This is a genomic window from Micromonospora sp. NPDC002717 (genome assembly GCF_040295705.1).
Lineage (GTDB): Bacteria > Actinomycetota > Actinomycetes > Mycobacteriales > Micromonosporaceae > Micromonospora.
Map to the genome: position 1 here is coordinate 788,607 of NZ_JBEOVW010000001.1, position 53,371 is coordinate 841,977.

The following is a 53,371-nucleotide window of genomic DNA, read 5'->3' on the forward strand; positions in this document are numbered from 1 at the left end:
CTTGCTGGCGCGCTTGGCGTCGCGGCGGGCCTCCGCCACGTAGGGAGGTCGCTTGCCGTTGATCTGCACCACGTCGCCGGCGACGAGCACCCGGGCCCGGCCGTGGTCGGCGATGGTGACCGCGAAGAGCCCGCTCGGCCCGATGGCGAGGAAGCCGGCGCGTTCGTCGCGCTCGTGGTCGAGCAGCAGGTCGGCGGCGTCCGTGCGGGGCCACTCGATGACGTGCCAGGCGGGCCCGAGGTGGTCGAGCTGGCCGAGCGCCCGCGCGCCGGCCGCCTCCAGCCGGCGGGCGCCCCGCTCCGCCCGCCGGCGGCGGGCCCACTCCAACGGGGACGGTCGGACCGGCGTGAGCACGCCCGGCGACTCCACGCGGGGATGTGGCACCGCCGCGGGCGGCAGTGCCCGGGCGGGCGGTACGGCTCGACGAGCGGGAAAGACAGTCATCGCGACCTCCGGCAAAAGGTCCCTCGAAGTTATGACCTCACTACCCTACGTTGCCAGTCCCCCGTGTCGGCAAGTTGGAACGCCGGAGTGAGTGCGGATGAATGCCATATTCATCCACCACTGTTTTATCGGATGCCGCCAAACCCTGCCCTACGCTGCGATGGTGACCCACTACGTGGACAGCGAAGTCGGCCGGCTCGGCACCGTGCTGCTGCACCGGCCCGGCCCGGAACTCGCCCGGCTCACCCCACGCAACAACGACTCGCTGCTCTTCGACGGCATCCCCTGGGTGGGGCGCGCCCAGGAGGAACACGACGCCTTCGCCGCCGCCCTGCGCGAGCGCGGGGTCGAGGTGCTCTACCTCGCCACCCTGCTGGCCGAGACGCTCGCCGTGGCCGACGCGCGGGCCGAGCTGACCGAGGAGGTGCTGCGCTCGCCCCGGCTCGGCGACTCGCTGCGCGCCCGGGTCGCCGACCACCTCGCGTACCTCGACCCGGCCGCGCTCGCCGACGTGCTCATCGCCGGGCTGGCCCACGAGGAACTGCGGGTCAGCCCGGAACGGCCGGGCGGCCTGGTCTACACCCTGATGGACCGGCACGACTTCGTCATCGACCCGCTGCCCAACCTGCTCTTCACCCGGGACTCCTCGCTCTGGATCGGCGACCGGGTCGGGGTGACCAGCCTGGCGATGCCGGCCCGGCGGCGGGAGACCACGCTGACCGATGCGATCTACCGGCACCACCCGCGCTTCGCCGGCACCGAGTTCGTCTACCACCCGGAGCTGGAGCACCTGGAGGGCGGCGACGTGCTGCTGCTCGCGCCCGGGGTGCTGGCCGTCGGCGTGGGCGAGCGGACCACCCCGGCCGGCGCGGAACGCCTCGCCCGGCAGGTCTTCGCCGCCGGGCTGGCGCACACCATCCTCGTCGTGCCGATCGCCCAGGAGCGGGCGACCATGCACCTGGACACCGTCTGCACGATGGTGGACGTCGACGCCGTGCTGATGTATCCGAACGTCGCCCACACCCTGTCGGCGTACACGGTGATCGCCGGGGCGGACGGGGAGGACCCGCGGGTGGACGGTCCGGCGCCGTTCCTGCGGGCCGCCGCCGACGCGATGGACCTGGCCCAGCTCCGGGTGATCGACACCGGCCTGGACCCGGTCACCGCGGAACGCGAGCAGTGGGACGACGGCAACAACACCCTCGCCCTCGCGCCCCGGCTCTGCGTGGGCTACGAGCGCAACACCGAGACCAACGCGCAACTGGAGCGGGCCGGCATCGAGGTCATCCCGATCGCCGGCTCCGAACTCGGCTCCGGCCGGGGCGGGCCGCGCTGCATGTCCTGCCCCCTGGTCCGCGAGCCGCTCGGCGGTGAAGGAAGGGCCCTTCCGCACGTTTCCGGTAGCGGAAGGCGCCCTTCCTGACCCCTCGGGCGTCGGCGGGCGGCGGCCGTGCCGACGCCTAGGACGAGCCGGGCGGCCGGACGCCCCGCCGCCGCCGGCAAGCGGGGCGGGGCGGGGCGGGGCTCAGCGCAGGGTGAGCTGGCGGCCGAGCAGGCCGTGCCGGGCGCGCCGGCCGGCGGCGTCCAGCGGGGCGGCATCGGCGAGCGCCTCGGCGTACCGCTTGGCGAACTCGGTGACCGGCTGCTCCCAGTCGGCAGCCGGGACGTCCTCGGGCAGGTCCCAGACCGGCACCAGCCGACCGTGTGCCCGGAACATGCCGGCGAACCGGGTGTTCTCGCCGAGCGTCAGCGTGCCGGCCACGCTCAGCCGGGCCAGCGCGTCCAGCGCGGCGTCCTCGTCGTCGGGCAGCACCCAGCGCACGTGCGCCTTCTCCGGCACCTGGCACCAGTACGCGGCCGGGGCGGCGGCGAGCCGGACGGTCGGGTAGATCGCGGCGTTCGCGCGTTCCAGGGACGCCTGCACGGTCGGGTCGTCGCCGGCCCCCGGGTCGAGCCAGAACTCGAACCCGTCGTGCATCGTGATCTCCAGCGGACCGTCGACCAGGACGTCCTGCAGGCGGGGGCCCGGTCCGGGCAGCGGCGGCACGGCCACCGGGCTGCCCGGCTCGGCCCGCAGCGCGCAGAGCAGCGCCTCGGCCAGGTCCCGGGAGACGTCGCCGGACTGCTGGTGGCGCTGGAGCCCGACGAGGACCCGGCCGTCCGGTTTCGTCACGGCCGGGGCGGCCATCGGCAGCACGGTGGCGAGGACGACCTCGCGGTCACCGAACTCCTCGACCAGGGCGGGGGCGAGCCGCAGCGGCGCGGAGGCGGCCGGCACCAGCTCGCGCAGGGCGATCCACTCCGGCTCGTCGGTCAGCCCCTCGAACGGTCGGGGCACGAAGATGTCGCGCACCTTCTCCCGCTTGGGGGTGGCTTCGGCGGCCCGCTGGCTCTTTCGACGCTTGCTCACGGCGACACAGCCTAGAGGCCGCAGCCGGCCGGCGTGGGCAGGACCCGCCTGTCGGGGACGGTCAGCCGGCGACGGCCAGGTCCGACCGGGTGACGTCGGCCGGGTCGAACTCGGCCCACACGCTCTGGCCCAGGCCGTCGCGCTCGACGCCCCAGCGGTCAGCCAGCCCCGCGACGATGTGCAGGCCGCGGCCGTCGACGGCGTCCGTGTCGGCCACCCGCATCCGCGGGCCCGCGGCGGCGCCGCCGTCGGTGACCCGGAGCTGCACCTGCTGGCCGGCGGCGGAGGTGCGCAGTCGCCAGGCCACCCGGACCACCCCGCCGGGCAGCGGGTCGGCGTGCCGGACCGCGTTGCCGACCAGCTCGGCCAGGACCGCGACCAGGTCGGCCAGGAGTGGCGGAGGTACGACGCCGGTCAGCTCGTCGGCGAGCCGGTGCCGCGCCTGCCGCGCCCCCGTGGCGTGGTGGGGCACCACCACGCACCATGCCCGTTCGGCAGCTCCCGTCGACACCCTCGCCCCTTCACGCCCCGCCGCCCGTCGCCGGTCCCCCGCGCGGCAGCCGCACCTCTGCGACCGTACCGCCACCGGCCCTCGGCCGGAGGAATACCCATCCATTCTGCTGTTCAACGATCCGGCGGACGAGATAGAGACCGAGACCGGCCCCGGGATAGCGGCGGCGGTCGCCCGACTCCCCCTGCCAGAACCGGTCGAACGCGCGCTCCACGTGCTCCGGCCGGATGCCGATGCCGCGGTCGCTGACCCGGAAGGACACGGTCGCCCCGTCCGCGTCCGCGCTGATCTCGACGGGGGAGTCGGGCGGGGAGTACTTGCCGGCGTTCGTGCACAGCTCCGTCAGCACGGTGGCCAGGCTGGGCCGGTGGCCGAGCGCCTTCGGCAGGTTGACCGGGAGGCGGAGGACGAGCCGGTGCCGCAGCTCCGCCGGCAGGTCGGTCACCGTCGCGCGCAGCGCGTCGCCGAGGTCGTACGGGGCGGGCGGCTCGTCGCCCGGGCCCGGCTCGGCGGCGGCGGAGAGCAGCCGGTCGACCAGCCGGGCCAGCTCGTTGGCGCGCTGCCCGATGACCCGGGCGGCCTGCCGCCGGTCGGTCTCGGTCAGCGACTCCCAGTGGTCGGTGAGCGTGTCGGCGTAGCCCTTGATCACGGTCACCGGCGTACGCAGCTCGTGGCTGGTCACGGCGACGAAGAGGTCCCGGTCGTGGTCGCGCCGCTGCTGGTCGGTGACGTCGCGGAAGGTCACCACGTGCAGGGTGCCGGGGCCGGGCAGCTCCCCGGAGGTGATCTTGAGCCAGCGGCCGTCCGGCAGCCGGTGGTCGAGCACCTGCCCGGACGGCGGCAGCGGGAAGGGCAGCGGCCGGTTGAGCGCCTCGGCCGCGGAACGGCCGGTGACCTGGGCGGCGGCCGGGTTCCAGAGCCGCACGTGCCCGTCCTGGTCGACCACGGCCAGCCCGTCCGCCAGCGCCGCCACCACCGGGCCGTCGCCGTGCACCGGCAGCCCGGTCTGGTCGCCGTACATGTGGGCGATGCAGGAGGCGATGTAGCCCATCGCGTCGTGCCGGCCGGCGTCCCGCGCCCCGTCCTCGCCCGGGTAGAGCGCGTGCAGGCTGCCGACGGTCAGCCCGCCGATCTCCGCGCGAGCGACCACCATCCGGAGCAGGCCGCGCGCGGCCAGCTCACCGGCGAGCCTGCCGGTGAGCCGGTCCGTCCGGACCTGGCGTACCCGGGTGCCGGAGAGCAGGCAGGCGACGGCCGGGTCGTCGGGCGGGACGGGGCGGCCGATGATCCACTCGACGGCGCCGGCGGCGGCGATCACCCGGCCACCCGTCGGCGCGAACTCGACGAAGGCCATGCCCGCCGCGTCGAGCGTGGGCCGGACCACCCGGAGCAGTTGGGTGAGGACGGGGACGCCGGCGCCGCCGGAGTTGATCGAGTCGATCACCGCGGTGTGGCCGGCGATGAGAGCGGAGAGGTCGGTGCGCTCCGGCATGCCCCGAGTGTGCCCCGACGGTCGGTTTCCGGACACCCCTGCCCGGCCGGATCCCGCCCATCGGTCCGGGCCGCCCGCGTCGGGCCGGGCGGGCCGGGGACGCGGTCCGGGCGCGCGGTCAGCGGCCCAGGTGGGCCAGCGCGTGCGCCGGCCGGTCGGTGATGATGCCGTCCACCCCGGCGGACAGGACGAGGTCCAGGTCGGCCGGCTCGTTGACGGTCCACACGTAGACCTGGTTGCCCGCCGCCCGCAACGCGGGCACGAGCTGCGGGCGGGCCCGCACCAGCGCCACGCCGGGCCCGGCGATCCGGGCGCCGAAGGGCAGCCGCCCCGCCCGCAGCCAGGGCGGCAGCACCTCCAGCAGCAGCACCGTGGGCAGCGCGGGGGCCAGCTCCCGCGCCCGGCGTACGGCCAGCGCGGAGAACGACATGACGGTGACGCGTACCGGATCGTCCGGTTTCGGCTCGGCCAGGCCGTACCGGCGCAGCAGCGCGACGAGCCGGCGCTCGACGTCGCCGCCGTAGCGGGAGGGGTGCTTGGTCTCCACGAGCAGCCGGACCGGCCGCCCGGCGGCGAGCACCGCGTCCAGCAGCCGCTCCAGGGTGAGCAGCCGGGTGTGCGACTCGTCCAGCACCTCGTCCCCGTCGGCGGGCACGCAGCGGGGGTGCCAGGAGCCGAAGTCCAGCGCCTCCAGCTCGGCGAGGGTACGCGTGCTCACCAGGCCCTGACCGTTGCTGGTGCGGTCGAGCCGGCGGTCGTGCACGCAGACCAGGTGCCCGTCCCGGGTCAGCCGGACGTCGCACTCCAGCCCGTCCGCACCCTCGTCGAGGGCGCGCAGGTAGGCGGCGAGGGTGTGCTCGGGCAGGTCGTACGAGGAGCCGCGGTGCGCGAAGACCAGGGGTGCGCCCATCCCGCCCGCCTAGAGGACGTGGCCCGGCTGCCCGTTCCCGCCGACGACGGGTCTCCCGGCGGCGGCCCACTCGTCCATCCCGCCCGCGACGTTGCGCACCTGGTCCCAGCCGTTGCGCATCAGGTAGGCGACGACCTGGGCGGAGCGCCCGCCGGAGCGGCAGATGACGGCGACGTCGCGGTCGGCGGGCACCTCCGCGATCCGGGCCGGCAGCTCCATCATCGGCAGGTGGTGCGCGCCGGGAGCGTGGCCGGCGGCCCACTCGTCGTCCTCCCGGACGTCGAGCAGGTAGGTGTCGTCGGCGATCTCGGGCACGGTCACGGTGGGAACCTGGGGTCCGAACACGCGCCAAGCCTAGAACCTCGCCCGGCCGACCGTCGGCGGGCGGTCGGTGCGGCCGGGTCCGGCGAGGTGGGGCGTCCCGCACGTCACAGTCGGGTGACCCACCGGGGGTTGGCCCGGGCCCACTCCGGAACCCGGGTGCCGCGGACCGCCTCGAACAGCCCGTTCCCGCCGTTGTCGAGGACCACGTACGACACCTGGTCGATGGTCTGCGGGTGGGAGGGGACCTGCACGCCGCGCAGCGCGTCGGCCGGCAGGTCGCGCAGCGCGAGGACCAGGTCCTCCAGCGGTACGCCGTTGGTGTCCACGGTCAGTGAGCTGCCCACCGCCCGGATCACCTGGTCGAGCTTGACGGGATTGGTCCGCAGTGACGTCTCGTTCGTGCGCTCCAGCAGGGCCCGGAGCAGTTGCTGCTGGTGCGTCTGCCGGTCGTAGTCGCCGCCGGGCAGGTCGTAGCGTTGGCGGACGTAGTCCAGCGCCTCGCCGCCGTCCATCTGCTGGCAGCCGGGGTGGAAGACCCGGTCGGTGTGGATCGAGCGGACCTCGGTGTCCACGCACATGCGTACCCCGCCGAGCAGGTCGATGACCTTGCGGAAGCCGGAGAAGTCGATCAGTGCGGCGCCGTCGAAGCGGATCCCGGTCAGCCGGGTCAGGGTGGCCGAGAGCAGCCGGGTGCCGGGCTCGCCGCCCCCGCCGTGCTCGTACGCCGCGTTGATCTTGTCCTGCCCGCCGCCGAAGCCGTTGCCGGGCGGTATGGCGACCAGCAGGTCCCGGGGGACGGAGACGAGGTACGCCTCGCGCCCACCGGCGGGCACGTGCACGATGAGGATGCTGTCCGACCGGCGGTCCGCCGCGCTGCCGCTCTGCCACCGGTCGGTCCCCACGAGCAGGTAGTTCAGCGGCCCGTGGGGGTCGGTCCGCGCCCGCCGGGCGGTCGGGTCGAGCAACTGCTCCCGCACCACGGTGCGCTCGTACCGGTCGCCGAGCACCCGGAGGCCGACCACGGCGAGCCCGGCCAGCAGCACCACCGCCACACCGAGGCCGAGCAGGACACGAGGCCAGCGGGCGCGGCGCGGCCGGGCGGCCCGGGCGTCGGCCCCGGTCCGTGCCCGACCGTCGCGCGCCGATCTGGACGTGACTCCTCCCCGCGGCCGTAAGTGAATCTCTCTCACGTCAGGCTACGGGTGGCTCCGTGGTCCCGGGCCGCTTCACCGAGTTTGCCCGGCCGCCGCGCTCGGGCGGACGGGCAGAGCCGGCGCTATTTGCGGCTGGATATCACCTGAGGGTTGGCGAAGACGAACTCGGCCAGCTTGTCCTGCTTGACCGCGTGGAACATGTCCAGCGTCTCCTGGCTCAGCGTCTCCCGGCTGCCGTCGCCGTGGAAGGTGCCGCCGTTGGTCTTCAGCATGACCAGGTCGTTGCCGGTGACGCCGCGCATCGTGAAGACGAAGTCGGCGACGGGCACCCCGCCGGCGTCGAGGATGAACGCCTTGCCGGCCGCCTTGATCAGCTCGTTGAGCTTGAGCGGGTTGGTCAGCGTGCCGTTCTCCGTGGCCTTCTTCGCCATCGCCTTGATCAGCTGCTGCTGGTTCTGCTGGCGGTCGTAGTCGCCGTTCTTCAGGGACTTGCGCTGGCGGGAGTAGTCCAGCGCCGCCCAGCCCTCCATCTCCCGGCAGCCCTTCTTGTGCACCACCGGGGTCATCCGCTTGCCGGTCTTCTTGGCGTCCGCGTTCCACATCGGCTTGCCGTCGACGTACGACATGTGGATCGACTGGACCTCCTGGCTGACGCAGATGCGCACCGAGCCGAGGGTTTCGATGATGTTCTTGAAGCCGCCGAAGTTGATGATCGCGGCGCCGTCGAAGCTGATCCCGGTCATCTTCTTGATCGTCTGTGCCATCAACTGCGCGCCGCCCTCCCAGCCGCCGCCGTTGCGGGCGCCGGCCTGGAACGCGGCGTTGATCTTGTCGACCCCGCCGGAGTAGCCGCTCTTCTTGAAGGCCGGGATCTGGGCCTCCGTGTCGCGCGGGATCGAGATCAGGTACGCCTGGTCGTGCGTCGCGGGAATGTGCAGCACGATGATGCTGTCCGCCCGGACGTCGTCGGCGGCCCACCGCTCCCGGGCGTCCACCCCGAGGAGCAGCATGTCGATCGGGCCGTCCAGGTTGGCACCGCCCTCGGCGTCCGACTTGCCCGCGTCGCCCAGCAGGTTGCGCTGGGCGATGTTGCCGGTGGCCTTGCTGATCAGGGCCTTGCTGCCGACGATCGCGACGCCGCTGGTCATCATCAGTACGGCGCCGAGGATCAGGGTGAGTCGGGCCCAGAGCGGGTCCTTGCGGCGCGACCGCTTCTTCGCGGGCCCGCCGCCTGTCTTTCCGCCCTTCCCGGGCTTGGTGGGGGTGGTCGTGGCGGCCCGCGCCGGGCCGCCGGGGGACTCCAGCGCCGGAGGGCGACGGCTGGTCTGAACCGGCATGCGTGCTCCAGCTCGCGTGATCAGGGGGCGGGATCACTGTACGGACGCTTTCCCGTCCTGGGTAGTTCGTCGGGACGTCAATTGGCGTTCTCCCCGCCGCCAATGAGGAAAACTGTCCAAACGTCCAGATCGATACGACCGGTCGGCCGTTGGCTCACAGGAAACGCGAAGCCGGCCCCCGACCCGCGATGACGTCCGTCGATCACGGGTGGGGGCCGGCGTCGATGCGGTGCGGGTCAGTTCCCGGTGCCGTCGGCCTTCTGGTTGGCCTCTACCCACGCGGCCAGGGTGTCGGCGGACATCGCCTTGTACATGGCCAGCGCCTTCTCCCTGTCCGAGACCACCACGGATTCCCCGTTGATGGTCTGGCTGCCGACGTGCGGGCTGGTCACGAAGGTGAGGTTCTCGCCCCGCAGGTTGCGGAACTGCACCGCCATGTCGACCAGCGAGAAGCCCTCGTCGACGGTGACCGCGGCGGTCACCGACTTGAGGAAGTCGTTCAGCATCTTCGGATTGGTCAGCGTGCCCGTGCTCGCCGCCTTGTCCATCAGCGCGCGGAGGAACTCCTGCTGGTGGCGCATCCGGGCGAAGTCGCCGTCCGGGAACTGCTTGCGCTGCCGGATCCAGTCCAGCGCCTCGGCGCCGTCCATGTGGTTGGTGCCCTTGGTGAAGGTCCGGTACGGCTTGTGGATCGAGGTGATGGTCCGTTCGACCTTCAGGTCGACGCCGCCCAGGGCGTCGGTGACCTGCTTGAAGCCGGCGAAGTCGATCGCCATCACGTGGTCGAGCCGCACGTCGGTGAAGCACTCCACCGTCCGGACGGCCAGCGGCAGCCCGCCGAACGCGAACGCCGCGTTGATCTTCCCGCGCTGGCCGGAGCCGCACTCCGCGTTGGCGCCCTCGGGGATCGGCACGTAGAGGTCGCGGGGGATGGAGACCAGGTAGGCCTGCTGGTGGTCGGACGGAATGTGCATCACGATGATCGTGTCGGCCCGCCACTTGCTGGACTGGTCCACCGGGGCGTCCGGGTCCCGCGAGTCGCTGCCGACCAGCAGGATGTTCAGCGCGCCGTCCACCGCCTTGGCCGGCCGGCCGCCGGTGATCTCGGAGAACGGGTCGGTGCGGGCCAGGTCGTCGTTCAGGCTTCGCGCGTAGAACCAGGCGCCGGCCCCGCCCAGGAGCGCGAGCACCAGCACGGCCACGCCGGCCACCAGGCCGATCCGGCCCCACCGGGGACGCGCGCCGCGCCGCCCCGGACCGTAGGGGCCCCCGGGGCCGCCCGGTCCGCCGGGGCCACCCGGACCCGACGGGCCACCCGGGCCGCCGGCCCGCGCCTCGTCCGGCGACGGGTACCAGCGGGCCTCGGCCGGCCGGGCGCGCCCGGCGGTGTCCCGGCCGGAGCCGGGCACCGACGCGCGCCCGGCACTGCGGGGCAGGTACGGGAGCGGGACACCGGCGGGCGTGGTCGCTGACATGTAACTCAGGGTACGTACGTCCGGCCACAGTCGCCTCCAGGCGAAGCCGGCGTTTGCCGGCGTCGCCCGGGCGGCCGGTTACCCTAGCCGCTCGCGGAAGTACTCGATCGTGCGCCGGAGGCCGTCTTCGGGCGCCACGGTCGGCTCGTAGCCGAGCATTTCACGGGCGAGGGTCAGGTCGGGGCGACGCATCTCCGGGTCGTCGGCGCTGCGCGTGATGTAGGTCACCTCGGAGCTGCTGCCGCAGAGTGACACTATCGTCTCGGCGAGTTGCCGCATGCTCATCTCGTGCTCGGTGCCGCAGTTGATCGGCCCCGTCTCGCGGGAGTCGAGCAGCAGCAGGATCCCGCGGACCAGGTCCGCCACGTAGCAGATCGAGCGGGTCTGGTTGCCGGTGCCGTGCACGGTGATCGGCTCCCCGCGCAGCGCCTGGGAGATGAACGTCGGAATGGCGCGGCCGTCGTCCGGCCGCATCCGGGGGCCGTACGTGTTGAAGATCCGGACGATCGCGGCGTCCAACCCACGGCTGCGGTGGTAGGCCATGGTGGCCGCCTCGGAGAAGCGCTTCGCCTCGTCGTAGACGCTGCGGATGCCGATCGGGTTGACGTTGCCCCAGTACGTCTCGCGCTGCGGGTGCTCCTTCGGGTCCCCGTACGCCTCGGAGGTGGAGGCCATCAGGAACCGGGCGCCGTCGGCGACCGCGCGGTCCAGCAGGTGCAGGGTGCCCACCGAGCCGACCCGGAGGATCTCCACCGGCAGCTTCTCGAAATCCGTCGGGCTCGCCGGGGATGCCATGTGCAGGATGGCGTCGAACCGCTCGGCCATGGCCGGGTGGTGGGTCGGCAGTCCGTCGGAGATGTCGGCCTCGACCAGCGTGAACCTCGGCTCGTCCGCCAGGTGGGCGACGTTCTCCTTGGACCCGGTGACGAAGTTGTCCAGGGCGACCACCGTGCAGCCGCGGGCGATCAGCGCGTCGACCAGGTGCGACGGTACGAAACCGGCGCCGCCGGTGACGAGGACACGGTGACCACTTCCGAAGCGCGCAGCAACGTTCATGCCGGTCAGCCTACCCATCGTCCCGGTCCCGCACCGGGCGTGGCGGGAGGGGTCCCCGGCGCCGGGGACCCCTCCGTCGGGTGGGGTCAGTGGGCACCGGCGCCGGTGAGTGCGCGCACCTCCAGCTCGGCGTACTTCTCCTCGTCGTGTTCCGTCGAGATCACGGTCCCGAACCAGCCGCACAGGAAGCCGAACGGGATGGAGAGGATGCCCGGGTTGGACAGCGGGAACCACTGCCAGTCATGGTTCGGGAACATCGACGTGGGCGCCCCCGAGACCACCGGCGAGAAGAACACCAGCAGGACGGCGGAGAGCAGGCCGCCGTAGATGGCCCAGACCGCGCCCGAGGTGTTGAACCGCTTCCAGAACAGGCTGTAGAGGATCGCCGGCAGGTTGCCCGAGGCGGCCACCGCGAAGGCGAGCGCCACCAGGAACGCCACGTTCAGGTTCTGCGCGTAGATCGACAGGACGATCGAGATCGCGCCGATCACCAGGGCGGAGACGCGGGCGACCCGCACCTCCTGCCGCTCCGACGCCGACCCGTTCTTGATCACGTTGGCGTAGAAGTCGTGCGCCAGGCTCGACGAGGAGGCCAGGGTCAGGCCGGCCACCACGGCCAGGATGGTGGCGAAGGCGACCGCCGCGATGATCGCCAGGAGGGTCGCCCCGCCCAGGTCGCCGCCGAGGAAGTCGATGCCGAGCGCCTCGGCGAGCTGCGGCGCGGCCGTGTTGCCCGCCTTGTCCTGTGTCGTGATCGCCTCGCCGCCCACCAGCGCCGCGGCGCCGAAGCCGAGCGCCAGGGTCAGCAGGTAGAAGGTGCCGATGATGCCGATCGCCCAGAGCACGCTCTTGCGGGCCGCCTTGGCGGTCGGGACGGTGTAGAACCGGATCAGGATGTGCGGCAGGCCGGCCGTGCCGAGCACCAGCGCGATGCCGAGCGAGAGCAGGTCCATCTTGCTGTAGAAGGTCTTCAGCGCGTCGCCGGGCGTGTCGACGCCGTACCGCAGCCCGGGTTCCAGGAAGGCGCTCCCCTTGCCGGAGGCGGCGGCGGCATCGCCGAGCAGCGCCGACAGGTTGAACTTGTAGTGCGCCAGCACCAGCACGGTCATCACCAGCGCGCCGCCCATGAGCAGGAACGCCTTGACGATCTGCACGTAGGTGGTGCCCTTCATGCCGCCCACCGTGACGTAGATGATCATCAGGGCGCCGACCATGATGATGGTGGCGACCTTGGCGGTGTCCGCGTCCATGCCGAGGAAGGTGGTGCCCGGCTTGATGCCGAGCAGCAACGCGACCAGCGCGCCCGCGCCCACCATCTGGGCCAGCAGGTAGAAGATCGACACGGTGATGGTGGAGACCGCCGCGGCGGTACGCACCGGGCGCTGACGCATCCGGAAGGCCAGCACGTCGGCCATCGTGTAGCGGCCGGAGTTCCGCAGCAGCTCCGCGACCAGCAGCAGGGCCACCAGCCAGGCGACCAGGAAGCCGATGGAGTAGAGGAAGCCGTCGTAGCCGTAGAGGGCGATGATGCCGGCGATGCCGAGGAACGAGGCGGCCGACATGTAGTCGCCGCCGATCGCCATGCCGTTCTGGAAGCCGGAGAAGGACCGCCCGCCGGCGTAGAAGTCGGTGGCGGTCTTGGTCTGCCGGCTGGCCCAGATGGTGATGGCCAGGGTCACCGCCACGAAGACCAGGAACAGGGTGATGGTGAGGTTGCGGGCCGTGGTGCTGCCCGCCTCAGCCGCGAGGACCGTGTTCATGCGTCACCTCCCCGATCTCGGCGCGGATCCGGTCGGCGACCGGATCGATCCTCCGGTCGGCGAACCGGGAGTAGAGCCAGGCGATCACGAAGGTGGAGACGAACTGGAGCAGGCCGAAGACGAGGGCGACGTTGATGTTGCTGCCGAACAGCTTCGTGCCCATGAAGTCCCGCGCGTACGCGGACAGGATCACGTAGAGCGCGTACCACAGGAAGAAGGCGACGGTCATCGGGAAGACGAAGCCGCGCAGCGCGCGACGCAACCCGGCGAACTCGTCCGACCGTTGTACGGCGAGGTACCGGTCCGCCGCTGACGCGGAGGGCGCGGACGCGGGTGTGTCCGTGGACATTTGTGGATCACCACCTTCACAGGCGTCGGGGTTTTCGCGCACGGTAGAAAGCGCGCTCCCCGCCGGGGAAGGCTGAGATCGACGCCGGTCGGCGGCTGCGCCGAACGGCACGGTGGCTGCGCCGAGTGACGCAACTCACTCCGCTGAACGGTCGTCGGGGTCGAACCATCGGCCCGGCGCCGGTCCCGTCTCCGGACCGGTGGTCGCCGGTCACGACGGGCCACGAACCGGTGGTCGCCGGTCACGACGAGCCACGGGCCGGTGGCCCGGGCCGGGTGCTCCGCGGCCAGTCGTCCGGGACGTGCCGGTCCTCGTCAGGTCAGCTCGCGGTACCGGCCCCGGTAGTGCAGCAGCGGATCCGCCTCCCCGGTCAGCTCGACGGCCTCGATGGTGGCCTCCACCAGCAGGCCCCAGCCGTACTCGCGGGCGGCGTCGAGCCGGCATCCCGCCCAGCCCCCGGCGTCGGTCGGCACCGGACCGTAGGGCGTGTCGGTCCACGTCCCGGTGGCGAAGAGACCGCCCGGCGACGGGAAGAGGCCGGCGAACCGGTCGGCGAGCTGCCGGTGCGACGGGTTCAGCGGGGCCACCGCGAAGCGGCCGGCGGACTCGACCGCCGCCCACAGGTCCGACTCCGGGTCGACCAGGCCGAGCAGCCGGTCCGGCTCGCCCTCCGCCACCAGCGTCGACGACACCGTCAGGCCCGCCGGCCCGGGCGCCGTCCAGAGGGTCACCGGCGAGGCCAGCCGGCCCCGCAACCGGCGTACGGGGGAGCGCTGCCCGGCGGGCACGGCGAACGGGTCGGTGTGGTGGATCTCGGCGCCCGGCTCATGATTCACGTGAAACATTGTGCCGCCCCCTGCTCACCCCGATGATCAATTGATGGAAAACCGCTGCCCAGTGCCGGCTGCGCCTGGTTTCCGTCAACTGATCATGACCGCTCGGGCAGGTCGGTCGGGCATGCCTGATTCGGGCCGAGGCGTATCCCTGCTGCTCAGTCGTCGGTGAGGGCGCGGCGGGCGGCGGCCAGCACCTCGGGATCCGTGCAGCCGGCGGCGTAACCGGCGATCCGGCGACGGATGTCCCGGCGGAGCAGCCAGACCCCGATCCGGTCGGCGACCGGACGCAGGAATGCCGGACGGCAGCGGAAGCTGTACCGCCAGGTGGCGACCGTCCACCCCGGCTTGGACGCGGGCGCGAAGCGCCAGCCGCCGGCGAACATCTCGAAGAACCACGGGCCACTCACCATCTTCATGCCGACGTGGCTCGGTGGCGCCCAGGAGACGTACTCGCTGACCATGGCCAGCCCGTGTCGGGAGCGGGTGAAGGTGCGCACGCCCTTTCCGGGGCGGGTCGCCCCGCCGGTGAAGTGCTGCTCCCTGACGAACGGGTCCCAGCGGTAGCGGACCGGCGCGGTGGTCTGCGAGACCGCGAAGGCCAACTCGGGTGGCACCGGCACGGTCGCCACCGCCTCGACGACGGGCATCCGGCCATTGTGCCGCCGCCCGGCAAGCCCCCGGCGCGGCGGCGCGGCACTGCCCGGCACATCCTGGTGGGCGGTGCAGGTTGCAGCCGATCGAGTGTCGCCTTCGCGTCAGCGGCGGGGAGTGACCGTGGCGAGCAGTTCGGGCATGCGGCGGTCCAGCACGTCGCCGGCCAGGTACGCGCCGAGCAGCGCGGCGCCCAGGCCGTACGCCGCGCCGACCGGCAGGGCCAGCCAGAGCCAGACGTCGCCGAGCAGCCCGGCGGCCACCACCATCGGCACCGCGGCGACCGCCGAGGCGAGCATGGACAGCAGGGTGAGGAAGCTCTTCGCCACCCCGGCGCCGCTGTTCAGTGCGAACGGGTTGCTCGTCTCCGGCAGCGAGTACGCCCCGAGCACCGAGACGAAGGTGTTGACGGCGAGCCCCGCGCCGTAGGTGGCGATCAGGGTGCCCGCCATCAGCCCGATCCAGCCGGGCTCGCCGAGGACCACCGCCACGACCACGGAGATCACTGCCAGCATCGGCAGCAGGTAGATCGAGAACGCGGCCATCCGGGCGCGCAGCTCCATCTGCCCCGGCACGCCCGCCACCACGTTTGCGGCGTACGCGCTGCCGTCGAAGCCGAACTGGTTGGCCAGGGTGACCGCGGCGAGCAGGCCCACGAAGAGCATCGACAGGCTGACCAGCACCGGCGACGCCGTGTCGGGGACGGTGAACCCCTGCTCCGCCCCCACGCTGAAGCCCGAGCCGCCGAGGTTGACCATGACCGGCACGAAGAGGCCGACGACCGCGACGGTGATCAGGTTGGCCCGCCGCCGGGCGTCCCGCCACCAGTAGCGGGCCTCCCGGGCGACCAGCGCGCCGAACCGGTCCCGGCGGGCCCAGCCGACCGCGCGCGGGAAGAGCTGGGCGACCGCCCCGCCGGCCACGCCGCGTCGGTCCCGGGCCGGGCCGGCGCTGGCCGCACCCACCATGGCCGACTCGAGCGAGCGGGACCACCAGGCCAGCAGCGCGACGATCGCCGCCGCCGTGATCAGCAGCTTCACCGGCGCGGCCCAGGCGCGGCCCTCGGCCACGTCGATGCCGGCCGTCCAGGGGGCGCCGAACGGCGTCCAGCCGATCACCTCGGCCACGCCGTCGAGCCGGTCCCAGTTCGCGTCCCCGAGGGCGGCGACGCCCGCGAGCTGCAACGGGCCGAGCAGCGCGGCGAGCACGGCGAGCAGCACGGCGGCCAGGTCACGGACCCGGCGGGACCGCAGCGCCGTGGCGAACGCGCTGGTGACCGCCCGAGCCCCCGCGACGCAGAGCAGTAGCCCGGCGACCACCCCGACCGACATCACCGCGGCGGCGGACCAGCCGCCGAGCGCCCCGGCGGTGACCACCAGCCCGGAGAGGGCCAGCAGCACCGCGAGCGTGGGGACGCTGACGAAGGCGGCGGCGAACAGGCCGGTGACCAGCGTGCGGCGGGGCAGCGGCAGCAACGCGAACCGGGCCGGGTCCAGCGTCTCGTCCACCCCGAAGAAGACCAGCGGCAGCAGCAGCCAGCCGAGCACGGCCAAGCCGCCGCCGAGGGAGGCGACCATCAGCGCGTAGCGGCCCCCGTCGGCCAGGCCCGGCGCGGCGAAGAGGAAGAAGCCGGTGCCGCCGAGCCAGAGGCCGGCCAGCACGCCGGCCACGAAGAGGCCGACCCGCCAGCCCTGGCCCCGGAAGTTGTTGCCCATCACCCGCAGCTTGAGCCGGACGAAGTGCCGGGCGGAGACCCGTCGGACCGCTGTCGCCGGGCTGGTCGGGTGCGTCACCGCGACAGCCACGCCAGCTCCTCACCGGTCGCCGTGCGGCCGCCGACCACCTCGACGAAGACCTGCTCCAGCGGCCGGCCACCGCGCACCTCGTCGATGGTGCCGACCCGCTTGATGGTGCCCGCCGCCAGGATCGCCACGTGCGAGCAGAGCCGCTCGACGACCTCCATGACGTGGCTGGAGAAGACGACCGTCCCGCCCCCGGTCACGTACCGGTGCAGGATGTCCCGGATCAGCGCGGCCGACACCGGGTCGACCGCTTCGAAGGGCTCGTCCAGCACGAGCAGCCGGGGCCCGTGCAGCAGCGCGCAGGCCAGGCCGATCTTCTTCTTCATGCCGGCGGAGTAGTCGACCACCAGGGTCCGCCCGGCGTCGCCGAGCGCGAGCACGTCCAGCAGCTCCGCCGCCCGCTGGTCGACCACCGCCGGGTCCATGCCCCGCAGCAGGCCGTGGTACGCGAGCAGCTCCGCGCCGCTGAGCCGGTCGAAGAGGCGTACGCCGTCCGGCATCACGCCGAGCAGCTGCTTCGCGGCCACCGGGTCGGCCCAGACGTCGTGCCCCAGCACCCACGCCCCACCGGCGTCGGGCCGGAGCAGGCCGACCGCCATGGACAGGGTGGTCGTCTTACCGGCGCCGTTCGGGCCGAGCAGGCCGTAGAAGGAGCCGGCCGGGACGTCCAGGTCGACACCGGCCACCGCGACCTTGCCGTCGAACTGTTTGGCCAGGCCACGGAGGGAGAGAGCCGGGTGCTCAGCAGTCATGGGTCCGACCGTATCCGGCGTCGGCCGGCCACCGGTCCGGCCGCAGGATGATCCCCCGGTCATCCCCGAGGCGTACCCGGGGCGTGACGGCGGTCGCTCACAGCCGCAGCGCCTCCGGCGCGTGCAGCCGGAGCATGGTGGCCCCGACGTCGGCCGGAGCCCGGCGGCGGGTCGCCACGGACACCGCCACCATCACGGTGAAGGCCAGCGGCACCGTCCACGCGGCCGGCTGCGCGGTGAGCGTGGCCGGCCAGCCGGACAGCGGCGGGCCGAGCACGGTGACCAGCACCGCCCCGACAGCAGCCCCGCCGCCGACCAGGATCCCGGCGGCGGCGCCGAGGTCGGTCAGCCCGCGCCACCAGATGCCGAGCACCAGCAGCGGGCAGAAGCTGGACGCGGCGACCGCGAACGCCAGCCCGACCACCTGGGACACGTCCAGCCCGGCGAGGTTGAGCGCGAGCACCGCCGGCACGCCGCCGGCGATCACCGTGGCCAGCCGGAACCCGCGGACCGAGCCCCGGCCGAGCACGTCGGTCGAGATCACCCCGGCGACGCTGGTGAGCAGCCCGGACGAGGTGGACAGGAAGGCCGCGAACGCGCCGGCCGCGACCAGCGCGGCGAGCAGCCGCCCGGTCGCCCCGTCGCCCAGCGCGGCGCCGGGCAGCAGCACCACCACCGCGTCCGTCTGGCCGGTGACGAGCAGTTGCGGGGTGTAGATCCGGCCGAGCACCCCGTAGATGGTGGGCAGCAGGTAGAACGCGCCGACCAGGGCCAGCACCACCAGCGTGGTGCGCCGGGCGGCCGCGCCGTCCGGGTTGGTGTAGAAGCGCACCAGCACGTGCGGCAGGCCCATGGTGCCGAGGAAGGTGGCCAGGATCAGCGAGTAGGTCGCGAACAGGCCCCGGTCGTCGTCCCCGGCGGTGCTCGGCAGCAGCCAGTCGGCCGCGTCGGTGGCCACCCCGGAGACCTCCGGCACCGGGTCACCGGCGGCGAACGACAGCTCGTCGCCGGGGCGTACCTCCCGGATCTGGCCGTCGGGAAGGGTGAGGGTCGCGCGGTGCTCGACCACGACGGTGGTCGCGGTCCGGAACGCCGGCCCGTCGGGCGGGGTCACCGCCGGCCGGGCGTCGGCCTGCCACTGCAACGCCAGGAAGATCGCCGGTACGGCGAGCGCGGTCAGCTTCAGCCAGTACTGGAAGGCCTGGACGAAGGTGATCGCGCGCATGCCGCCGAGCGCCACGTTCGCGGTGACCACCACGGCCACCAGCAGGGCCCCCAGGGGGTACGGCGAGCCGGTCACCGTGGCCAGCGTCAGCCCCGCCCCCTGGAGCTGCGGCACGAGGTAGAGCCAGCCGATGAAGATCACGAAGGCGGTGGCGAGGGTGCGTAGCCGGCGCGAGCCGAGCCGCAGCTCGCAGAAGTCCGGCAGGGTGAACGCTCCGGAGCGGCGCAGCGGCGCGGCCACGAAGAGCAGCAGCGCGAGGTAGCCGGCGGCGAAGCCCACCGGGTACCAGAGCACGTCGACGCCGTACTTGAGGATCAGCCCGGCGACGCCGAGGAAGCTCGCCGCCGAGAGGTACTCCCCGCCGATCGCCGCCGCGTTCCAGGTCGGGCTGATCGCCCGCGAGGCGACCAGGAAGTCGGAGGTGGTGCGCGCCAGCCGCAGCCCGTAGAAGCCGATGCCGACGGTGACCAGGGTGACCGCCACGATCGCCGGGACGACGAGATCGTTGCCCACGTCAGCGCTCCGGCCGCTGGACGAGGTCGGTGAAGTCCTGCTCGTTCCGTTCGGCGAGCCGCACGTACGCCCAGCCGACCGCGATCAGGAACGGGAACGAGACCACGCCGAGCAGCAGCCAGGGCAGGTTGACGCCGAGCACGGTGATCCGGCCGACGTCGGGCGCGATGGCGAACAGCCACGGCAACCCGCCGAGCCCGATCGCCACCACCAGGGAGAGCCGCAGGGCCAGCGCGAACTGGGCCCGGACCAGCCCCCGGACGAGCGCCTCGCCGACCCGAGTCTGCTGGGCCAGTTCGGCGCGGGTGAGCTGCGCCCGGTCCTCCCGGCGGGACACCTCGGCCAGCACGATCCGGGCCCGGGGCTGGGCGGTCGGAGTCTGCCGCGGCACCCCCGTCCGCCCCGGTGTTCCGGGCCGGCCCGACCGGGGCGCCGGGACGGGATCGTCGGCAGCGGCCACCCCGGCAGTCTGGCCCGATCACCGCGATTGTCAAGGGCAGCGGTCGCCCCTGCCACACCCGCCGCGAGCGTCCCAGCCGTGACGCGGTCGCGGCCGTCGCGCCCGCCGCAGCCGGTGTGATGGTGGTCCACACCGGGCTGTGCACAACCTGTGGAGAACGCGTCACCCCTGTGGATAACTCCGTGGGAATCTCTCGATCGGCCGGGGAACCTGCCGCCGCGCTCGTGGGTGGGATAGGTGGAGGAGGGAGGTGACGGTGTCCGACGGCGATCTGATCTCGGAGCTCTACGCCGGGTGTTTCCGCCGGCTCGTGGTGCAGCTCTACGCGGTGACCGGCGACCTGAGCGAGGCGCAGGAGGCGGTCCAGGAGGCGTTCACCAGGGCGCTGGCCGCGCCCCGGCGCTTCGCCCGGCTGGAGAACCCGGAGTCGTGGCTGCGGCGGGTCGCGGTGAACGTGGCCCGCAGCCGGTACCGGCGACGGCGGGTGCTCGACGGGCTGCTGCGCCGGATCGGCCCGCCGCCCGCCGTCGCCGACCGCGCGCCGGAGCACCTCGCGTTGCTGGCCGCGCTGCGCGGGCTGCCCGACGGGCAGCGGCACGCGCTCGCCCTGCACTACCTGGTCGACCTGCCGGTCGACGAGGTGGCGGCGACGCTCGGCGTCTCCGCCGGCACGGTCAAGTCCCGCCTGTCCCGCGGCCGGCAGGCGCTGGCGGCGCTGCTCACCGACGACCGCGACCACGAGGTTCGGCGCGACCGCGACCAGGAGCACGCCGACACCACCGAGACCACGCAGACCGGGAGGGCCGATGTCCGATCGTGAGTTCACCGGGTTCGACGTCGAGACCGTCGCAGACGCCGTCCGTCAGCCGCCGCTCGGCGACCTCCGGCGCGCGGCCCGGCTGCGGCGGCGGCGCCGCGCGGCCGGCGTCGGGTCGGCGGTCGCGCTGGCGCTCGGCGGTACGGCGGTCGCCCCGTTCACCGGGCACGGGGGCGGGGTGGACTGGGCCGGTCCGGACCCCACCGACCCGCCGGCCGACCCTCGCGTGAGCCATCTGGTCGTGCTCTCCGAGCGGTCGGCGGTGGCGGTGGAGGAAACCGACAACGATTGTCGGCTGAGCTTCACGGCCACCACCGACGCCGGGCGTACCTGGTCGGGCTGGCGCACCAACTACCTCGACGGCCCGTGCAGGTCGGACGCGGAGGGACGCCGCACCTCGGACGTCTGGTTCACCGTGCTCGACGAGCGGCGGTACCTGGTCAGCATCGACGGCAGCCAGGTCGTCTCGCTGGACGCCGGCCTCACCTGGCGGAGTCTCGCGTCGGTGGCGACCGAGGTCCGCGCCTTCCCCGAGAACGCCCGTCCGGCGCGCTGCACGGGATCCTGCGGGGCGATGCCGCGCCCGCTGGCGGTCGATTCGAGCACCTGGCGGGTGTACCGGCTCACGGACGCGCCCGGGGAGGCCGTGCCGCAGACGGTGGACCAGGCCGATGACGGCGCTCTCTGGCTCATGTCGCCCGCGCCCGACCACGGTGCGCCCCCCTCGGTCGCCCTCAGCGTCGACCGGGGAGCGACCTGGCGCACGTCGACGGTGCCCGAGGGTGTGTGGGCGAGCTCGTTGGTCGCCGTGAGCGCGCAGGAGGCGTACGTGCTGGGCGGGACCATGTCCGCCGACCCGCACGGGGAGCGACCCGCCGGTCCGGCCCGGCTGCTGCACACCACGGACGGCGGCCGGTCCTGGGCGGATGTCGGCACCGACCTCCCCTCGACGGACCTGGTCCGGGGGATCACCCGGGGCGCGAACGGGGCTCTGCTCGTCGGCGACGTGACGCAGGACGGCGCCACGTCGTTCGTGTGGATCAGCCGGGACGGCGGGCGGCACTTCAGCCGGAGCACGCGGACCGGCAACGAGGGCACGTCGTTCGGCACGTCCCGGGGACTGGTCTGGCTGGCCGATCGGGAGGACCCCACCGACGCCAACTCGGTCGTCGTCCACATCAGTGCCGACGGTGAGAACTGGAGCCGGCTGACGTTGCCCCGGTGAGTGGAGGCGGGACGGCCGGGATACCCACCCGGCCGTCCCGCGACCGTCAGCCCAGCCCGACGCGCTCCGGGCGGGCGGTGGCGGAGCCGAGCCAGGTGTGCGGGTTGCCGTACCAGCACCAGCCGAGCTTCGGCGCGCCCTGGCTGATCCAGATCGCCGGCACCCGCCTGTCGCCGCAGCGGGAGCCGACCAGCGAGAAGCACTTGTTCTTGGCCAGCGCCTCCGGGTGCAGCGTGACGAAGGCGAGCCCCTCGTCGATGGAGAGCGGCAGCCGGCCCTGGCCGGTGATCACCTCCATCGCGGCGGCGGGGGCCAGGTTCAGCGTCTCCTCGCCCCGGTCGACGTCGAAGAGCAGGTACGCCGGTCCGTCCGGCACCTCCAGATCCTTGATCGGGTCGAACTTCGGCAGGTCGCCGTCGGCGTAGTGCCGGTCGACGACGCCCGGCTTCCGCTTGCCGGCCAGCGTGGTCAGCGCGACGCGCGCCTCCACCGGCACCAGGTCGCGGGTGATCACCAGCAGGAACGGGACGCGCCCCTCGGTCGGCGCGGGCAGGCCCGCCGCCCCGGCGACGGCCGCCGCCCGCAGCGGGGCGACGAGGGCACGGAAGGCGTCCTCGGTCAGTTCGGCCAGGGCCGGGTAGCCCAGCTCCACCAGCCGGTCGAGCTGGCGGTCGAATTCGGTCGCGGCGTCGAACAAGGCGGCCTCCATTTTCGTACGGAGTACCGTACAGCGTACGACAGGGGATCCTTATTCCCGCTCGGCAGCAACTTTCCGACCCGGCCGGCCGGCCGCGCTCAGCGGTTCCAGTCCTGCTTCGCCGCGCGGACCAGCTTGTCCTTCAGCTCGCGGGTGTGCCGTCGGCTCACCGGCAGCTCGGCCGAGTCGACCACCACGACATAGCCGGAGTTGGCCAGCCGCAGCTCGGCGATCAGCTTGAGCTGCACCAGGTACGACCGGTGGATCCGGACGAACCCGGCATCCGCCCAGCGCTCGGCCAGGGTCGCCAGCGACACCCGGACCAGGTGCGAGCCCTCGGCCGTGTGCAGCCGCGCGTAGTCGCCCTGCGCCTCCACCCAGCGCACCGCCGAGCGGGGCAGCATCCGGGTGGTGCCGGCCAGCTCGATCGGGATGGTCGGATCCTCCTCCGCCCGCGCGAGGGCCGCCGGGTGCGACGGCACCACCCGCGCGCCGATGACCCGGCGCAGCGACTCGGCGAGGCGCTCGGCGCGTACCGGCTTGCGGACGTAGTCGGTGGCACCCAGGTCGAACGCGTCCACCGCCCCGTCGTCGTACGCGGTGACGAAGACGATCGCCGGTGGGCGGGCGAACCGGCGCAGCACCCGGGCCAGCTCCATGCCGTCCAGCCCGGGCATCCGGATGTCGAGGAAGACCACGTCCACGTCAACGTCGCGGAGCACCCGCAGCGCCTCGGTGGCGTCCCCCGCCGTGTGCAGCCGGGCCACCCGGGGGTCGGCCCGCAGGTGGTACGCCAGCTCGTCCAGCGCCGGCGGCTCGTCGTCGACCGCCAGCACCCGGAGGAAACCGGACGGGTTCACCCCGCCACTCACGGCGCCACCTTGGTTCGTGACTGCGGGGCTCGCAAACCCGGCTCACTCCTCGCGCTCACGAGCCCGCCCGTACGCCGGGGTGGAACTTCGGCACCCGCATGCTCACCTTCGTCCCCGAACCGAGGCCCGTCTCGACGACGAGGCCGAAGCCGTCCCCGAAGACCGAGCGGAGCCGCTCGTCGACGTTGGAGAGGCCGACGTGCTGGCCCGGGTCGTCGCCCGGGTCCCCGGTGGCGCCGGCCAGCTCGGCGATGCCGGCGGTCAGCGCGGTCGGATCCATCCCCACTCCGTCGTCCTCCACCGTTATGTGACACTCCGTGCCCGCGTCCCGGGCCTCGATGCTCACCATGCCCGTGCCCGGCTTGCGGGACAACCCGTGCCGGACGGCGTTCTCGACCAGCGGTTGCAGGCAGAGGAACGGCAGGGTCACGGGCAGCACCTCGGGGGCGATCTGGAGGCGCACCTGGAGCCGGTCGCCGAACCGGGCCCGCTCGATGGTCAGGTAGCGGTCGATCGACCGCAGCTCCTCGGCCAGCGTGGTGAACTCGCCGTGCGCCCGGAACGAGTACCGGGTGAACTCGGCGAACTCCAGGATCAGCTCCCGGGCCCGGTCGGGGTCGGTGCGCACGAACGAGCCGATCGCGGTCAGCGCGTTGTAGATGAAGTGCGGGCTGATCTGGGCGCGCAGGGCGCGCACCTCGGCGCGGGCCAGCCGCTCCCGGGAGGAGTCCAGCTCGGCCAGGGCGAGCTGGTTGCCGGCCCAGTGCGCCGTCTCCAGGGTGGCCTGCACCAGGCCGGGCTCCGGCTGGCCGTCGGCGACCGCGACCAGCGCGCCGACCGTACGCCCGTCGGCGCCGGTCAGCGGGGCGACCACCGCGCCGCGCACCGGGCAGTCCACCCGGTCGCAGTGCAGCTCCGAGTCGCCGAGCACGGTCGAGCGGCCTGTCGCCACGGCCCGCCGGGCCGCCGCGACCAGTTGGTCGTCGTGGTGCCCGCCCCGCCCGTCCAGGGCGAGCAGCGTGTCCCGGTCCGTCAGCGCCAGCCCGGCCGCCCCCACCAGGGCCCGCAGGTGGCGTACGGCCTTCGCCGCGTTGGCCGCCCCCAGGCCGGCGCGCAGCGGCTCGGCGGCCAGCCCGGCGGTGTGCAACACCTCGTAGGTGGCCCGCTGGGTGGCCGTGGCGATGCCCCGCCGCCCGCGCAGCCGGACCACCGCGAACAGGGCCGCGGCCAGCGCGGTGACCAGCGAGACGACGCCGAAGACGGCCGAGAGGTTGCCACCCACGCAGCGATCCTGGCCCCTGGCGGCCCGCTCGCCAAGGGGTCAGTACGCGCCCTTGCGGGCGAGCACCACCCCGACCGTGCGCCACAGGATGCTCAGGTCGTACGCCAGCGACCAGTTGTCGACGTAGTAGAGGTCGAGCCGGACCGCCTCGTCCCAGGACAGGTCGGAGCGGCCGGAGACCTGCCACAGCCCGGTCATGCCCGGCCGGACCAGCAGGCGCCGACGCACGTCGCCGAGGAAGTCGCCGTCGTCGGCGGGCAGCGGGCGCGGCCCGACCAGCGACATCTCGCCCTTGAGCACGTTGATCAGCTGGGGCAGCTCGTCCAGCGACGAGGCCCGCAGGAAGCGGCCCACCGGGAAGACCCGCGGGTCCTGCTTCATCTTGAACAGCATGCCGTCGGTCTCGTTCTGGTCGACCAGGCTGGCCAGCCGGTCCTCCGCGTCCACGTACATGGTGCGGAACTTCCAGACCCGGAAGGTGCGGCCCTCGTGGCCGACCCGGGGCTGGCGGAAGAACACCGGGCCGGGGTCGGAGAGGCGGATCGCGATCCCGATGGCCAGGAAGACCGGGACCAGCAGCAGCAGGCCCAGCCCGGCGGCCACCCGGTCCATCAGGTTCTTGGCGAGCAGCGCCGGCCCCGACAGGGTGGGCTCCTCGACGTGCAGCAGCGGCAGGCCCTCGATCGGCCGGATGTGCACCCGGGGGCCGGCGATGTCGGTGAGCTGCGGGGCGACGACCAGGTCGACGCCGGAGCCCTCCAGCTGCCAGGCCAGCCGGCGCAGCTCGCCCGGTTCGGCGCTGGCCGAGCCGCAGACCGCGATCGTGTCGCCGCCCACCTCGCGGACGAGGGCGAGGACGTCCCGGCCCGCGTACACCGGGACCGGGGTCTCGATGCCCTTGGCGGCCGCGTAGCCGTCGGTGACGTGGATGGCGACCGGCACCAGCCCGGCGGCCGGGTTGCGGGTGACCGCGGTGTAGACCTCCAGGCACTCCGGCAGGGTGCCGACCAGCACCATCCGGTGGCCGGCCTGGCCGATGTTGCGCCGGACCACGTGCAGCACGAAGCGGCAGAGCATCCGGTTCAGCAGGATCAGCAGCAGCGCGGCGAGCAGGGCGGTGCCGACCGTGTAACGGGACAGGTCGGTCTTGGTGGCGAAGGCGAGGAAGGACACCGTCGCCGTGACGGCCACGCCGGCCCGGATGACCCGCTTGTACTCGTCCGGCCCGAGGCCCAGGTAGCGCCGGTCGTAGGCCCGGTTGGCCCAGAGGCTGACCACCCAGCCGAGCGGCAGCAGCACGAACGCCACCGTGTGGAACCACGTCGGATCCTGCTCGGCGTTGTAGAAGCCCGCCCGCGACTGGTCGAACGTCTCGATGGCGATCAGGCTGGCGACCGCGGCGGCCGCGAAGTCGAGCAGCAGCAGGAGGGTGATGTAGGGGCGGTGCCAGCGCGACACCCGGCGGCGGGCCCGGGCCCACGCCGACCGGGGCACGCCGTTGGGGGACGGCGACGCCGGCGGCTGGATCTCGAAGCTGTCGACGTGCCGCACGAGTTTGCTCCGGCCTGTGTTGGTTACCGGGCGCTGGAGGCTTGTCGTCACCTCACCCATGTCCTCCCGCATGACACGTGCCGCTCACTCGCCGTGAGGGCCCGGGTCGCCCACCGTCCCAGTCTCCCACGCGGCGCCGACCCGTACGCCGACCCGAGGGACATTGCGCCGGTGTGGTGCCGCCTGGCGTCTGGCCGGCTCCGCGCCATTTCAGAAGCCGGGGACCGAGCCACTATACCGATGGATTGCGGCCCCGGTAGAGCTCCGACTCCGACCTTCGGAGCGAGAGGGTCGATTCCTCTCCGTAGTGGGCAAGTATCGTCACTCACCGTACGAGCCGGGACAACCGACGGTCAGCGAGGGGCTTGCCGCCGGTCTGACAGGTGGCGCAGTACTGGAGGCTGGAGTCGGCGAACGAGACCTCGCGGACGGTGTCGCCGCAGACCGGACAGGGCTGCCCGGTCCGGGCGTGCACCTTCAGTCCCGAGCGCTTCTCGCCCTTCAGCTCGGCCGCCTTCTGCCCGACCGACCGGCGCACCGCGTCGCCGAGCACCTCCCGGGTGGCCGCGTGCAGGGCCGCGAGCTGGTCGTCGGTCAGCCGGTTGGTCAGCGCGAACGGCGACAGCTTCGCCGCGTGCAGGATCTCGTCGGAGTACGCGTTGCCGACGCCGGCCAGCACCGTCTGATCGGTGAGCACCCCCTTGACCTGGCCCTTGCGGCTGCGCATCCGCTCGGCGAAGGTGGCCGGGTCGGCGGCGAGGGCGTCGGGGCCGAGCCGGGCCACCCCGGGCACCGTCGCCGGGTCCGTGACCAGGTAGACGGCGAGGCTCTTCTGGGTGCCGGCCTCGGTCAGGTCGAAGCCGGAGCCGTCGTCGAGGCGTACCCGCAGGGCGACCGGGCCCTTGCCGGGGCGCAGCGGGGCGGCGGACGGGAACGCCTCCCGGTAGTGCAGCCAGCCCGCCCGCGCCAGGTGCACCACCACGTGCAGGTCGCCGTCGAGCACCACGTCGAGGAACTTGCCGTGCCGGCGGGCGTCCACCACGGCCCGCCCGGCCGCAGCGGTCGGTGCCGGGTCGTACGTCTTCAGGGCGCTGATCGCGGCGACCTCGACCCGGTCGACGCGCCGCCCCACCGCGCGCTCGCGCAGGTAACCCGCGAGCGCCTCAACCTCCGGTAGTTCGGGCACCAGCCAACGGTAGCCTTCTTTCCCGTGAGAATCGTGGTGGCGCACAACCGGTACCGGGAAGCCCAGCCGTCCGGTGAGAACACGATCGTCGACGTGGAGATCGCCCAGCTGACGGCGGCCGGCGTCGAGGTGCTGCCGTTCATCCGCAGCTCGGACGAGATCCCGACGATGCCGAAGTCGGCCAAGGCGCTGCTGCCGATCTCCCCCATCTGGGCGCCCCGCGCGCAGGAGGACCTGAGCCGGCTGATCACCGAGCACCGGCCGGACGTGCTGCACCTGCACAACCCGTACCCCCTGATCTCGCCCTGGGTGGTGCGGACCGCGCACCGGCACGGCGTGCCGGTGGTGCAGACGGTGCACAACTACCGGCAGGTCTGCTCCTCCGGGCTCTACTTCCGGGACGGGATGATCTGCCAGGACTGCCGAGGTCGGGCGCTGGGTGTGCCGGCGATCGTGCACCGCTGCTACCGGGGCTCGCGGGCGCAGAGCGCGCTGATGGCGACCACGCTGGCCGTGCACCGCGGCACGTGGCGCTCGGTGGACCGGTTCATCGCGCTCACCTCGGCGGTCGCCGACCACCTGAGCGACTACGGCATCCCGGCCGGGCGGATCGTGGTCAAGCCGAACGCGATCCCCGACCCGGGCCGCCCCGCCCCGCTGGGCGAGGGGTTCCTCTTCCTCGGCCGGCTCTCCCCGGAGAAGGGGCTGGACCTGCTGCTGGACGCCTGGCGACGACACCCGGACGGGGCCCTCGGCCCGCTGCGCATCGCGGGCGACGGCGAGCTGCGCCCGCTGGTGGAGGCGGCGGCCGCGGACCGGGCGGACGTGACCTTCCTCGGGCCGCTGGACCGGGCGGGGGTGCGCGCCGCGCTGGAGGCGAGCGCGGTGGTGCTGGCCACCTCGACCTGGCACGACGTGCTGCCCACCGTGATCATCGAGGCGCTCGCCGCCGGCCGCCCGGTGCTCGGCACCGCGCTCGGCGGCATCCCCTACCTGGTCGGCGCGGACGCGCCCCGCGAGCCGGCCGGCACCGGACCGGCCGCCGTCGCCTCCGCCGTCGCCGGGGACGGGCCGACGCCCGGGCCCGCGTCCCTGCCGGCGGGTGTGCGGCGGGGCGAGGCCGGCTGGGTGGCGCCTCCCGAGCCGGCGGCGTTGGCCGCCGCCCTGCCGGTGGCCGCCGCCGGGGCCGCGGGGCTGGCGCCGGCCGCCCGGCTGCGCTACGAGCGCACCTTCCATCCCGACGTGGTCACCAAGCAACTCCTCGACATCTACGCCGGTGTCCTGCGCACCGGCACGCCGGCCGGTCGCTGAGCCGGCCGGCGTGCCGGTCGACCGCTGAGCCGGCCGGCCCTCGGTCGGCTTCCGAGGCTGCCGGCCCTCAATCGGCCGCAGAACCGCCGTCGCTCCGGTGGGACGCGGACCGTGCCGACGAGCCATTCGACCGTCGCTCCGCGTGACTGTCCGTCAGGGAGCGGCTTGCTTCACTGAGCGTGATTGCATTCGCTCTCGCGCGATGTACAAAATCTCGCCTTAGGCGCCACGATCACGGAGGGTAACTGCCCCGCCGGTGTCCGGTGTCGGACGCCCGGTGCCGGGTGCCAGGCCGGGTGGTGGTGGCAGCCGGGCGGACCGGGGAGTGGTTGATGTTCCCCTCAGCGCAGCGAGGCGCGGGCGGAGAAGGCGATGCTGGCGAGCAGGAAGCCGCCGTTGACGATCGTGAAGGCGACCATCACCCAGAGGGCGAGGGCGGGGGCGAACATCAGCACCAGGGCGGCGGCGAAGATCACCGCGCCGTAGTCGCGGACCAGCTTCACCAGGCGTACGGGCAGCGAGGTCGAGGTGACCATGCTGGCCGCGTTCGGGCCGGCCTGCATCACCGAGGTGACCAGGTTGACCATCCAGGTGCCGGCGAAGATCGCGACGAGCCAGCTCGGCGTCGACGGCTCCTGCGCCACCGCCGTCGCCGCCAGCGCGGCGACCAGGGCGATCTGGGCCGCCACGTCGCAGAGCACGTCGACCCGGGCGCCGGCCGCGCTGCCCTGCCCGGTCACCCGGGCGAGCTGACCGTCGGCACAGTCCAGGGCGTACGCGACCTGCCAGCCGACCAGGGCGAGCAGCCCGACCGCCCAGGCCGGCACGTCGTCCGCGGCGACCCGGCCGGCGAGCGCGACCACGGTGACCGAGGTGGCCAGGCCGAGCACCAGGTTGGTGATGGTCAGCGCGGTCGGGCGCAGCCCGAGGCGTTGGGCGACGAGCGCGAAGACCGCGCCCAGCCACTGGCTGACCGATTCGCTGAACAGGCCGCCGCCCCGGTTCACCCGGTGGAAGTCGGCGACGGTGGGGCGGGGCTCAGCCAAGGTGGTCGCGGATTGCACCGGCGTAGTCTGCCAGCCGCTCCCGGATCTCGGTAGGCGACATCGCCAGGTGTTCGAGGATGGTGTAGCGGTCCGGCCGGGTACGCGGCGCGAAGTCGACCGCCTCGACGAACTGCTCGTCGGTGAGCCCGAGGCCCGCCGGGCCCGTCGGCAGCCCGTGCCGGTGCAGGCAGCGGGCCAACTGCCCGAACCGCTCCAGGTCGCCCCTGAGGAACGTGCAGAACAGCGCGCCGACCCCGGCCTGCTCGCCGTGCGAGCCGGTGCCGGGGAAGAGCCGGTCGATCGCGTGCGAGATCTCGTGGTCGCCGCCGCTCGCGGGCCGGCTGGAACCGCAGATCGACATCGAGATGCCGCCCAGGATCAGCGCCTCGGCCAGCGTGGTGAGGAAGCCGTCGTCGGTGATCTTCCCGGGGTGGTTGATCAGCGCCTCGGCGCCCGTCCGGGCCAGGGTCACCGCCAGGCCGTCGATCGGCTCGCCGCGCACCTGGTGGGCGAGTTCCCAGTCGGCGCAGGCGCTGAGGTTGCTCACCGCGTCGCCGATGCCCGCCTGGGTCTGCCGGTCCGGCCCGTGCTCCACGAAGTCCAGGTCGACCATGACCGCGATCGGGATGTGCACGCCGTAGGAGCCCTTGCCGCCCTCGTGGGTCAGGGAGGCCACCGGCGAGGCGATCCCGTCGTTGGCCAGGCTGGTCGCCACGGTCACCATCGGGATGCCGTACCGGCTGGCGGCGTACTTGGCGGTGTCGATCGTCTTGCCGCCGCCGATGCCGACCACCGCGTCGTAGTTGCGGCGGCGGAGCTGGTCGCCCAGCTCGTTGGCGGAGTCGAGGCTGCCCCCGGCCACCGTGAACACGTCGGCCGAGCCCAGGGTGGGCCGGCACAGCTCGACGATCCGCTCGCCCTGCCCCGGCCCGACCACCACCGCCACGTCCCCGCCGGCGGAGATCCGCCGGTCGGCCAGGAGCGGCCCCAGGTCGGCCACCGCCCCCCGCCGCACCTCGATCGCGAGCGGGGTGTTGACGGTACGGGCTAGTAGCGGCACGCGATCTCCCGCGCGCGGGCCAGGTCGGCGTGGTTGTCGACCTCGACCCAGGAGACGTCCCCGATCGGCGCCGCCCGCACCTCACCGCCCCGGTCGGCGAACTCCTGGTAGCCGTCCTCGTAGTAGAGGTTCGGGTCGCGCCGCCAGGTCGTCTCCAACGCGTCGGCGAGGGCGTCGGCCACCTGCGGCTCGATCAGCGTCGCGCCGATGTACTCCCCGTACGCCTCGCCCGGGTCCATGATCTTGGTGATCCGGGTGAGCTGGCCGGCCGCGTCGAAGGTGGTCTTCATCTCCTCCTCGGCCAGCGCCTTGATCGTGTCGACGGCGAGCAGGATGCCCGGGCCGCGCTCGGCCAGCAGGGTCTTCTCCACGCTCACCGGGTGCACGGTGTCGCCGTTGACCAGCAGCACGCCCCGGGCGAAGTGCTCCCGGGCCAGCCAGAGCGAGTACGCGTTGTTCCACTCCTCGGCCTTGTCGTTGTGCACCAGGGTCAGTGTGACGCCGTACCGCTTCTCCAGGTCGGCCTGCCGCTCGCGCACCGCGTCGGCCGCGTAGCCGACCACGATCACGATCTCGGTGAGCCCCACCTCGGCCAGGTTCCGCAGCGCGATGTCCAGGATGGTGGTGTCACCGTCCACCGGCACCAGCGCCTTCGGCAGGGTGTCGGTGTACGGGCGCAGCCGGCGCCCCGCCCCGGCCGCGAGCACCATCCCGATCATTGAGGCGTCCTCCCTCGTACGACTCCCGGTCACCGCTGGAGGATAGCGCCGCGTGACTGCGCCGCTGTGGCCAACCGGGTCAGCCGGGCAGCGCCGCCAGGTCCGCCAGCATCGCCAGCCGCTCCTCGGCGGTCAGCACGGCGTACGGGCCAGCGGCCCGCCGGTCGGTCTCCAGCTCGATGGCGAGCTGCTCCGGCCCGGGCGGCAGGGCGGCGACGCTCGCCGCGGTGTGCCCGGCGGCGGTCCAGGCGGCGGCGTGCGCGTCGGCCCGGTGGTAACGCAGCGTGCCCAGCCGGTTGAGCAGCAGCACGCCGGGCGGGGTGCCGTCCGGCTCGTACGGCGGCGCCATCGCGGCGAACGCGGCCCCGTCGTCGGCGTCCTCCTCCTCGGCGAGCACCAGCGCGTACGCGAGCACCCGGCCGAGCGCCTCCACCAGCCGGAGCACACGGTCGTCGTGCCCGGCCCAGAGTTCCTCGGTCACCTCGGCGTGCACCTGCCAGATCTCGGCGAGGAAGGCCAGCCCGCGTTCGGTGGCGGAGAGCCCGCCGTCGGGGCTGCGGTGGATCATCCCGTACGCCACCTGCTTGTCCAGGGCCCGCCGGCAGTCGGCCGGGTCCCGGTAGCGGGTGACCGCCGCGAACCCGGCCTCGTCGACCGTCCCGCCGGGCGCCGCGAGGCGGGTGCGGAACTCCAGCAGGAAGCCGGTGGCCGCCGGCCCGCCGTACCGCTGGCTCAGCTCCGCGCCGCCACCGCCGCGGCCGGCCAGCATGCCGGCGACGAAGGCCCGGTCCACCGCCGGGGCGACCAGGCCGGCGAACCGGTGCGGCGCCAGCTCGACGGTGTCGTTCACAGACCGATCGAACGCAGGGCGGCGAAGGCTTCCTCCGCGATCCGCCGGATCAGGCCGTCGTTGACGTCGCGGTGCTCGTCGAGCAGGTCGACCTCGTCGGCGGCGAGCCACCGGAACTCGGTGTGCTTGCCCGCCTCCAGCGTCGGCCGGGCGAGGTCGCCGTCGACCCGGACCAGCCAGTCGCTCTCGATCCGCTCCAGGCCGTCGTCGGCGACGTAGCGGTACTCCCCGACGTGGCCGAGCACGTGCGACACCGTCCAGCCGGTCTCCTCGGTCACCTCCCGGCGCAGCGCGTCGTCCACGTCCTCGCCCGGTTCCAGGTGGCCGCCGACGATGTCCCAGCAGTTGGGAAAGATGCGACGGTCGGGAGACCGTCGCTGGACGAAGAGGCGGCCCTCGTCGTCGACGATCAGCGCGCCGGCGCAGCGCAGAGGCTCGGTGGACACGCCACGACAGTAGCGAGCGGTCGGGCGTCGCGGCGATGCCCGGTCTTGTCCCGGAAACATCCGGAGCGGACCATGTCCCCTACCGGATGCCACCGTCCCACAGGGGTGATGCGTGATGCAGGTACGGGAAGCGATGTCCAGCGAGGTCCTCGTGGTCGGCCCGGAGCACACGCTCCGTCAGGCGGCCCGGATGATGTCGGCCCGCGGCGTCGGGTCGGCGGTCGTGATCGATCCCGACTCCGAGGGGGTCGGCATCATGACCGAACGCGACGTGCTCAAGGCCATCGGCGCCGGCCTGGACTGCGACGTCGAGCGGACAGGCGCCCACCTCACCTGGGACGTGGTCTACGCCGGGCCGGAGTGGACGGTGGAGGAGGCCGCCGCCGCGATGGCCCGGGGCGGCTTCCGGCACCTGGTGGTGCTCGACGGGCGCGAGGTGGCCGGCGTGATCTCCGTACGCGACATCATGCGGGTCTGGGCGGCCAGCCGGATGGTCGACGCGAGCTGAGCGGCCGGGCCGGCGCGGGTGTGGCCCGGCCGATCGACGGGTAGGGATTCCCTGCGGGCGCGGGCGGGCCGCGACCCCGCGGGGAGGTCCTCATGCGCGGCGCGTGCGGCGCGGGAGGGTCTCGGCCTGGCGGTCCTACTTCGACTGGGCCAGCTCATCGCGGCGCTCGGGCTGCACGTGGACGGGCTTTCCCGCGAGGCGCAGCACGACCCGCTCGGCCTTCCGGTCTGATCTGCCACCGACCGGTTGACGCGGGTCACCCGTCCCGGTGGCTCAGGATGCGGACATCGCCGTGCCGTCGGCGCGCACCCCACCGCCTTCCGTACGCTGAACAGCCATGACCGCCGAGCAGCTGATCTCCTTCGCCCGTGGCGCTCCCTCGCTGGACATCGTCGATGTCGAGGGGCTCAAGGCCGCCGCCGTCCGCGCGTTCGACGCCGACCCCGCCGGGGTGACGGCGTACGGCACCTCCGTCGGCTACCTCCCGCTACGGAAGTGGATCGCCGAGAAGCACGGGGTCTCGGCCGACCAGGTGCTCATCACCAACGGGTCGTTGCAGGCCGACGCGTTCCTCTTCGACCACCTGGTCCGCCCCGGCGACGCGGTGGTGGTGGAGCGCCCGACGTACGACCGGACCCTGCTCAACCTCCAGCGGATGGGCGGCGACCTGCACGGCATCTCCGTCCAGCCGGACGGCCTCGACACCGCCGAGCTGCGCAAGCTGCTGGAGTCCGGGGTGCGCCCCCGGCTCGCGCACGTCATCCCGAACTACCAGAACCCGGCCGGCGTGACGCTGAGCCTGGAGAAGCGCCGTGAGCTGCTCGACCTCGCCGCCGAGTACGAGTTCACGATCTTCGAGGACGACCCGTACGCCGACATCCGGTTCCGGGGCGAGGCGCTGCCGTCGATGCTCTCGCTCGACACCCGCAACGTCGTGGTGCACGCCTCCAGCTTCACCAAGACGGTCTGCCCGGGGGTACGGGTCGGCTACCTGGTCGGCCCGGCGGACCTGATCGCCGACATCGCGAAGAAGGCGACGAGCCTCTACATCTCGCCCGGCATGGTCTCCGAGGCGATCGTGCACCAGTTCTGCGTCTCCGGCGACATCGAGCGCTCGATCGAGACGGTGTGCGCCGCACTCGGCGAGCGGGCCCGGGTGCTGGCCGAGTCGCTGCGCCGGCACATCCCCGAGGCCCGGTTCGTGGAGCCGGACGGCGGCTACTTCCTCTGGGTCGAGCTGCCCGAGGACGTCGAGGTCGACAGGCTCGCCCCGGCCGCCGCCGAGCGCGGCGTCGCCGTGGTCAAGGGCAGCGACTTCGTGGTCGACGGCGGGCGGCACGCCCTGCGGCTGGCGTACTCGGCGGTGACCGCCGACCGGATCGACGAGGGCGTCCGGCGGCTGGCGGAGGCCATGGCGGCCGTACGGGGCTGATTTTCTGTCGGATTTCTGACAGTGCAGCGATACCGGCCGTCCCGGGACTCCCGCCGGGGCGGCCGGTGGCCCACAATGCTGCGAGCGTCACTCACCACGTAGCGCACTCACCGTCCGGCGCCGGCCCACGCCGCGCCCGACGACGAGCCCGACCCGGCCCCCGCCGGGCGGCACGCGGAGCGACGCGAGCAGCACAACCCCCGCCCCCAAGGGTGCCGGGTGGGCCGTGTCGTCCCCTCACCCCCCTGATGCGGCCCGGCCCGCCCGGCGCCACCACGGTCGATCGTCACCGCCCGTGACCGTCGACGGCGGCGTACCCTGCTAGCCGCGGCAGCGCGTGGGGAGGGGGCGTGATGACGGACCGGGGGCAGCGGGGGCGGACGGCCTCGCCGAACGGCGGGCGGGTGCTCAGGCCCCGGGACTGGGCGGCGCCCGTGCGGGCGATGACCCGCCGACTCAACCCCGACGGCCTCCAGGCTCCCTCGACGCCGGCCGGCCCGCAGCGCAGCGCGGTGGTCGACTGCGCCCTCTACGTCGACGGCCGGCGGCAGCCCGGCGACTGGCGGTACGCCGACGCGCTCGCCGCGGCCCGCCGCGAGGAGAACGGCTTCGTCTGGCTCGGCCTGCACGAACCGGAGCTGGCCGAGATGACCGCCATCGCCGCCACCTACGGCCTGCACGAGCTGGCTGTCGAGGACGCGGTCAAGGCGCAGCAGCGCCCCAAGCTGGAGCAGTTCGGCGAGGTCAGCTTCCTGGTGCTGCGGACCGCGCGCTACTGCGAGCACGCCGAGCTGACCGAGAACTCCGAGGTCGTCGAGACCGGCCAGGTGATGCTCTTCATCGGGCCGAACTTCCTGATCAGCGTCCGGCACGGGGACGCCTGCCGGCTGGCCCCCGTCCGGGCCGACCTGGAGACGAAGCAGGACCTGCTGCTCCACGGGCCCTGGTCGGTGGCGTACGCGGTGACCGACCGGGTGGTGGACATCTACCTGGAGGTCGCCGACCGGCTGGAGGACGACCTCGACACGCTGGAGGCCGAGGTGTTCGACCGCCAGTCGAGCGGCCGGATCCAGCGGATCTACCAGATGAAGCGGGAACTGGTGGAGTTCAAGCGGGCGGTGGCGCCGCTGCAACGCCCGCTGATGACGCTCACCGCGCAGCTGAACCGGGACGTGCCCGACGAGATCCGCCGCTACTTCCGCGACGTGCAGGACCACCTCAGCCGCACCGTCGAGCAGGTCAACTCCTACGACGACCTGCTCAACTCCATACTCCAGGCCCGGCTGGCCCAGGTCACGGTCGACCAGAACAACGACATGCGCAAGATCGCCGCGTGGGCGGCCATCGCCGCCGTCTGGACCGCCATCGCCGGCATCTACGGCATGAACTTCGACGTCATGCCGGAACTGCGGATGACGTACGGCTATCCGGTCGTGCTGGCCCTCATGCTCGCGATCTCGCTGGCCCTCTACCGCTGGTTCCGCCGCAACGGCTGGCTCTGACCGGGGGCGGGACGCGGAAGCGCCGGCGGCGCGGGGTGACCCGCTCTGCCGGCGCTTTCCGGGAACTTCGGGGCGTCAGCGGCGCCCGTTGGTCTTGGCGCCCTTGCCAAGCGCCTCGGTCAGGTCGTCCGCCGGGCGGCCCGACACGTCCTTGGCGCCCTCGGCCACCGACGGGACCTTGTCCGTCGCGTGGATCGTCGGCTGCTTGGCGGTGGAGGCGCTGTCGCCGCCGGCCACCGCCGAGCCTCCGGCGCCGGTCGGGCCGCCGGCCACGCTCGATCCCGACATCGTCGAGGCACCGGTCACCGGGGTCCGGACCTCCATCGTCTCCACCTCGTCGCGCATCGGTTCCAGCGTGCGGGTCGGGTCGTACTCGGCCCACTCCCGCTGCTCGCGGCGGCGACGCATCGCCATCGCGGCGACGCCGGCCACCGCGCCGGCCGCGAGGAGACCGGTCAACATGGACCCGCCGCGCCGCGTGTTCTTCTTCCGGGAAGCCTTCATGTTCTTCGCCTTGACCTTCCTGGTGACCGCGGCCTGCTTGGCTGCGGCGGCCTTCCTGCCGGTGACCGCCTTGCCCGCCGCCTCGGCCTGGGCCTTGCGGACGGCCAGGGCCAGCGGCGCGAGCGCGGCGACCGTGGACGCGAGACCGCTGGACGCGCGGTCGCGCACGATGACGGCGGTCGGCGCGACGGCGCTCCGGGCCGCCTGGACCCGCGGGCCGACGGTGGCGCCGGTGCCCTTCGCGGCGTACGTCGCGGCCTGCCTCAGGTGACCGAGGCCCTGGTTCAGCTCCGCCTTGGCCAGCTGCCCCTGAGTCTTACGCCGCCCGATTCCAAACACGGTCCCACCTCCTGGGAGTTGTTCCTTCGTCATCCTCCACCTTCGGATGCCTCCGCACTGCCAGATCGGGCACATGGGAGGATCCGCATGGAACTGACCAACGAGTGAGGAGTACCCGTGGCCGAGGCTGTCTACGCCACCTTGCACACCAACGCTGGCCCGATCCGGCTGGAGCTCTTCCCCAACCACGCGCCGAAGACCGTCAAGAACTTCGTCGACCTGGCCGAGGGCAACCGCGAATACACCGACCCGCGCACGGGCCAGCCGGGCAGTGGGCCGTACTACGACGGCACCATCTCGCACCGGGTGATCAGCGGCTTCATGATCCAGATGGGCGACCCGACGGGCACCGGCCGCGGTGGCCCGGGGTACAAGTTCGCCGACGAGTTCCACCCGGAGCTGCGCTTCGACCGGCCGTACCTGCTGGCCATGGCGAACGCCGGGCCGGGCACGAACGGCTCGCAGTTCTTCATCACCGTCTCGCCGACGCCGCACCTGAACAACCGGCACACCATCTTCGGCCAGGTGGCCGACGAGCAGTCCGCGAAGGTCGTCGACTCGATCGCCAACACCCCGACCGGCCCGAACGACCGGCCGCTGCAGGACGTCGTCATCGAGCGGGTCGAGATCGAGCGCTCCGCTGCCTGAGTCGTCCGCGAGGTACCTTTGCCCACATGACTGAGCGCTCCGAAGGTCGGGACCGGTTGGCGGGCCGCGCGGCCCGCGTCGGCGGGCGGGCGCGGTGAGCGAGTCGCCGCCGGTCACCCCGGTCTGCTACCGGCACCCCGGCCGGGAGACGTACGTCCGGTGCACCCGCTGCGACCGGCCGATCTGCCCGGACTGCATGCGGGAGGCGTCGGTCGGGTTCCAGTGCCCGGAGTGCGTGGCGGAGGGACGTCGTAGCGTGCGGCCGGCGCGCACCGTCTTCGGTGGCGGTGCCGCCGGCCGGCACGGCTACGTCACCAAGGCGCTGATCGCGCTGAACGTGCTGATGATGCTGCTCTCCATCGCCTCGGACCGGGGCGGGGACGCGGCGGTCGGCGGCTCCGGCTTCGGCGGCCTGATGGGCGGCAGCACCCCGCTGACCGACTGGGGCTCGGTGCTCGGCGGCGCGATCTTCCCCGACGGCACGGTCGGCGGCATCGCCGAGGGCGAGTGGTACCGCCTGGTCACCGCCATGTTCCTGCACTACGGCGTGGTCCACCTGCTGCTGAACATGTGGGCGCTGTGGGTGCTGGGCCGGTCGCTGGAGGCCAGTCTCGGGCCGCTGCGGTTCGGCGTGCTCTACCTCGTCTCCGGGCTGGGCGGGAACGTCGCCGCCTACCTGTTCAGCGAGCAGAACCAGCTCACCGCCGGCGCGTCCACGTCGATCTTCGGCCTCTTCGCCGCGCTGGTGGTCATCGAACGCAGGATGGGGCGGGACATCTCCCAGGTGCTCCCCATCCTGGTGATCAACCTGGTCTTCACGTTCACCGTGCCCGGCATCTCGATCCCCGGGCACCTGGGCGGGCTGGTGGTCGGCGGGCTGGTGGCGCTCGTGTTCGCGTACGCCCCACGGTCCCGGCGGACGTTGGTGCAGTTCGCCGGCGGCGCGGTGGTCGTGGCGGCGCTGCTCGGCCTGGCGCTGATCCGCACCGCCGTCATCCTCGGCGGCTGACCGTCCGGCCGGTCGTGCCGCGGGACCGACCGGGCCGTGCGGCGGCCGGCGGCTGACCGCCGCTCAGCGCGGGCGGGCCTCGTGCAGGGCCTCGGCCACGTCGGCGGGCTCGGCGCCGAGGTCGAGGCGGCCGAAGAGGTGCAGCGACTCCCCGGCGTCGATCTCCAGCACCTCGCTGGTCAGGCCCAGCCGGGCGCGGCGGTCCACGGTGACCCGCTCGACGGCCGACCAGGGCAACCGGCGGCGACCCGCGAAGCCCTGGACGACGGTGACCCCCTCCGGGTCGACCGCCAGCCGGACCGGCGCCACCAGGTCGCGTGCCGCCCAACCGGCCAGCGCGGCGGCCGCGACCACGGCCAGCCCCAACTGGACCGGGTCGCCCTCGTCGAGGAGCAGCGCGAGCGCGAGCAGCGCGACCGCGCCGGCCAGCTTGAGTGCCGGCAGGGTGGCCGGCACCCGCCACTGGTGGACGGTCGGGGACGGGTCTGGGCGCATCCGTCCAGGATGCCAGCGCACCCCGGGGGAGGACGGCGGCCCGCCCAGGACGTAGTATCGGTGGCAGCCGAAGTTACCGGGGAGTAGTCATGAGTGACGCAGTCATCGTCGGCGCGGTACGCACCCCGGTGGGGCGGCGCAAGGGCAGCCTGGCCGCCGTGCATCCGGTCGATCTCTCGGCGCACGTGCTGCGCGCCCTCGCCGAGCGCACCGGGATCGACCCGGCCCAGGTCGACGACGTGGTCTGGGGCTGCGTCTCCCAGGTCGGCGACCAGTCGTGGAACGTCGCCCGCAACGGCGTGCTGGCCGCCGGCTGGCCCGAGTCCGTCCCCGGCACCACGCTCGACCGCCAGTGCGGCTCCAGCCAACAGGCCCTGCACTTCGCCGCCGCCACCGTGCTCTCCGGCCAGGCCGACCTGGTCGTCGCCGGCGGCGTCGAGTCGATGACCCGGGTGGCGATGGGCTCCAGCGTGGCCGGTGGATCGCCCTTCAGCGACCAGTTGCGCGACCGCTACCGGGGCGTCGAGGGCTTCGCCGAGGACGCGCCGCTGCCGTTCAACCAGGGCGTCGGGGCCGAGCTGATCGCCGAGCGCTGGCGCTTCTCCCGCGCCCAGCTCGACGAGTTCGCCCTCGCCAGCCACGAGAAGGCGGCCGCCGCGCAGGACGCCGGCGCCTTCGACGCCGAGATCGCCCCGGTCGCCCTGGCCGACGGCGGCAAGTTCGCCGCCGACGAGGGCATCCGGCGGGACACCTCGCTGGAGAAGCTCGGCGAGCTGGCCACCCCGTTCCGCCCCGACGGCGTCGTCACCGCCGGTTCCGCGTCGCAGATCTCCGACGGCGCGGCGGCGCTCGCCGTCACCACCAGCGAATGGGCCAGCCGGCACGGCCTGCGCCCGCTGGCCCGGATCCACACCGCCGTGGTCGCCGCCGACGACCCGGTCACCATGCTCACCGCGCCCATCCCGGCCACCGCCAAGGCGCTGCGCCGCGCGGGGCTGGGCATCGAGGAGATCGGGGTGTACGAGGTGAACGAGGCGTTCGCCCCGGTGCCGCTGGCCTGGCTGGCGGAGACCGAGGCGGACGCGGAGCGGCTCAACCCGCGTGGCGGCGCGATCGCCCTCGGCCACCCGCTCGGCGCCTCCGGCGCCCGGATCATGACCACCATGCTCGCCCACATGCGGGACAACAACATCCGCTACGGCCTCCAGACGATGTGCGAGGGCGGCGGCATGGCCAACGCCACCATCGTCGAGCTGCTCTGACGGCGCCCCCGCCGACCGGGGGCGGGGCTACGCCCCGGCAGGCTTGCGCGCCAGCATGAAGCCCTGCGGGGTCGTCTCCGTGCCCTCGCGCTCCTTCACGACCGTGGCCCACAGGTCGAAACCGGCCTCGCGCAGCAGCGCGGCCACCTCCTCCGGTCGCTGTCGGTACCAGTCGGCGCAGATCGGTTTGCCGAAGGCCTCGTCGAGGTGCAGGCGGTCGTCGCCGACCTGGAAGGCGAGCATGAGCTGCCCGCCCGGCGCGAGCACCCGGTGGAACTCGGCGAAGACCTCGGGCCGCCGGTCCCACGGGACGTGGATGACCGAGTAGTAGGCGAGCAGCCCGCCGAGGGAGGCGTCCGGCAGGTCCAGCGCGAGCATCGAGCCCACCTCGAACCGCAGCCGCGGGTACGTCTCCCGGGCCAGCGTGACCATTCCGGGCGACAGGTCGATGCCGAACGCGTCCAGGCCCAGTCGGTGCAGCAGAATCGTGACGCGGCCGGGTCCGCAGCCGACGTCGGCGACGGGACCGTCGCCGTTGGCCTTCACCGCCTCGGCGAAGGCGGCCAGCAGCGCCCGGTCGAGGGGCCTGCCGTCCATGTCCGTACGAAGCCACTCGGTGTAGTCGACGGCCATGGTGTCGTAGGAGTCGCGGGTGGCGGCGAGGAACGAGGCGTCCGGCATGGCGGTGAAGGGTAGCCGTCCCCGCCGACGGTCGTGACGACCATCGCCGGGACCGGCGGGGACGCGTCGAGCGTCGCCGGCCACGGGGTGCGCCGGGGATAAAGGTGTCGCACTGGCGGCGGGGACGGGGCTAGATTCCGCGACGTGACCACTGCCTCCACGCCGTACGCCGACTGGGCCGACCCGCACTGGCGGGACACCGCGCTCGGCTGGGTCGGTGACCAGCTCGGCCGGCACGGCCGGCGGGTCGTCGGGCCGGTCGAGCCCCGGGTCCGGCCGTGGTCCCTCGTCTGGCGGGTGCCCACCGACGCCGGGGACGCCTGGTTCAAGGCGAACAACCCGGGCACCCGGCACGAGGCGGCGCTGCTGGGCGCGTTGGCCCGGCTCGCCCCGGGACGGGTGCTCGACCCGATCGCGGTCGACGCCGACCGCGGCTGGTCGCTGCTGCCCGACGGGGGCCGCTCGCTGCGCGACGCGCTGGGCGGCGACCGTGACCTGCTGGCCCGCTGGGAGCAGGTCCTGCCGGAGTACGCCGACCTCCAGCGCACGGTCGCGCCCCGGGCCGGCGAGCTGCTCGCGCTCGGGGTTCCCGACCACCGGCCGGAGGTGCTGCCGGAGCTGTTCGAGGCGCTGCTGGACGACGGGGAGTCGCTGCTGCTGGGGGCGGAGGACGGGCTCGACGTCGAGGCGTACGGGCGGCTGCGCGCCCATCGGGACACCTTCGCCGAGCACTGCCGCCGGCTGGCCGACTCGGGCGTCGCGCCCAGCATCCAGCACGACGACCTGCACGACGGCAACGTCTTCGTCGCCGCCGACGGGCACCGGTTCTTCGACTGGGGGGACGCCTCGGTCGCCCACCCGTTCGGCACCCTGCTGGTCACGCTGAACTCGGTCGCGGACGCCTTCGAGCTGCCCGTCGGCGACCCGACGCTGGCGCGGCTGCGGGACGCGTACCTGGAGCCGTGGTCGGACCGGCACGACCGGGCGACGCTGCGCGAGGTGGCCCGGCTGGCCGTCCGCGTCACCCGGGTGAGCCGGTCGCTCTCCTGGCGCCGGGCCCTCATGACGCGGGACCCGGCGCGGGCGCAGTACGCGTCCGCGGTGCCCGGCTGGCTGACGGAGCTGTTCGAGCCCGACCCGGTCTGAACCCGGACGGGCGGCGCGCGGCCGTTCAGCAGGCGCGCAGGGCCCGCCCGCGACACCTCCGGTCCGCCCGGTTCCGGCCACGACCTCGACAGCAGCCGTCGACTGTGGTCAGAATCAGCGGGCCGGCGGCGCGAGTGACGCGTCCGCCCGCCGGCCGTCGGACTCACGGGGACAGATCGGGGAAACGTGAAATCCACACTCTCGCCGGCCGGGCTGCGCCGTGCCGCCCGCCGGACCGTGGCCCTCGCCGCCACCACCGTCGTCGGCACCGGCCTCGCGCTGACAGTCGTCACCGGCCCGGCCCACGCCGCCGTCCCGCCGCAGCCCGGCACCTACACCGGCCTCGGCTTCGACGCCTGCACCGCGCCGACCAGCGCGCAGATGCAGGCGTGGCGCGACCACTCGCCGTACCGGGCGGTCGTCATCTACTTCGGCGGCAGCAGCCGGGGCTGCGCACAGCCCGCGCTGACCCCGGAGTGGGTCGCGGAGCAGACGGCGGAGGGCTGGCACCTCGTCCCGATGTACGTCGGGCTCCAGGCCCCGTGCCTGCCGACCAGCCGGCCGCGCATCGACCCGGCCCATGCGGCGGCGCAGGGTCAGGCCGAGGCCGACGACGCCGTGGCGCGGGCGGTGGAACTCGGCCTGCCCCGGGAGAGCGTCCTCTTCTACGACATGGAGGACTACGACGGCGGCGACGCCGCCTGCACCACCGCGGTCCTCACCTTCATGAGCGCGTGGACCGCCCGGCTGCACGACCAGGGCTACCTCTCCGGCTTCTACAGCAGCGTGGCCCGGGGCGTCGCCGACCAGGTCGCCGCCTACGACACGCCCGGCTACGTACGCCCGGACTACCTCGACTTCGCGCGCTGGGACAACGAGGCCACGGTCGAGGACCCGACCATCCCGGCCAGCTACTGGATGCCGAAGCGGCGGATGAAGCAGCACGTGGGCCCGCACGACGAGACGTGGGGCGGGGTGACCATCAACATCGACGGCGACTACCTCGACGTCGCCCCGCTGCCGGCGACCCGGTTCGGTGACTTCACCGGCAACGGCTGGGCGGACCTCGGCTACCGGGAGCCGGCCACCGGCCGGGTGTACGTCTACGGCGGCAACGGCACCACGCTGAGCGGCCGGATCACGCTGGGCGCCGGCTGGAACGGCATGGACACGATCATCCGGGCCGGCGACTTCGACCGGGCCGGCGGCGAGGACGTGATCGCCCGCGAGCCGGCCACCGGCTACCTGTGGCTGTACCCGGGCACCGGGTCGGGGATCAGCGGCCGGATCAACCTCGGCGCCGGCTGGAACAGCGTCCGGGAGATCACGCCGATCGGCGACTACGACCGCGACGGCTTCCAGGACCTGCTGGCGGTGCAGAGCTCCACCGGCGCGCTCTACCTGTATCCGGGCACGGGGGGCAGCGCTTTCCCGACCCGGGTCCTGCTCGGCTCCGGCTGGAACACGGTGGACGAGCTGAACGGCGGCGGCGATTTCAACAACGACGGCTACCCCGACGTGGTCGCGCGGGAGAAGAGCACCGGCGACCTCTACCTGTACCCGGGTCGTGCCGGCGCGCCCAACACCCGCACCAAGGTCGGTGCCGGCTGGAACACCATGCGTGACCTCGTCCAGCTCGGCGACTTCGACCGGGACGGCCGGCCGGACATGGTGGCCGTGCAGAAGTCGACCGGCTACGTCTACCGGTACCGCTGGCTCGGCACCGCCTGGGCGGCGCCCATCCGGCTCGGCACCGGGTTCGGCTCCATGACCCCGCTGCTCTGAGCGACCAGGATCGGGGACCCGTGACGCTTCGTTCCGCTCTGCCCGCCGGGCTGCGGCGTACCGCCCGGCGGGCCCTCGCCGCGACGGCGGCCACCGTGCTCGCCGCCGGCGCCGCCCTGACCGGCACCGCCGGGCCCGTGCGGGCCGCCGGCTACACCGGGCCGCACCCGGGCGCGTTCACCGGCCTGGGCTTCGACACCTGCACCGCGCCGTCGAACGCGGCCATGAAGGCGTGGCTCGCCTCGCCGTACCGGGCGGTGGGCATCTACATCGGGGGGAACGGCCGGGCCTGCGCCCAGCCGAACCTGACCCGGGAGTGGGTGACCACGCAGGCGGCGGCGGGCTGGCGCTTCTTCCCGCTCTACGTCGGGCCGCAGGCGCCCTGCCGCAGCACCAGCAAGCCGCGGATCGACCCGGCGCAGGCCGCCGCGCAGGGGCGGGCCGCCGCCGACGACGCCGCGGCGCGCGCCCGCGACCTGGGGCTCGCCCGGGAGAGCACCGTCTTCTACAACATGGAGAAGTACCCGGCGGGCGACGCGGCCTGCACGGCGGCGGTGCAGAGCTTCACCCACGCCTGGACCATCCGGCTGCACGACCACGGCTACTTCTCCGGCTTCTACACCGACGTGGCCTCCGGCGGCCTCGCCGACCAGGTCTCCGCCTACGAGCGGGCCGGCCACGGCCGGCCGGACTACCTGGACTTCGCCCGGTGGGACGGCGTGCAGACGGTGGCGGACGAGGCGCTGCCCGAGTCGTACTGGATGCCGAAGCAGCGGATGAAGCAGTACCGGGGCGACCACCACGAGACGTGGGGCGGGGTGACCATCAACATCGACAGCAACCACCTCGACGTCGCCCCGCTGCCCGCCACCCGGTTCGGCGACTTCACCGGCAACGGCTGGGCCGACCTCGGCTACCGCGAGCCGGCCACCGGCCGGCTGTACGTCTACGGCGGCAACGGCGTCACGCTGAGCGGGCGGGTCTCGCTCGGCGCGGGCTGGAACGGGATGGACGCGATCGTCCGGGCGGGCAACTTCGACCGGGCCGGCGGCGAGGACCTGCTGGCCCGCGAGAAGTCGACCGGCTACCTGTGGTTCTACCCGGGCAACGGCGCCGGCGTGACCACCCGGGTCAGGGTCGGCAGCGGCTGGAACGGCATGCGCGAGATCACCCCCGTCGGCGACTGGAACGGCGACGGCTTCCAGGACATCGCGGCAGTGCAGACCTCCACCGGCGTGCTCTGGCTCTATCCGGGCACGGGCACCGGCTTCGGCAGCCGGGTCGCCCTCGGCGGCGCGGGCTGGAACGGGCTCGACGAGCTGACCGGCGGCGCCGACTTCACCGGTGACGGGCGCCTCGACGTGCTCGCCCGGGACACGGCCACGGGCCGCCTGCACGTCCACCCGGGCGGCCCGGACGGGCTCCTCGGCGCCCGGCTCGACGCGGGCGCCGGCTGGGGCGGCATGCGCGACCTCGCCCAGCTCGGCGACTTCGACCGGGACGGCCGGCCCGACCTGGTCGCGGTCCAGAAGTCGACCGGCAACGTGCTGCGGTACCGCTGGAGCGGTGGCGGATGGCTCGCCCCGACCCGGCTGGGCAGCGGTTTCGGCGCGATGCAGCCGTTGCTCTGACGCGTACTTCCGGGCCCGTCCAGCGCGACGGGCCCGGAAGTCGGACAGGCGGTGCGACGCGCGGGTGTGGAAGTTCTGCAATTTGCGCGTGACCCACGTCACCCTCCGGCGCCCGTCGTTGGGCAGGGCATGGACGTCTTCTCCCGAACGTTCCTCCCGGCCGCCTCCGAGGCCGGACTGGCGATGCAGACCGTCAGCCGGCACATGCCGGTCTTCCGCCGCTGCGTCGGCTCCGGCGACGCCACCATCCTGGTCACCCGGTGCAGCCGGCCCGACCGCCCGATGGCCGGCGAGTACCTTTTCCTGCTGACCCACCGGCGGCTGGTGGTCACCCAGCAGACCCGGGTCCTGCACCGGCTGCGCCTGCACCTCAACACCGAGCTGCGGGAACTCAGCAACGTCACCTGGAGCCCGGACCCGCGCCTGCACTCGGTCGAGCTGGCGGCCACCGCGATCGACGGGGTCCGCGAGCGGTTCCTCATCCACACCCGGCACCCGAAGCAGGTGTGGCAGCTCGACGCGCTGCTCAACCACGCCTTCCGGACCCGGCTGCGGACGCCCCGGGAGCGGCTCGTCGCCACCATCGGCGAGGCGCCGGCGGTCGCGCGACCCGCCGCGTTCCGGCCGGCCGTGGTGCGCTGACCGTCTTCTTACCGAATCCGAACATCCGCTGACCCGCCCGGCGCCGCCGCGTCGGGAATCATGGGCCGGTGACCGTCAACGCCCCGACCCGCGGGCTCGTCCTCGTGGTGGAGGACGAGCCGGCCATCGCCGACCTGGTCCGGCTCTATCTGGTTCGCGACGGGTTCGGCGTACACCTGGAACGGGACGGCGCCGCCGGCCTGGCCGCCGCCCGCCGGCTGCGGCCGGTGGCCTGCGTCCTCGACATCGCGCTGCCCGGCCTGGCCGGCACCGAGGTCTGCCGGCGGCTGCGCGAGGCCGGCGACTGGACGCCGGTTATCTTCCTCACCGCCCGGGACGACGAGGTGGACCGCGTCGTCGGGCTGGAGTTGGGCGCCGACGACTACGTCACCAAGCCGTTCAGTCCGCGCGAGCTGGTCGCCCGGGTGCGGGCGGTGCTGCGGCGCACGGCCGGAGCGCCCGGGGGAACGGGCCGGCCGCGGGTCGTCGGCGCGGTGACGCTCGACCCGGCCCGGCGCACGGTGACCGTCGCGGGGGCCCCGGTGCAGCTCACGTCGACCGAGTTCGACCTGCTCGCGCACCTGATGGCCCGGCCGGGCCGGGTCTTCACGCGGGAGGAACTGCTCGCGGGGGTGTGGGGGTACGCGGCCCACGCCGGCACCCGCACCGTCGACGTGCACGTCGCGCAGGTCCGCGCGAAGCTCGGCGCGGCCAGCGTGATCCGCACCCACCGGGGCGTCGGGTACGCCGCAGATGGCTGAGCCCACCGTCGCGCTGCCGGTGGTCGGCCCGCCGGCGCGGCCGTCCCGCCCCCGCCCCGCCCGTACGCTCACCTCCCGCGCGGTGCTGGTCACCTGCGCCGTCGCCCTGGTCTCGGTGCTGGTCACCGCGATCGTGGCGGTGCCCGTGGCGGTGCGCGGCGTGGAGCGGCGCGACCAGGAGGCGCTGGCCGCCCAGGCCCGGCTCGCCGCCGAGGTGTTGCGGCCCCGGCTGGAGACCGGGCGGACCGCCGACGAGGAGCGGCTCGTCCGCCAGCTTCGTGCCCAGGGCGTCGACGCGTACCTGGTCCGGCGGGGCGTCGCGGACCGGCCCGGCCTGCCGCCCCGGGTGGTGCAGCGCGTCGCCGAGGGCCGGAACGTGTCGACCCGCCGGCCCCTCGACGGGCGGCGCACCCTGATCGAGGGCCGCGCCCTGCCGGGTGGCAACGGGGTGGTGCTGACCCGCTCCCGGGCCACCGCCCCGTGGCGGCAGGTGCTGCCCAGCCTCTGGCTGCCGCTGCTGGCCGGGCTGGCCGCCGGCGTGGTCGCCGGGCTGCTGCTGGCCCGCCGGCTGGCCCGGCCGATCCGGCGCGCCGCCGACGCCGCCGCCCGGCTGCGCGCCGGGGACCGGACGGTACGCGTGCCGGTGGAGCCGCCCGACGAGGTGGCCGACCTGGCGTACGCGCTGAACGGGCTGGCCGCCGCGCTGGCCACCAGCGAGGGCCGGCAGCGGGAGTTCCTGCTCTCCGTCTCGCACGAGTTGCGCACCCCGCTGACCGCGATCCGGGGCTACGCCGAGGCGCTGGCGGACGGGGTGATCGGGGCGGCGGACGCGGCGGGCACCGGCCGTACCGTGCTCGCCGAGGCGGAGCACCTGGACCGACTGGTCAGCGACCTGTTGGCGCTGGCCCGGCTGGAGGCCGCCGACTTCCCGCTCGAACCGGTGCCGGTGGACCTGGCCCGGCTGGCCGCCGACGCCGGCCGGACCTGGGCCGACCGGTGCGCGGCGGTGGGGGTCACGTTCCGTGCCGAGGTCCCGGAGCAGCAGGTGCCGGCGTACACCGATCCGGGGCGGATCCGGCAGGTGGTGGACGGGCTGCTGGAGAACGCCCTGCGCGTCGTACCGCCGGGGGCGCCGGTCGTGCTCGCGGTCCGGGCGGCCGGCGCGGACCCGGCGGCGGGCGGCGTCGTGGAGGTCCGCGACGGCGGACCCGGTTTCACCGACGACGACCTGGCGGTGGCGTTCGAGCGCGGCGCCCTGCACCAGCGCTACCGGGGGGTGCGCAAGGTCGGCAGTGGGCTGGGGCTGGCGCTCGCCGCCGGCCTGGTCCGCCGGCTCGGCGGGGAGATCACGGCCGGGCACGCGCCGGAGGGCGGGGCGGCGTTCACCGTCCGGCTACCCCCGGATCCTTACCAAACTCGAACATCGGCCTGACCCGCCGCTCGCCGGACGGCGGGAGGCTGGGACTCCACGGACGGACGAGAGGGAGACTCATGGCACGTTGGGGAATCGCCGCCGGCACGCTGCTCGCGGCGGTCGCGCTGGGGCTCACCGGCTGCGGTGCGGCCGAGGTGGCGGGCCAACCGGCCCGCGAGACCGCCGTCGAGGTCGTCGCGGCGCTCGGCGCGGAGGGCCAGGCGCTCGCCGCGATGGGCTTCGACGCCGGCGACCTGGACGTCGACCCCGTGGCCGCTCCCGCGTCGCCGGCGGCCTCGCCCACCGCGACGGGGGAGAAGCCGCGGCGCGAGCGCGCGGAGGAGTGGCGCAAGCGCCGGCAGGCCCGGGTGCTGCTGCGGAAGAACACGCTGCACGGCGAGGCCGTGGTGCGGACGAAGGACGGCGGCACGAGGACCGTCGCTGTGCAGCGGGGCGAGGTGACCGCGATCGACGGCGGGAAGATGACCGTGAGGTCCACCGACGGCTTCACCATGACCTGGACCTTCGGCGACGGGTTGCGCGTCGTCGAGCGTCGTACGGCGATCGCGTCCACCGACATCGGGGTGGGCACGACGGTCGGCGTGGCCGGCGCCAAGGAGGGCGACGGCGGCGTGGCCCGCCTGGTCGTCGTGCCGGTCAAGCAGAAGTAGGTGTGGCCGCCGTGCCCGGCGGAGGGAGCAAGCCTGACCGCCCGGAGCCGGGCACGGCGGGCCACACCCCACCTCAGTACACCCGGGAGCCGATGAAGTCGTCGTGCCCGTAGCCCACCGGGTTGGCGAAGGCGCGGGACTCGAACGACCACTGCTGGCGCGTGCTGGTGGCGCAGGTGGCCAGCCGCAGCCGCGGGGTGCCCAGCCACGGGTTGTCGAAGGCCAGGCAGAGGTTGGTGTTGCCGGCCGCCTTGATCTGGTTGCCGGCCAGCACGAACTTCTGGTTGGCGCCGCCGTGGCAGTCGTAGATGTTGACCGCCGTGCCGGCGCTCAGCGTGCCGCCCGAGACGTCCAGGCAGCGGTCGTGGGACAGCTCCGAGTGCAGCGACTGCCGGGCCGGGTCGTACCAGAATCCCTGGTTACGCCCGCCGTGGCAGCCGTACGACTGCTGCGGCGTGCCGTTGCGCGAGTCGTACCCCTTGCCGTCCACGCAGGTGCCGGTGGCGGCGTTGCGCAGCTGCCTGAACTCGAACAGCCCCGGGTAGAGCACCCCGTTGCCGGTGCTGGCCGGGTCGACGCAGGTGGCGCGCTGCTGCCCGGAGTTCCAGAACTGGGTGACGCACTGGGCGAACATGCCGTGCCCCCGGTGGTTCGGGTGGAACGACTGCCGCGCCGCGTTCTCGTCCCACACGCCGATCTCGATGTGGAGGCCGCGGACCGCGGTGTTGTCGGTGCACACCTCGTGGCCGTGGAACAGCCGGCTCGCGTCGAGGTAGCGGGTGCCGGTGTTGGTCGCCGCCGCCCGCAGCGCCGACTCGAACAGGGGCACCGCCTTGTTCCGGGCGAACGCGGCGTCGGCCAGGTAGAGCAGGCAGCCGCCGGCGTACCAGCCGGGGAAGTTCGGGTTGTCCTCCACGTCCGGGCTGCCGGGGCTCGGGTACGACATGAGCACCAGCTCGTAGTCCGACCGCAGGTAGCCCGCGCCGGTCATGGTCTGCCGGATGTCGGTGAGCGCGTCCTCGACCGCCTGTCGGCTGCCGTCGGTGCGTACCGTCCACTGGTCGGTGTAGGTGGGGTAGCACGGGCCCTGGAGGAAGACCCGGCGGATGGTGCAGTCGGTGGCGACGGGGCCGAACTGGATCGTGCCGTCGCCGTTCGCACCGACCACCACCCAGATCAGCTTGATGTGCGTGTTGCGCGCCTTGATCGCCAGGTGGTCGCCCTGGTTCAGCTCGTTGTGCTGGGTGGGCCCGCCCCGGATCAGGTTCCACGGGGTCGCCCCGGAGCAGGCGATGTTGTATTTCTCGTCGGCGGGGATGCCGGTGCGGAAGACCGCCTGGTCGTACGAGCGGTCGCACCAGTTGCCGGGCTCGTGGGTGCCGGGGACGTAGTTGCCCACCCCCTCGCCCGAGATCTCGCTGTCGCCCATCGTGATCAGCGCGGTGCGGCGCTGTTCGATGGGGCGGATGGCGGGCTCGCCGTAGAGGGCGGTGGCCTCGGCGGCGCGGATCGCCTCCAGGTTGCCGGGGAGTGGCTGGATGGCCGGACGGTCGGCCGCGGTGGCGGGGGAGGCCGTTCCGGCGAGCATCGGCAGGACGAGCGCGGCGGCGGCGACGACGGTGAGCACCCGTCGTCGGGTCACGCGTCCGCGTCTGGCAGGGGAACCATGCATCGACGCACTCCTTTCGGCTCGATCGCGGGACGTCGATCGAGTTACCAGACGGTAACGCCGGCTTCGAGATATGTGAATGCATCTCGGAATCGTTGCGCGCGGAGCGTAGAACCGGACGATCCGGGCGAGACGGACGACGTCAGGAGCCCTCCGGCCGTCGCTCCGGCCGCGCTCCTCGGCGTGGCCGGGCGGCCTTGTCGATGCGCGGCCGGAGGCGCCGGGCGGCGTCGGCGATGGGCGGACCGGAGGCGTCGGGCGGCCTTGTCGATGCGCCGCCGGAGGCGTCGGGCGGCCTTGCCGGTGCGCGGACCGGAGGTGCCGGGCGGGTCAGCGCCCGGGCGGCAGGGCGTAGCCGACGTAGCCCCGGAACTCGACGCGCCAGCCCGCCGGCACCAGCTCCGCGCACGCCGGCCGGCTGCCGGTGCAGACGATCGCGTCCACCGAGGCCGGGTCGGCCGGCGGGCGCCCGGGCAGCACGGACTGCAGTGCCACCAGCTCCGGCGGGCGGCCGTCGGCGTCACGCAGCAGCAGCCACCAGGGGTACTCCCAGTTGTCGTTCTGCTGCACCAGGCCGATCCGGCGGGCGTCCGTCGCGCGTACCGCGCCCGCCGCCCAGCGGAACTCCTCCGCCCACTGGGGACGCCGCAGGAACCTGGTCTCCCACTCTGAGGTGGTGAAGACCGAGCCCGCGCCGACCAGCCGGCGCGGGAAGCCGTACGACACCGCGAGCACCCCGGCCAGCGCGCAGGTGGCCAGCACGGTCACCGCGAGCCCGGTCGCCACCGACCGCCGGCCCGCGCCGCCGTCCCGCGCGGCCGACCGGCGGCGGAACAGCGCGTCGAGCCAGAGCCCCGCCAGCGGTACGGCCAGCGTCAGCGCGTAGAGCAGCAGGCGGTTGCCCCACGGCTGCCACTTGACCATGGCGGTGTGCAGCAGCACGGCCACCACCACGACCACCGCGTACGCGCGCAGCGGCCCCGCCTGCGTCGGGCCGACCCGGCCCGGCCTGGCCAGCGCGAACCCCGTCCCGATCAGCGCCAGCGCCCCGGCCAGGGGGAAGGCCACCCGGTCCTCGTCCGGATACCAGGACGGCACCGGGAAGCGTTCCCGCCCGAAGGTGGTGGCCCGGTCCTGGGGGTCCACCCCGATCAGGTCGGCGCCGGCGACGATCGCCTCGGTACCGGCCCGGCGCAGCGGCGCGAGCGGGGTGTCGAACGCCGTGTGCGCGATCCGCAGCGCGTTGACGAGCACCGAGGGCGGGTCGTGCCGCTCCATCGGGACGGACTCGCGCAGCCGGGGCGGGCCGAGCGGGTGCCCGAACTCGGCGGTCACCCGGGCGAGGAACGGCCCGACCACGACCGCCGCGACCAACAGGATCAGCACGGACCCGGTCACCGTCCGGGCCACCTGGCGTCCCGGCCGGAGGCCGGGCGCGGCAGCCCCGCCGGCGTGACCGGCATCCGGGCCGTTCACCGCGCCGGCCCTGTGGCGCACCGCTCCGGCGCGCTCCCGCGCGGCGCCGCCCCGCGCGAGCCGGAGCTGGGCGAGCCCCCAGAGCAACAGCAGCGGCCCGAGCGCCATCAGGCCGTTGGTCTTGGTGACCGCGGTCAGCCCGGTGGCCGCCCCCAGCCCGAGCATCGTCCCGACCCCGGTGCGCCGGCGCAGTCCGTCCAGCGCGAGCGTCGCCGCGCAGGCCACCCAGGCGGCGCAGACCAGGTCGGTCTGGGTGCTGGTCGCCTGGAGCGCCACCATCGGCGTGGTGGCCAGGACGAACGCGGTGAGCAACTGGGCCCGGCGGCTGCCGCCGAGCTGGGCGGTGATCCGGGTCGCCGCCAGCAGGACGCCGACCCCGGCGGCCCACTGCACCAGGTGGTGCAGCGCGTCGCCGCCGGTGAAGAGGCGCAGGTGCAGCAGCAGATACTCGGCGCCGGGCGGGATGGTCACCTGCCGGTGGATGGCGGTGGGCCAGAAGTCGAGGTCGCCCTGGGCCACCCAGTGCTCCACCTTCGGCAGGTGGTAGGTCTGCGAGTCGAAGTTGTTCGGTTCGGCCAGCAGGGCGATCAGCAGCTCGACCAGGAGCAGCCCGCCGACCGTGCCGGCGAGCAGCCGCTCGCCCCGCCCCGCCGTACGCCAGGCTTCGGCCAGACCGGTCCACCGGCCGGACCGCCGGGCTCCGGCGGCGCCCGGCGCGCCGGCATCCGGTGCGGGCGGCGGGGCCGGGGTGCCGGTGGCGGGGCCGGTGGTCGCGCCGACCAGGGCGCGGCGTGGCGCCGCGACGGCCGCCGCACGTCGCGCGGCGTCCCGGCGGCGGCGCCCTCCGGCGGCCGCGCCCGTGGCGGCGAGGAAGAGCAGCCAGGCGACGGCGAACGCCGGCAGGGTGAGCAGCCCCAGCGCGCCGAGCACCTCCACCGTGAGCACCGCGAACGCGCCCGTGACCAGGGCGGCCCGGACCAGCGCGAGGCGCAGCGGCGCCACGGTCTCGGCGGCCAGCGGCCGGAGGGCGACGGTGAGCAGTCCGATCGCGGCGACGGGGGCCAAAGCGAGCGGGTAGCCGGCTGCCGACATGGCGGAAGTAAACACCATCTTTCTGAGGCCGCCACGGTCGATGCCCACGGTGCTGGGCACCGTCTCGCTGACCAGCCAGGTTAGGCTAGGGCCGACGTATTGTCGCCACCGTGGAGATTCCCGTGAAGCTCTCGATCCTCATGCCGGTCTACAACGAGGAAGAACGCATCGCGGATGCTCT

At 73.8% G+C, this 53,371-nt stretch carries 49 protein-coding genes and 1 pseudogene (1 of these 50 running past the window's edge); 17 read left to right on the forward strand and 33 right to left on the reverse strand.

Features of this window, described 5'->3' with window-relative positions; genetic code table 11:
• Window positions 1–444 carry the 5' portion of a hypothetical protein gene (locus ABT006_RS03860; RefSeq protein WP_350702576.1) on the reverse strand. Its footprint begins 297 nt before the window's first position, so only the first 444 of its 741 coding nucleotides appear in the window; it begins with the start codon at window positions 442–444; its stop codon lies off the left edge, out of view.
• 160 nt (window positions 445–604) lie between these two features.
• Here ABT006_RS03860 and ABT006_RS03865 point away from each other — a divergent pair, with 160 nt between their 5' ends.
• Complete coding sequence (locus ABT006_RS03865) at window positions 605–1,867, forward strand: arginine deiminase (RefSeq protein WP_350702578.1); 1,263 nt, start codon at window positions 605–607, stop codon at window positions 1,865–1,867.
• 102 nt (window positions 1,868–1,969) lie between these two features.
• Here ABT006_RS03865 and ABT006_RS03870 read toward each other — a convergent pair whose 3' ends face one another.
• The 17 genes and pseudogenes from ABT006_RS03870 to ABT006_RS03950 form a co-directional block, all read right to left on the reverse strand.
• The gene (locus ABT006_RS03870; RefSeq protein ID WP_350702580.1) at window positions 1,970–2,854 is read right to left on the reverse strand and encodes a DUF5926 family protein; all 885 of its coding nucleotides are present in this window, start codon (window positions 2,852–2,854) and stop codon (window positions 1,970–1,972) included.
• A 61-nt stretch (window positions 2,855–2,915) separates the two neighbouring features.
• Window positions 2,916–3,332 carry an ATP-binding protein gene (locus ABT006_RS03875; RefSeq protein WP_350702728.1) on the reverse strand — a complete coding sequence of 139 codons (417 nt, stop codon included), beginning with the start codon at window positions 3,330–3,332 and terminating at the stop codon, window positions 2,916–2,918.
• Between the two features lie 43 nt (window positions 3,333–3,375).
• Entirely contained in the window at window positions 3,376–4,857 is a 1,482-nt protein-coding gene (locus ABT006_RS03880; RefSeq protein WP_350702582.1) for a PAS domain-containing sensor histidine kinase, read from the reverse strand.
• A gap of 118 nt (window positions 4,858–4,975) precedes the next feature.
• Window positions 4,976–5,767, reverse strand: a complete 792-nt coding sequence (locus ABT006_RS03885; protein ID WP_350702584.1) for a glycerophosphodiester phosphodiesterase — start codon at window positions 5,765–5,767, stop codon at window positions 4,976–4,978.
• 9 nt (window positions 5,768–5,776) lie between these two features.
• Window positions 5,777–6,112, reverse strand: coding sequence for a rhodanese-like domain-containing protein (locus ABT006_RS03890; protein ID WP_350702586.1), 336 nt, complete (start codon window positions 6,110–6,112; stop codon window positions 5,777–5,779).
• Between the two features lie 83 nt (window positions 6,113–6,195).
• On the reverse strand, window positions 6,196–7,137 hold the full coding sequence (locus tag ABT006_RS03895; protein ID WP_502890837.1) for an LCP family protein: 942 nt from the start codon (window positions 7,135–7,137) through the stop codon (window positions 6,196–6,198).
• Window positions 7,138–7,367: 230 nt separating this feature from the next.
• Window positions 7,368–8,582 (reverse strand): LCP family protein, encoded by a 1,215-nt coding sequence (locus ABT006_RS03900; protein WP_350702588.1) that lies wholly within the window; start codon window positions 8,580–8,582, stop codon window positions 7,368–7,370.
• A 236-nt stretch (window positions 8,583–8,818) separates the two neighbouring features.
• Window positions 8,819–10,057 carry an LCP family protein gene (locus ABT006_RS03905; RefSeq protein WP_350702590.1) on the reverse strand — a complete coding sequence of 413 codons (1,239 nt, stop codon included), beginning with the start codon at window positions 10,055–10,057 and terminating at the stop codon, window positions 8,819–8,821.
• A gap of 78 nt (window positions 10,058–10,135) precedes the next feature.
• The gene (locus tag ABT006_RS03910; protein WP_350702592.1) at window positions 10,136–11,113 is read right to left on the reverse strand and encodes a UDP-glucuronic acid decarboxylase family protein; all 978 of its coding nucleotides are present in this window, start codon (window positions 11,111–11,113) and stop codon (window positions 10,136–10,138) included.
• Window positions 11,114–11,199: 86 nt separating this feature from the next.
• Window positions 11,200–12,873, reverse strand: coding sequence for a monocarboxylic acid transporter (locus ABT006_RS03915; RefSeq protein WP_350702594.1), 1,674 nt, complete (start codon window positions 12,871–12,873; stop codon window positions 11,200–11,202).
• The gene (locus tag ABT006_RS03920; RefSeq protein ID WP_350702596.1) at window positions 12,851–13,222 is read right to left on the reverse strand and encodes a DUF485 domain-containing protein; all 372 of its coding nucleotides are present in this window, start codon (window positions 13,220–13,222) and stop codon (window positions 12,851–12,853) included. The genes ABT006_RS03915 and ABT006_RS03920 overlap by 23 nt, the downstream gene beginning before the upstream one ends.
• Before the next feature lie 314 nt (window positions 13,223–13,536).
• Window positions 13,537–14,082: pseudogene (locus ABT006_RS03925) on the reverse strand (flavin reductase family protein); the annotation flags it as partial.
• A 131-nt stretch (window positions 14,083–14,213) separates the two neighbouring features.
• Window positions 14,214–14,705, reverse strand: coding sequence for an SRPBCC family protein (locus ABT006_RS03930; RefSeq protein WP_350702598.1), 492 nt, complete (start codon window positions 14,703–14,705; stop codon window positions 14,214–14,216).
• A 108-nt stretch (window positions 14,706–14,813) separates the two neighbouring features.
• Complete coding sequence (locus tag ABT006_RS03935) at window positions 14,814–16,514, reverse strand: ABC transporter permease (protein ID WP_350702600.1); 1,701 nt, start codon at window positions 16,512–16,514, stop codon at window positions 14,814–14,816.
• Window positions 16,499–17,263, reverse strand: a complete 765-nt coding sequence (locus ABT006_RS03940; protein ID WP_350702602.1) for an ABC transporter ATP-binding protein — start codon at window positions 17,261–17,263, stop codon at window positions 16,499–16,501. Before ABT006_RS03940 ends, ABT006_RS03935 begins: the two co-directional genes overlap by 16 nt.
• Window positions 17,264–17,360: 97 nt before the next feature.
• Entirely contained in the window at window positions 17,361–19,001 is a 1,641-nt protein-coding gene (locus ABT006_RS03945) for a sodium/solute symporter (protein ID WP_350702604.1), read from the reverse strand.
• A 1-nt stretch (window position 19,002) separates the two neighbouring features.
• Window positions 19,003–19,461: a DUF485 domain-containing protein gene (locus ABT006_RS03950; protein ID WP_502890839.1), complete on the reverse strand. Its 459-nt coding sequence runs from the start codon at window positions 19,459–19,461 to the stop codon at window positions 19,003–19,005.
• Between the two features lie 256 nt (window positions 19,462–19,717).
• Here ABT006_RS03950 and ABT006_RS03955 point away from each other — a divergent pair, with 256 nt between their 5' ends.
• Together ABT006_RS03955 and ABT006_RS03960 are read left to right on the forward strand one after the other, a co-directional pair.
• The gene (locus tag ABT006_RS03955) at window positions 19,718–20,281 is read left to right on the forward strand and encodes an RNA polymerase sigma factor (protein ID WP_350702607.1); all 564 of its coding nucleotides are present in this window, start codon (window positions 19,718–19,720) and stop codon (window positions 20,279–20,281) included.
• A complete protein-coding gene (locus tag ABT006_RS03960) occupies window positions 20,268–21,503 on the forward strand; it encodes a WD40/YVTN/BNR-like repeat-containing protein (RefSeq protein ID WP_350702609.1) in 1,236 nt (411 codons plus the stop codon). The genes ABT006_RS03955 and ABT006_RS03960 overlap by 14 nt, the downstream gene beginning before the upstream one ends.
• Window positions 21,504–21,549: 46 nt before the next feature.
• On the opposite strand, the gene ABT006_RS03965 is transcribed toward ABT006_RS03960, so the two are convergent.
• The 5 genes from ABT006_RS03965 to ABT006_RS03985 all read right to left on the reverse strand — a co-directional run bounded on the left by ABT006_RS03965 (window position 21,550) and on the right by ABT006_RS03985 (window position 27,091).
• Window positions 21,550–22,212, reverse strand: a complete 663-nt coding sequence (locus ABT006_RS03965; RefSeq protein WP_350702611.1) for a DUF5701 family protein — start codon at window positions 22,210–22,212, stop codon at window positions 21,550–21,552.
• Window positions 22,213–22,298: 86 nt separating this feature from the next.
• Window positions 22,299–23,060, reverse strand: coding sequence for a LytR/AlgR family response regulator transcription factor (locus ABT006_RS03970; protein ID WP_350702732.1), 762 nt, complete (start codon window positions 23,058–23,060; stop codon window positions 22,299–22,301).
• Between the two features lie 67 nt (window positions 23,061–23,127).
• Window positions 23,128–24,354: a sensor histidine kinase gene (locus ABT006_RS03975; protein WP_350702613.1), complete on the reverse strand. Its 1,227-nt coding sequence runs from the start codon at window positions 24,352–24,354 to the stop codon at window positions 23,128–23,130.
• A 39-nt stretch (window positions 24,355–24,393) separates the two neighbouring features.
• The gene (locus ABT006_RS03980; protein ID WP_350702733.1) at window positions 24,394–25,965 is read right to left on the reverse strand and encodes a sugar transferase; all 1,572 of its coding nucleotides are present in this window, start codon (window positions 25,963–25,965) and stop codon (window positions 24,394–24,396) included.
• A 265-nt stretch (window positions 25,966–26,230) separates the two neighbouring features.
• Window positions 26,231–27,091, reverse strand: coding sequence for an Fpg/Nei family DNA glycosylase (locus tag ABT006_RS03985; RefSeq protein ID WP_350702615.1), 861 nt, complete (start codon window positions 27,089–27,091; stop codon window positions 26,231–26,233).
• A gap of 24 nt (window positions 27,092–27,115) precedes the next feature.
• Here ABT006_RS03985 and ABT006_RS03990 point away from each other — a divergent pair, with 24 nt between their 5' ends.
• Window positions 27,116–28,402: a glycosyltransferase gene (locus tag ABT006_RS03990; RefSeq protein ID WP_350702617.1), complete on the forward strand. Its 1,287-nt coding sequence runs from the start codon at window positions 27,116–27,118 to the stop codon at window positions 28,400–28,402.
• Window positions 28,403–28,743: 341 nt separating this feature from the next.
• Here the strand turns inward: ABT006_RS03990 and ABT006_RS03995 are convergent, their stop codons facing one another.
• From ABT006_RS03995 to ABT006_RS04015, 5 genes are all read right to left on the reverse strand, one after another.
• Window positions 28,744–29,466 (reverse strand): CDP-alcohol phosphatidyltransferase family protein, encoded by a 723-nt coding sequence (locus tag ABT006_RS03995; protein WP_350702619.1) that lies wholly within the window; start codon window positions 29,464–29,466, stop codon window positions 28,744–28,746.
• Entirely contained in the window at window positions 29,441–30,508 is a 1,068-nt protein-coding gene (locus ABT006_RS04000; protein WP_350702621.1) for an iron-containing alcohol dehydrogenase family protein, read from the reverse strand. Before ABT006_RS04000 ends, ABT006_RS03995 begins: the two co-directional genes overlap by 26 nt.
• The gene (locus ABT006_RS04005) at window positions 30,496–31,227 is read right to left on the reverse strand and encodes a phosphocholine cytidylyltransferase family protein (protein ID WP_350702735.1); all 732 of its coding nucleotides are present in this window, start codon (window positions 31,225–31,227) and stop codon (window positions 30,496–30,498) included. Before ABT006_RS04005 ends, ABT006_RS04000 begins: the two co-directional genes overlap by 13 nt.
• 79 nt (window positions 31,228–31,306) lie before the next feature.
• Window positions 31,307–32,077: a hypothetical protein gene (locus tag ABT006_RS04010; RefSeq protein WP_350702622.1), complete on the reverse strand. Its 771-nt coding sequence runs from the start codon at window positions 32,075–32,077 to the stop codon at window positions 31,307–31,309.
• On the reverse strand, window positions 32,074–32,523 hold the full coding sequence (locus ABT006_RS04015; RefSeq protein ID WP_350682518.1) for an NUDIX domain-containing protein: 450 nt from the start codon (window positions 32,521–32,523) through the stop codon (window positions 32,074–32,076). Before ABT006_RS04015 ends, ABT006_RS04010 begins: the two co-directional genes overlap by 4 nt.
• A gap of 115 nt (window positions 32,524–32,638) precedes the next feature.
• On the opposite strand from ABT006_RS04015, the gene ABT006_RS04020 reads away from it, so the two are divergent.
• From ABT006_RS04020 to corA, 3 genes are all read left to right on the forward strand, one after another.
• Window positions 32,639–33,031 (forward strand): CBS domain-containing protein, encoded by a 393-nt coding sequence (locus ABT006_RS04020; RefSeq protein ID WP_350702624.1) that lies wholly within the window; start codon window positions 32,639–32,641, stop codon window positions 33,029–33,031.
• Window positions 33,032–33,368: 337 nt separating this feature from the next.
• On the forward strand, window positions 33,369–34,463 hold the full coding sequence (locus ABT006_RS04025) for an aminotransferase-like domain-containing protein (RefSeq protein WP_350702626.1): 1,095 nt from the start codon (window positions 33,369–33,371) through the stop codon (window positions 34,461–34,463).
• Between the two features lie 353 nt (window positions 34,464–34,816).
• Window positions 34,817–35,965, forward strand: coding sequence for a magnesium/cobalt transporter CorA (corA, locus tag ABT006_RS04030; RefSeq protein WP_350702737.1), 1,149 nt, complete (start codon window positions 34,817–34,819; stop codon window positions 35,963–35,965).
• A 75-nt stretch (window positions 35,966–36,040) separates the two neighbouring features.
• Here corA and ABT006_RS04035 read toward each other — a convergent pair whose 3' ends face one another.
• The gene (locus ABT006_RS04035) at window positions 36,041–36,841 is read right to left on the reverse strand and encodes a hypothetical protein (protein WP_350702628.1); all 801 of its coding nucleotides are present in this window, start codon (window positions 36,839–36,841) and stop codon (window positions 36,041–36,043) included.
• A gap of 84 nt (window positions 36,842–36,925) precedes the next feature.
• On the opposite strand from ABT006_RS04035, the gene ABT006_RS04040 reads away from it, so the two are divergent.
• Together ABT006_RS04040 and ABT006_RS04045 are read left to right on the forward strand one after the other, a co-directional pair.
• Window positions 36,926–37,456, forward strand: a complete 531-nt coding sequence (locus ABT006_RS04040; RefSeq protein WP_350682508.1) for a peptidylprolyl isomerase — start codon at window positions 36,926–36,928, stop codon at window positions 37,454–37,456.
• A 94-nt stretch (window positions 37,457–37,550) separates the two neighbouring features.
• Window positions 37,551–38,465, forward strand: a complete 915-nt coding sequence (locus ABT006_RS04045; protein WP_350702630.1) for a rhomboid family intramembrane serine protease — start codon at window positions 37,551–37,553, stop codon at window positions 38,463–38,465.
• Between the two features lie 63 nt (window positions 38,466–38,528).
• Here the strand turns inward: ABT006_RS04045 and ABT006_RS04050 are convergent, their stop codons facing one another.
• A complete protein-coding gene (locus ABT006_RS04050; protein WP_350702632.1) occupies window positions 38,529–38,960 on the reverse strand; it encodes a PH domain-containing protein in 432 nt (143 codons plus the stop codon).
• An 89-nt stretch (window positions 38,961–39,049) separates the two neighbouring features.
• On the opposite strand from ABT006_RS04050, the gene ABT006_RS04055 reads away from it, so the two are divergent.
• Window positions 39,050–40,222: a thiolase family protein gene (locus ABT006_RS04055; protein WP_350702634.1), complete on the forward strand. Its 1,173-nt coding sequence runs from the start codon at window positions 39,050–39,052 to the stop codon at window positions 40,220–40,222.
• A gap of 27 nt (window positions 40,223–40,249) precedes the next feature.
• Here the strand turns inward: ABT006_RS04055 and ABT006_RS04060 are convergent, their stop codons facing one another.
• The gene (locus ABT006_RS04060; RefSeq protein ID WP_350702636.1) at window positions 40,250–40,903 is read right to left on the reverse strand and encodes a class I SAM-dependent methyltransferase; all 654 of its coding nucleotides are present in this window, start codon (window positions 40,901–40,903) and stop codon (window positions 40,250–40,252) included.
• 144 nt (window positions 40,904–41,047) lie between these two features.
• Between ABT006_RS04060 and ABT006_RS04065 the strand changes: the two genes are divergently transcribed.
• The 7 genes from ABT006_RS04065 to ABT006_RS04095 all read left to right on the forward strand — a co-directional run bounded on the left by ABT006_RS04065 (window position 41,048) and on the right by ABT006_RS04095 (window position 48,953).
• On the forward strand, window positions 41,048–42,049 hold the full coding sequence (locus ABT006_RS04065) for a phosphotransferase (RefSeq protein WP_350702638.1): 1,002 nt from the start codon (window positions 41,048–41,050) through the stop codon (window positions 42,047–42,049).
• A gap of 186 nt (window positions 42,050–42,235) precedes the next feature.
• Window positions 42,236–43,834 carry a glycoside hydrolase domain-containing protein gene (locus ABT006_RS04070; RefSeq protein ID WP_350702640.1) on the forward strand — a complete coding sequence of 533 codons (1,599 nt, stop codon included), beginning with the start codon at window positions 42,236–42,238 and terminating at the stop codon, window positions 43,832–43,834.
• 20 nt (window positions 43,835–43,854) lie between these two features.
• Window positions 43,855–45,465, forward strand: coding sequence for a glycoside hydrolase domain-containing protein (locus ABT006_RS04075; RefSeq protein WP_350702642.1), 1,611 nt, complete (start codon window positions 43,855–43,857; stop codon window positions 45,463–45,465).
• Window positions 45,466–45,594: 129 nt separating this feature from the next.
• Window positions 45,595–46,107: a hypothetical protein gene (locus tag ABT006_RS04080; RefSeq protein ID WP_350702644.1), complete on the forward strand. Its 513-nt coding sequence runs from the start codon at window positions 45,595–45,597 to the stop codon at window positions 46,105–46,107.
• A gap of 68 nt (window positions 46,108–46,175) precedes the next feature.
• Entirely contained in the window at window positions 46,176–46,868 is a 693-nt protein-coding gene (locus ABT006_RS04085; RefSeq protein ID WP_350702645.1) for a response regulator, read from the forward strand.
• On the forward strand, window positions 46,861–48,300 hold the full coding sequence (locus ABT006_RS04090) for a sensor histidine kinase (RefSeq protein ID WP_350702647.1): 1,440 nt from the start codon (window positions 46,861–46,863) through the stop codon (window positions 48,298–48,300). Before ABT006_RS04085 ends, ABT006_RS04090 begins: the two co-directional genes overlap by 8 nt.
• 59 nt (window positions 48,301–48,359) lie before the next feature.
• Entirely contained in the window at window positions 48,360–48,953 is a 594-nt protein-coding gene (locus ABT006_RS04095) for a hypothetical protein (RefSeq protein ID WP_350702649.1), read from the forward strand.
• Window positions 48,954–49,026: 73 nt separating this feature from the next.
• Here the strand turns inward: ABT006_RS04095 and ABT006_RS04100 are convergent, their stop codons facing one another.
• Both ABT006_RS04100 and ABT006_RS04105 read right to left on the reverse strand, forming a co-directional pair.
• Window positions 49,027–50,595: a ricin-type beta-trefoil lectin domain protein gene (locus ABT006_RS04100; protein WP_350702650.1), complete on the reverse strand. Its 1,569-nt coding sequence runs from the start codon at window positions 50,593–50,595 to the stop codon at window positions 49,027–49,029.
• A gap of 357 nt (window positions 50,596–50,952) precedes the next feature.
• Window positions 50,953–53,190 carry a hypothetical protein gene (locus ABT006_RS04105; protein ID WP_350702652.1) on the reverse strand — a complete coding sequence of 746 codons (2,238 nt, stop codon included), beginning with the start codon at window positions 53,188–53,190 and terminating at the stop codon, window positions 50,953–50,955.
• Window positions 53,191–53,371 lie beyond the last annotated feature (181 nt).

Bases quoted from the DNA above. Each gene is read 5' to 3' on its own strand.
- ABT006_RS03865 (WP_350702578.1), top strand. From the start codon at position 605: ATGGTGACCCACTACGTGGACAGCGAAGTCGGCCGGCTCGGCACCGTG.
- ABT006_RS03880 (WP_350702582.1), bottom strand. From the start codon at position 4,857: ATGCCGGAGCGCACCGACCTCTCCGCTCTCATCGCCGGCCACACCGCG.
- ABT006_RS03885 (WP_350702584.1), bottom strand. From the start codon at position 5,767: ATGGGCGCACCCCTGGTCTTCGCGCACCGCGGCTCCTCGTACGACCTG.
- ABT006_RS03900 (WP_350702588.1), bottom strand. From the start codon at position 8,582: ATGCCGGTTCAGACCAGCCGTCGCCCTCCGGCGCTGGAGTCCCCCGGC.
- ABT006_RS03905 (WP_350702590.1), bottom strand. From the start codon at position 10,057: ATGTCAGCGACCACGCCCGCCGGTGTCCCGCTCCCGTACCTGCCCCGC.
- ABT006_RS03910 (WP_350702592.1), bottom strand. From the start codon at position 11,113: ATGAACGTTGCTGCGCGCTTCGGAAGTGGTCACCGTGTCCTCGTCACC.
- ABT006_RS03915 (WP_350702594.1), bottom strand. From the start codon at position 12,873: ATGAACACGGTCCTCGCGGCTGAGGCGGGCAGCACCACGGCCCGCAAC.
- ABT006_RS03920 (WP_350702596.1), bottom strand. From the start codon at position 13,222: ATGTCCACGGACACACCCGCGTCCGCGCCCTCCGCGTCAGCGGCGGAC.
- ABT006_RS03930 (WP_350702598.1), bottom strand. From the start codon at position 14,705: ATGCCCGTCGTCGAGGCGGTGGCGACCGTGCCGGTGCCACCCGAGTTG.
- ABT006_RS03940 (WP_350702602.1), bottom strand. From the start codon at position 17,263: ATGACTGCTGAGCACCCGGCTCTCTCCCTCCGTGGCCTGGCCAAACAG.
- ABT006_RS03960 (WP_350702609.1), top strand. From the start codon at position 20,268: ATGTCCGATCGTGAGTTCACCGGGTTCGACGTCGAGACCGTCGCAGAC.
- ABT006_RS03965 (WP_350702611.1), bottom strand. From the start codon at position 22,212: ATGGAGGCCGCCTTGTTCGACGCCGCGACCGAATTCGACCGCCAGCTC.
- ABT006_RS03980 (WP_350702733.1), bottom strand. From the start codon at position 25,965: ATGGGTGAGGTGACGACAAGCCTCCAGCGCCCGGTAACCAACACAGGC.
- ABT006_RS04005 (WP_350702735.1), bottom strand. From the start codon at position 31,227: ATGATCGGGATGGTGCTCGCGGCCGGGGCGGGGCGCCGGCTGCGCCCG.
- ABT006_RS04020 (WP_350702624.1), top strand. From the start codon at position 32,639: ATGCAGGTACGGGAAGCGATGTCCAGCGAGGTCCTCGTGGTCGGCCCG.
- ABT006_RS04025 (WP_350702626.1), top strand. From the start codon at position 33,369: ATGACCGCCGAGCAGCTGATCTCCTTCGCCCGTGGCGCTCCCTCGCTG.
- corA (WP_350702737.1), top strand. From the start codon at position 34,817: ATGACGGACCGGGGGCAGCGGGGGCGGACGGCCTCGCCGAACGGCGGG.
- ABT006_RS04035 (WP_350702628.1), bottom strand. From the start codon at position 36,841: ATGACGAAGGAACAACTCCCAGGAGGTGGGACCGTGTTTGGAATCGGG.
- ABT006_RS04050 (WP_350702632.1), bottom strand. From the start codon at position 38,960: ATGCGCCCAGACCCGTCCCCGACCGTCCACCAGTGGCGGGTGCCGGCC.
- ABT006_RS04055 (WP_350702634.1), top strand. From the start codon at position 39,050: ATGAGTGACGCAGTCATCGTCGGCGCGGTACGCACCCCGGTGGGGCGG.
- ABT006_RS04060 (WP_350702636.1), bottom strand. From the start codon at position 40,903: ATGCCGGACGCCTCGTTCCTCGCCGCCACCCGCGACTCCTACGACACC.
- ABT006_RS04080 (WP_350702644.1), top strand. From the start codon at position 45,595: ATGGACGTCTTCTCCCGAACGTTCCTCCCGGCCGCCTCCGAGGCCGGA.
- ABT006_RS04090 (WP_350702647.1), top strand. From the start codon at position 46,861: ATGGCTGAGCCCACCGTCGCGCTGCCGGTGGTCGGCCCGCCGGCGCGG.
- ABT006_RS04095 (WP_350702649.1), top strand. From the start codon at position 48,360: ATGGCACGTTGGGGAATCGCCGCCGGCACGCTGCTCGCGGCGGTCGCG.
- ABT006_RS04105 (WP_350702652.1), bottom strand. From the start codon at position 53,190: ATGTCGGCAGCCGGCTACCCGCTCGCTTTGGCCCCCGTCGCCGCGATC.